This window comes from Streptomyces sp. NPDC091377 (assembly GCF_044757045.1).
Taxonomy (GTDB): Bacteria; Actinomycetota; Actinomycetes; order Streptomycetales; family Streptomycetaceae; genus Streptomyces.
Genome location: NZ_JBIVUE010000018.1, coordinates 57672 through 115342 on the forward strand (window position 1 = coordinate 57672; position 57671 = coordinate 115342).

48 protein-coding genes, 2 tRNA genes and 1 pseudogene (2 of these 51 cut by a window edge) are annotated in these 57671 nt (G+C 72.3%); 41 read left to right on the plus strand and 10 right to left on the minus strand.

Translation table 11 applies throughout. From position 1 onward, the window contains the following. Positions 1 to 1013, minus strand: the 5' portion of a protein-coding gene (locus ACIQNG_RS30855) for a polysaccharide pyruvyl transferase family protein (protein ID WP_401430474.1). 367 nt of this gene lie to the left of the window's left edge; only the first 1013 of its 1380 coding nucleotides appear in the window; it begins with the start codon at positions 1011 to 1013; the stop codon falls past the left edge of the window. 247 nt (positions 1014 to 1260) lie between these two features. On the opposite strand from ACIQNG_RS30855, the gene proB reads away from it, so the two are divergent. The 5 genes from proB (at position 1261) to ACIQNG_RS30880 (ending at position 6372) form a co-directional block, all read left to right on the plus strand. Beyond that, positions 1261 to 2397, plus strand: a complete 1137-nt coding sequence (gene proB, locus ACIQNG_RS30860; protein ID WP_401430472.1) for a glutamate 5-kinase — start codon at positions 1261 to 1263, stop codon at positions 2395 to 2397. Between the two features lie 156 nt (positions 2398 to 2553). Next, positions 2554 to 3075, plus strand: coding sequence for a hypothetical protein (locus ACIQNG_RS30865; RefSeq protein WP_401430470.1), 522 nt, complete (start codon positions 2554 to 2556; stop codon positions 3073 to 3075). Between the two features lie 106 nt (positions 3076 to 3181). Then, complete coding sequence (locus ACIQNG_RS30870; RefSeq protein WP_401430468.1) at positions 3182 to 4468, plus strand: glutamate-5-semialdehyde dehydrogenase; 1287 nt, start codon at positions 3182 to 3184, stop codon at positions 4466 to 4468. 134 nt (positions 4469 to 4602) lie between these two features. After that, the gene (locus ACIQNG_RS30875) at positions 4603 to 5181 is read left to right on the plus strand and encodes a hypothetical protein (protein ID WP_401489553.1); all 579 of its coding nucleotides are present in this window, start codon (positions 4603 to 4605) and stop codon (positions 5179 to 5181) included. Between the two features lie 114 nt (positions 5182 to 5295). Then, positions 5296 to 6372, plus strand: a complete 1077-nt coding sequence (locus ACIQNG_RS30880) for a hypothetical protein (protein ID WP_401489555.1) — start codon at positions 5296 to 5298, stop codon at positions 6370 to 6372. Between the two features lie 21 nt (positions 6373 to 6393). On the opposite strand, the gene ACIQNG_RS30885 is transcribed toward ACIQNG_RS30880, so the two are convergent. Next, positions 6394 to 7518, minus strand: coding sequence for a M48 family metallopeptidase (locus tag ACIQNG_RS30885; protein WP_401489557.1), 1125 nt, complete (start codon positions 7516 to 7518; stop codon positions 6394 to 6396). A 104-nt stretch (positions 7519 to 7622) separates the two neighbouring features. Here ACIQNG_RS30885 and ACIQNG_RS30890 point away from each other — a divergent pair, with 104 nt between their 5' ends. From ACIQNG_RS30890 to ACIQNG_RS30930, 9 genes are all read left to right on the plus strand, one after another. Beyond that, positions 7623 to 7784, plus strand: coding sequence for a hypothetical protein (locus ACIQNG_RS30890; protein WP_401430460.1), 162 nt, complete (start codon positions 7623 to 7625; stop codon positions 7782 to 7784). 205 nt (positions 7785 to 7989) lie between these two features. After that, a complete protein-coding gene (locus ACIQNG_RS30895; RefSeq protein ID WP_401430458.1) occupies positions 7990 to 8151 on the plus strand; it encodes a hypothetical protein in 162 nt (53 codons plus the stop codon). Between the two features lie 44 nt (positions 8152 to 8195). Further along, positions 8196 to 8822: a nicotinate-nucleotide adenylyltransferase gene (gene nadD / locus ACIQNG_RS30900; RefSeq protein ID WP_401430456.1), complete on the plus strand. Its 627-nt coding sequence runs from the start codon at positions 8196 to 8198 to the stop codon at positions 8820 to 8822. A 16-nt stretch (positions 8823 to 8838) separates the two neighbouring features. Further along, positions 8839 to 10611, plus strand: a complete 1773-nt coding sequence (locus ACIQNG_RS30905; RefSeq protein ID WP_401489560.1) for a LytR C-terminal domain-containing protein — start codon at positions 8839 to 8841, stop codon at positions 10609 to 10611. 68 nt (positions 10612 to 10679) lie between these two features. Further along, complete coding sequence (gene rsfS / locus ACIQNG_RS30910) at positions 10680 to 11123, plus strand: ribosome silencing factor (protein ID WP_401430452.1); 444 nt, start codon at positions 10680 to 10682, stop codon at positions 11121 to 11123. Then, on the plus strand, positions 11120 to 11809 hold the full coding sequence (locus ACIQNG_RS30915) for a histidine phosphatase family protein (protein WP_401489562.1): 690 nt from the start codon (positions 11120 to 11122) through the stop codon (positions 11807 to 11809). The genes rsfS and ACIQNG_RS30915 overlap by 4 nt, the downstream gene beginning before the upstream one ends. A 115-nt stretch (positions 11810 to 11924) precedes the next feature. Next, positions 11925 to 11997, plus strand: a tRNA-Ala gene (locus tag ACIQNG_RS30920). A gap of 250 nt (positions 11998 to 12247) precedes the next feature. Continuing rightward, positions 12248 to 12424 (plus strand): hypothetical protein, encoded by a 177-nt coding sequence (locus tag ACIQNG_RS30925; RefSeq protein ID WP_401430448.1) that lies wholly within the window; start codon positions 12248 to 12250, stop codon positions 12422 to 12424. 3 nt (positions 12425 to 12427) lie between these two features. Next, positions 12428 to 12661 (plus strand): hypothetical protein, encoded by a 234-nt coding sequence (locus tag ACIQNG_RS30930; RefSeq protein ID WP_003976229.1) that lies wholly within the window; start codon positions 12428 to 12430, stop codon positions 12659 to 12661. Here ACIQNG_RS30930 and ACIQNG_RS30935 read toward each other — a convergent pair. Continuing rightward, on the minus strand, positions 12630 to 13904 hold the full coding sequence (locus ACIQNG_RS30935) for a glycosyltransferase 87 family protein (protein ID WP_401489564.1): 1275 nt from the start codon (positions 13902 to 13904) through the stop codon (positions 12630 to 12632). The genes ACIQNG_RS30930 and ACIQNG_RS30935 overlap by 32 nt on opposite strands. A 141-nt stretch (positions 13905 to 14045) precedes the next feature. Between ACIQNG_RS30935 and ACIQNG_RS30940 the strand changes: the two genes are divergently transcribed. Beyond that, a tRNA-Ala gene (locus ACIQNG_RS30940) sits at positions 14046 to 14118 on the plus strand. Positions 14119 to 14242: 124 nt separating this feature from the next. On the opposite strand, the gene ACIQNG_RS30945 is transcribed toward ACIQNG_RS30940, so the two are convergent. Both ACIQNG_RS30945 and ACIQNG_RS30950 read right to left on the minus strand, forming a co-directional pair. After that, positions 14243 to 15853: an NADH-ubiquinone oxidoreductase-F iron-sulfur binding region domain-containing protein gene (locus tag ACIQNG_RS30945; RefSeq protein WP_401430444.1), complete on the minus strand. Its 1611-nt coding sequence runs from the start codon at positions 15851 to 15853 to the stop codon at positions 14243 to 14245. Continuing rightward, on the minus strand, positions 15850 to 17301 hold the full coding sequence (locus tag ACIQNG_RS30950; protein WP_401489566.1) for a cytochrome b/b6 domain-containing protein: 1452 nt from the start codon (positions 17299 to 17301) through the stop codon (positions 15850 to 15852). The genes ACIQNG_RS30945 and ACIQNG_RS30950 overlap by 4 nt, the downstream gene beginning before the upstream one ends. A gap of 696 nt (positions 17302 to 17997) precedes the next feature. Here ACIQNG_RS30950 and leuS point away from each other — a divergent pair. The 9 genes and pseudogenes from leuS (at position 17998) to ACIQNG_RS30995 (ending at position 30676) form a co-directional block, all read left to right on the plus strand. Continuing rightward, positions 17998 to 20985: a leucine--tRNA ligase gene (gene leuS / locus ACIQNG_RS30955; protein ID WP_401489568.1), complete on the plus strand. Its 2988-nt coding sequence runs from the start codon at positions 17998 to 18000 to the stop codon at positions 20983 to 20985. Between the two features lie 325 nt (positions 20986 to 21310). Then, complete coding sequence (locus tag ACIQNG_RS30960) at positions 21311 to 22084, plus strand: hypothetical protein (protein ID WP_401489570.1); 774 nt, start codon at positions 21311 to 21313, stop codon at positions 22082 to 22084. A 72-nt stretch (positions 22085 to 22156) separates the two neighbouring features. Beyond that, on the plus strand, positions 22157 to 23002 hold the full coding sequence (locus ACIQNG_RS30965) for a DegV family protein (RefSeq protein ID WP_401430436.1): 846 nt from the start codon (positions 22157 to 22159) through the stop codon (positions 23000 to 23002). A gap of 577 nt (positions 23003 to 23579) precedes the next feature. Further along, positions 23580 to 24272: pseudogene (locus tag ACIQNG_RS30970) on the plus strand (ComEA family DNA-binding protein); the annotation flags it as partial. Between the two features lie 75 nt (positions 24273 to 24347). After that, positions 24348 to 26906, plus strand: a complete 2559-nt coding sequence (locus ACIQNG_RS30975; RefSeq protein WP_401489666.1) for a ComEC/Rec2 family competence protein — start codon at positions 24348 to 24350, stop codon at positions 26904 to 26906. Positions 26907 to 27070: 164 nt separating this feature from the next. After that, positions 27071 to 27985: a YceI family protein gene (locus ACIQNG_RS30980; RefSeq protein ID WP_401489668.1), complete on the plus strand. Its 915-nt coding sequence runs from the start codon at positions 27071 to 27073 to the stop codon at positions 27983 to 27985. Between the two features lie 179 nt (positions 27986 to 28164). Further along, positions 28165 to 28410: a hypothetical protein gene (locus tag ACIQNG_RS30985; protein WP_401430430.1), complete on the plus strand. Its 246-nt coding sequence runs from the start codon at positions 28165 to 28167 to the stop codon at positions 28408 to 28410. 148 nt (positions 28411 to 28558) lie between these two features. Next, positions 28559 to 29545, plus strand: coding sequence for a DNA polymerase III subunit delta (gene holA, locus ACIQNG_RS30990; RefSeq protein ID WP_401489573.1), 987 nt, complete (start codon positions 28559 to 28561; stop codon positions 29543 to 29545). 153 nt (positions 29546 to 29698) lie between these two features. Beyond that, positions 29699 to 30676 carry an RNA polymerase sigma-70 factor gene (locus ACIQNG_RS30995; protein ID WP_401489576.1) on the plus strand — a complete coding sequence of 326 codons (978 nt, stop codon included), beginning with the start codon at positions 29699 to 29701 and terminating at the stop codon, positions 30674 to 30676. A gap of 25 nt (positions 30677 to 30701) precedes the next feature. Here ACIQNG_RS30995 and ACIQNG_RS31000 read toward each other — a convergent pair whose 3' ends face one another. Beyond that, entirely contained in the window at positions 30702 to 31676 is a 975-nt protein-coding gene (locus ACIQNG_RS31000) for an NAD(P)-dependent oxidoreductase (protein ID WP_401489578.1), read from the minus strand. Positions 31677 to 31734: 58 nt separating this feature from the next. Here ACIQNG_RS31000 and ACIQNG_RS31005 point away from each other — a divergent pair, with 58 nt between their 5' ends. Further along, positions 31735 to 32151 (plus strand): MerR family transcriptional regulator, encoded by a 417-nt coding sequence (locus ACIQNG_RS31005; protein ID WP_401489581.1) that lies wholly within the window; start codon positions 31735 to 31737, stop codon positions 32149 to 32151. 336 nt (positions 32152 to 32487) lie between these two features. Here the strand turns inward: ACIQNG_RS31005 and rpsT are convergent, their stop codons facing one another. Then, on the minus strand, positions 32488 to 32754 hold the full coding sequence (gene rpsT / locus ACIQNG_RS31010; RefSeq protein WP_401430420.1) for a 30S ribosomal protein S20: 267 nt from the start codon (positions 32752 to 32754) through the stop codon (positions 32488 to 32490). A 251-nt stretch (positions 32755 to 33005) separates the two neighbouring features. Here rpsT and lepA point away from each other — a divergent pair, with 251 nt between their 5' ends. The 4 genes from lepA to hemW all read left to right on the plus strand — a co-directional run bounded on the left by lepA (position 33006) and on the right by hemW (position 40659). Further along, positions 33006 to 34874 carry a translation elongation factor 4 gene (lepA, locus tag ACIQNG_RS31015; RefSeq protein WP_401430418.1) on the plus strand — a complete coding sequence of 623 codons (1869 nt, stop codon included), beginning with the start codon at positions 33006 to 33008 and terminating at the stop codon, positions 34872 to 34874. 393 nt (positions 34875 to 35267) lie between these two features. After that, positions 35268 to 37142 carry an AMP-dependent synthetase/ligase gene (locus ACIQNG_RS31020; protein ID WP_401489584.1) on the plus strand — a complete coding sequence of 625 codons (1875 nt, stop codon included), beginning with the start codon at positions 35268 to 35270 and terminating at the stop codon, positions 37140 to 37142. 329 nt (positions 37143 to 37471) lie between these two features. Beyond that, positions 37472 to 39361 carry a SpoIIE family protein phosphatase gene (locus tag ACIQNG_RS31025; protein WP_401430414.1) on the plus strand — a complete coding sequence of 630 codons (1890 nt, stop codon included), beginning with the start codon at positions 37472 to 37474 and terminating at the stop codon, positions 39359 to 39361. Positions 39362 to 39426: 65 nt separating this feature from the next. Next, positions 39427 to 40659 (plus strand): radical SAM family heme chaperone HemW, encoded by a 1233-nt coding sequence (gene hemW, locus ACIQNG_RS31030; protein WP_401489587.1) that lies wholly within the window; start codon positions 39427 to 39429, stop codon positions 40657 to 40659. Positions 40660 to 40781: 122 nt separating this feature from the next. Here hemW and ACIQNG_RS31035 read toward each other — a convergent pair whose 3' ends face one another. Together ACIQNG_RS31035 and ACIQNG_RS31040 are read right to left on the minus strand one after the other, a co-directional pair. Next, positions 40782 to 41600 (minus strand): DUF3097 domain-containing protein, encoded by an 819-nt coding sequence (locus tag ACIQNG_RS31035; RefSeq protein ID WP_401489589.1) that lies wholly within the window; start codon positions 41598 to 41600, stop codon positions 40782 to 40784. A 105-nt stretch (positions 41601 to 41705) separates the two neighbouring features. Beyond that, positions 41706 to 42437 (minus strand): MBL fold metallo-hydrolase, encoded by a 732-nt coding sequence (locus ACIQNG_RS31040; RefSeq protein WP_401489591.1) that lies wholly within the window; start codon positions 42435 to 42437, stop codon positions 41706 to 41708. A gap of 179 nt (positions 42438 to 42616) precedes the next feature. On the opposite strand from ACIQNG_RS31040, the gene hrcA reads away from it, so the two are divergent. The 8 genes from hrcA (at position 42617) to ACIQNG_RS31080 (ending at position 52073) form a co-directional block, all read left to right on the plus strand. After that, positions 42617 to 43633 carry a heat-inducible transcriptional repressor HrcA gene (gene hrcA / locus ACIQNG_RS31045; protein WP_401430410.1) on the plus strand — a complete coding sequence of 339 codons (1017 nt, stop codon included), beginning with the start codon at positions 42617 to 42619 and terminating at the stop codon, positions 43631 to 43633. Further along, positions 43634 to 44770, plus strand: coding sequence for a molecular chaperone DnaJ (dnaJ, locus tag ACIQNG_RS31050; RefSeq protein ID WP_401430408.1), 1137 nt, complete (start codon positions 43634 to 43636; stop codon positions 44768 to 44770). A gap of 144 nt (positions 44771 to 44914) precedes the next feature. Next, the gene (locus ACIQNG_RS31055) at positions 44915 to 45994 is read left to right on the plus strand and encodes a nitronate monooxygenase (protein ID WP_401489593.1); all 1080 of its coding nucleotides are present in this window, start codon (positions 44915 to 44917) and stop codon (positions 45992 to 45994) included. Continuing rightward, positions 45991 to 46731: a 16S rRNA (uracil(1498)-N(3))-methyltransferase gene (locus ACIQNG_RS31060; protein ID WP_401430404.1), complete on the plus strand. Its 741-nt coding sequence runs from the start codon at positions 45991 to 45993 to the stop codon at positions 46729 to 46731. The genes ACIQNG_RS31055 and ACIQNG_RS31060 overlap by 4 nt, the downstream gene beginning before the upstream one ends. Before the next feature lie 170 nt (positions 46732 to 46901). Further along, positions 46902 to 47384 carry a hypothetical protein gene (locus ACIQNG_RS31065; protein WP_401430402.1) on the plus strand — a complete coding sequence of 161 codons (483 nt, stop codon included), beginning with the start codon at positions 46902 to 46904 and terminating at the stop codon, positions 47382 to 47384. 77 nt (positions 47385 to 47461) lie between these two features. Beyond that, complete coding sequence (locus tag ACIQNG_RS31070) at positions 47462 to 50728, plus strand: S41 family peptidase (RefSeq protein ID WP_401489595.1); 3267 nt, start codon at positions 47462 to 47464, stop codon at positions 50726 to 50728. A gap of 79 nt (positions 50729 to 50807) precedes the next feature. Then, positions 50808 to 51161, plus strand: coding sequence for a histidine triad nucleotide-binding protein (locus ACIQNG_RS31075; RefSeq protein ID WP_401489597.1), 354 nt, complete (start codon positions 50808 to 50810; stop codon positions 51159 to 51161). A gap of 6 nt (positions 51162 to 51167) precedes the next feature. Next, positions 51168 to 52073 (plus strand): ribonuclease Z, encoded by a 906-nt coding sequence (locus ACIQNG_RS31080; RefSeq protein ID WP_401430396.1) that lies wholly within the window; start codon positions 51168 to 51170, stop codon positions 52071 to 52073. 154 nt (positions 52074 to 52227) lie between these two features. Here the strand turns inward: ACIQNG_RS31080 and ACIQNG_RS31085 are convergent, their stop codons facing one another. Continuing rightward, entirely contained in the window at positions 52228 to 53457 is a 1230-nt protein-coding gene (locus ACIQNG_RS31085; RefSeq protein WP_401489670.1) for an MFS transporter, read from the minus strand. A 348-nt stretch (positions 53458 to 53805) separates the two neighbouring features. On the opposite strand from ACIQNG_RS31085, the gene ACIQNG_RS31090 reads away from it, so the two are divergent. The 4 genes from ACIQNG_RS31090 to ACIQNG_RS31105 form a co-directional block, all read left to right on the plus strand. Then, complete coding sequence (locus ACIQNG_RS31090) at positions 53806 to 54930, plus strand: carbohydrate kinase family protein (protein ID WP_401489599.1); 1125 nt, start codon at positions 53806 to 53808, stop codon at positions 54928 to 54930. 218 nt (positions 54931 to 55148) lie between these two features. Beyond that, positions 55149 to 56225, plus strand: coding sequence for a PhoH family protein (locus tag ACIQNG_RS31095; RefSeq protein ID WP_401430392.1), 1077 nt, complete (start codon positions 55149 to 55151; stop codon positions 56223 to 56225). 11 nt (positions 56226 to 56236) lie between these two features. Beyond that, complete coding sequence (gene ybeY / locus ACIQNG_RS31100; protein ID WP_401430390.1) at positions 56237 to 56734, plus strand: rRNA maturation RNase YbeY; 498 nt, start codon at positions 56237 to 56239, stop codon at positions 56732 to 56734. After that, a protein-coding gene (locus tag ACIQNG_RS31105; RefSeq protein WP_401430388.1) for a hemolysin family protein crosses the window boundary here: on the plus strand, positions 56731 to 57671 show its 5' portion. It continues 361 nt past the right edge of the window; 941 of the gene's 1302 nt are visible here — the first part of the coding sequence; its start codon is at positions 56731 to 56733; the stop codon falls past the right edge of the window. Before ybeY ends, ACIQNG_RS31105 begins: the two co-directional genes overlap by 4 nt.

Here is a 57671-nt window from a genome sequence, read left to right on the forward strand (position 1 = left end):
TCCGCCTCGTCGTGCAGCTCGGCCGGGTCCAGATCGGCCGGCACCGTGTCGATCGTGCGGTGCGGGATGTCGAAGTAGCGGCACAGCTCCAGCGTCCGGGAGTCGGAGCAGAGCACGGTCGCCGGGGTGCCCGCGAGCAGCGCGGCGATGTTGCCGTGGATGCGTGAGCCGAAGGAGAAGTCGAACCCGCTCAGATCATCGATCCAGGTGACCGGGTCGACGTAGACGCGGACCTTGTCCTCCCGGTACATCGGGTGGTCCGGGTGGGTCGGCATGCCCGTCACCCGGGCGTTCGGGCTGGACATGTCACGCCAGTGCAGCTGGCGGGCGTCGCTGAGGTTCTGGCCGATGAAGCGCAGATTGGGGTAGCGCTCGTGGGTGCGCCGGATGACCTTGCCCAGGCCCTGCGTACGGACCGCGCTGTGCGAGCCGTTGATCGCGATGCGGGACATGGCGGTGAGCGCGGGCGTCCGCTTGTGCACGGCGAGTTCCTTGCCGTACATGAACAGCGACGGGCAGCCGATGACCTCGACGTCCCGGAAGCCCATGTCCTTCAGATAGCGCTCGGTGAACTCCCCGCGCACCCCGATCGAGGCGCTGTGGTCGAGCACCGCGGAGACGAACGCCCGCACGCTGGGCTCCAGCGGCTTGAGGCGGGAGGCGTCGTACTTCAGGCTCGCCTGCGCGCCGACGCCGAGCACCACCACCGGGATGGTGAGCTTGTTGATCAGCTTCGTCAGACGGTTCAGCGACTCCTCGAAGGTGGGCCGGAAGGCGTTCGCCAGCGGCACCACGAAGGCGTCGAACTCCTCGTTGATCCGACCGGCCGCCGCGACGTTCGTCCGCATGCCGTTGGAGACCACTTCGCAGCGCGGTGTCTCCAGGATCTTGTGAGAGGCATCACTGAAGATCAGGTTGCCCGCGTTGGTGGCAATCACGTCCCGGTGGAGGGCCTCTTCGAGGGGGACGACGTCGTACGGGCTCTTCCCGGATCGGAGAAGGATGCGCTTCACGCGCTGCGCAGGCTGATCGGTGTGGGGCACGTCTGTCGAGTTAAGTTCACCGGCACTTCGATTACTAGACGAAATCCGTACAACTTTTTTGCCATACGCGGAGCGAAGTCACCCGGTGACCGAACGTGAGTGCCGGGGGTGGGCGTCCGCTGGATGAAATCGCCGAGCGGGAAAGGATCCGCTTCGCGTAGATTGCCGGGCGGGGCAAGCCGGAGGCGCCGGAGCTACGCGAGAGGCGAACAGCAACGTGGCAGGGGCAAGGCAGGCCGTGCGAACGGCCCGCAGGATCGTCGTCAAGGTGGGTTCCTCGTCGCTGACCACCGCCTCCGGCGGACTGGACGCGGACCGGGTCGACGCCCTCGTGGACGCGCTGGCACGGATCCGCAGCGGCGGGGAGCGCGAGGTCGTGCTGGTCTCCTCCGGCGCCATCGCCGCCGGACTCGCCCCGCTCGGACTGCGCCGCCGTCCCAAGGATCTCGCCCGCCAGCAGGCCGCCGCCAGCGTCGGCCAGGGCCTGCTCGTCGCCCGCTACACCGCCTCCTTCGCCCGCTACGGCGTCCGGGTCGGCCAGGTGCTGCTCACCTCCGACGACATGAGCCGCCGCGCCCACCACCGCAACGCCTCGCGCACCCTGGACAAACTGCTCGCGATGGGCGCCCTCCCGGTCGTCAACGAGAACGACACCGTCGCCACCGACGAGATCCGCTTCGGCGACAACGACCGGCTCGCCGCCCTCGTCGCCCACCTCGTCCGCGCCGATCTGCTGGTCCTGCTCTCCGACGTCGACGGCGTGTACGACGGCGACCCCAGCCGGCCCGGCACCACCCGGATCGCCGAGGTGCGCGGCCCCGGCGACCTCGCGCATGTCGAGATCGGCAGCGCGGGCAGGGCCGGGGTCGGCACCGGCGGCATGGTCACCAAGATCGAGGCCGCCGGGATCGCCGCCGCCGCGGGCATCCCGGTGGTGCTCACCAGCGCGATCCACGCCGGCGACGCCCTCACCGGCCAGGACACCGGCACCTACTTCCACCCCACCGGCAAACGCTCCGCCGACCGGCTGCTCTGGCTCCAGCACGCCTCCACCCCGCAGGGCGCGCTCGTCCTGGACGACGGCGCCGTACGGGCCGTCGTCGAGCGCCGCACCTCACTCCTGCCGGCCGGGATCGCCGCCGTCGAGGGCGAGTTCAGCGCCGGTGACCCCGTCGAACTCCGCGACACCGGGGGCCGCCCGGTCGCCCGCGGCCTGGTCAACTTCGACGCCAAGGAGATCCCGCGGCTGATCGGCCACTCCACCCGCGAACTGGCCCGCGACCTCGGACCCGCGTACGAGCGCGAGGTCGTACACAGGGACGACCTGGTGCTCCTCCATCCGCAAAAGACCTGATTCGTCCACCCCCGGTGGGGGACGTTCCGTAAAACGCCCCCACGGAGCCTTGCGGCCTGCTCAACTTTGTTACAGGAATCCTTCCGCATGAACGCTGCGCGAAGCTGCGCAGTCACCTCGCCAGGACGACACGATCGAGCAACCGAGGAGGCCGCCGTGAGACGAGTGCGTCCTGGGGCGGCGACGCCCCGCGGCACTGCCCCCGGGACCTCCTCCCGTCCCGCGGCCTCCCGTCCCGCCGGCCCCCGCCCGCCCGGCGAGGAACGCGCCCTGACCAGCGTCGCGGCCGGCGACCGCTACGAAGCCGAATGCCATGAGGCCGAGCGCCCCGGCGAGGTGCCCCGGCTGTGGCACGTCACCCTCAGCGTCTCCGGCGAGGCCGCCCCGCTGAAGGAGGTCCGCCGCGCCCTCCAGCAGCTCGCCCACGACCACCCCTTCCTCCTCACCAGCCGCTACGCGGGCGACCACGCCGAGATCCGCTACTGGGAGGAGGCCCGCGACCTCCACGACGCCGCGGCCGTCGCCCTGCGCCTGTGGGGCGAACACCGCCAGACCGCCGGGCTGCCGCCCTGGGAGATCGTCGGCCTGGAGGTCATCGACCGCGAGACCTACCACCAGCGCCTCGCCGAGGGCTACGGCCCGCCTCCGGCGTCCCCGGTGGGAGTGCACCCGTACTGAGCCCCGCCTCGGGCGCCCCCTGTCCGTTCTCGATCGTTGTTCGAGCGGTGTCTCGGGCCTTGGGACAGCCTCGGGAACGCCCCGCCGCACGCACTACCCTTCCTTCATGACCACGCTCTCGCCGTACGACTCCATGTCCCCGGTCACCGAGGCCGCCTACCGGGCGAAGGCAGCCGCCGCCGACCTCGCCCCGATGCCCCGGGCCGCGAAGGACGACGCGCTGCTCGCCATCGCGGACGCCCTGGAAGTCCGTACGGCGGAGATCGTCGAGGCCAACGCCAAGGACATCGCCAAGGCCCGCGAGGCCGGCACCAGCGAGGCCGTCATCGACCGGCTCACCCTCACCCCGGAGCGGGTGCGGGCCATCGCCGCCGACGTGCGGGACGTCGTCGCCCTGCCCGACCCCGTCGGCGAGGTCGTCCGCGGCTCGACCCTCCCCAACGGCATCGACCTGCGCCAGGTCCGCGTCCCGCTCGGCGTCGTCGGCATCATCTACGAGGCCCGCCCCAACGTCACCGTGGACGCCGCCGCCCTCTGCCTCAAGTCCGGCAACGCGGTCCTGCTGCGCGGCTCGGCCTCCGCCTACGCCTCGAACGCCGCGCTGGTCCGGGTCATCCGGGACGCCGTCGGCGGCGCCGGCCTGCCCGCCGACGCCGTCCAGCTCGTCCCCGGCGAGAACCGCGACAGCGTCCGCGAGCTGATGCGCGCCCGCGGCCTGGTCGACGTCCTCATCCCGCGCGGCGGCGCCTCCCTCATCCAGACCGTGGTCGCCGAGTCCACCGTCCCGGTCATCGAGACCGGCACCGGCAACTGCCACGTCTACGTCGACGCCCAGGCCGACCTCGACATGGCCGTCGAGATCCTCATCAACTCCAAGGCGCAGCGGGTCAGCGTCTGCAACGCCGCCGAGACCCTCCTCGTCCACCAGGACATCGCCGCCGAGTTCCTGCCGCGCGCGCTGGACGCCCTCGCCGAGGCCGGAGTGACCGTGCACGCCGACGACCGTGTCATGGCGTACGCCAAGGACTCCCGCGCGACCGTGGTCGAGGCCACGGCCGAGGACTGGGAGACCGAGTACCTGTCGTACGACATCGCCGCCGCCGTCGTGGACTCCCTCGACCGGGCCGTCGAGCACATCCGGCTGTGGACCTCCGGCCACACCGAGGCCATCGTCACCACCTCCCAGCAGGCGGCCCGCCGCTTCACCCAATTGGTCGACTCCACGACCGTCGCCGTGAACGCCTCCACCCGCTTCACCGACGGCGGCCAGTTCGGCTTCGGCGCGGAGATCGGCATCTCCACCCAGAAGCTGCACGCCCGGGGCCCGATGGGGCTCCCGGAGCTGACCAGCACCAAGTACATCGTGACCGGGGACGGCCACGTACGGCGCTGAACCGCCCCCCGCGTCCCCCGCCTCAACAGGCGTCCCAGCAGGTGTCTCCACACGTGTCTCAACAGGTGTCTCAGCAGGCGGATGAATGTCCATACGGTCTGCCCAAATTGACCCCCCAGGTCTACTCTGGGAACGTGCCGGACGACGTGGGGGGCACGCCGTTCCCTGACGGCTGGATGCCCGACGACGACCACGACCGCGGAATGTCGGACGAAGAATTCGACGCCGTGGTCTTCGACGAGGACTTCGTACAGGCGGCAGCCGTCCATGAGCCGACCGCCGTCGAGCGCCTCCTGGCCGCCGCGGAGGCGAGAGCCGAGGCGTCCGAGGCCGAGGCCCGCCGCGCCCGCCGCCGGGGCGAACCCTACGACGATCTCCACGGCCCCTACGACTTCGACGGCCGCCGTTTCGGCCAGGACCCGGAACTGGACGAGCTGGACGACCCCGACGGCCCGGACGACCACTACGGCCCCGGCGCCTACGGCAAGCACATCCGCTGGCACCGCGCGGTCGCCTGGCTGCTCGCCCTCCTGATGGGAATCGGCATGGTCGCCCTCGCCTTCGCCGCGGTCTACCGGGGCGCCTCCTCCGGCCGCCAGGACCCGGCCCCGCCCCCGGCCACCACCGGCGTCGAACAGGGCGGCGCGGCGCTGCCCTCGGCCTCCGTCGAGTACTCCCGCCCGGCGGTCTCGGCGATCCCCCGCACCCCCTGAGGGGCGTCCGGGATCCCGGGCCGCGTTTCCGGCCGGGATCAGTGGTGATGCCTTGTCAGAAGTTGTCCCGCGGCCGGGCGTTTACCGAAGCGCCGCGAGACCGACTCTGAAGATATGGGCGGTCCTGGAGACCCACCAGAGGGGACACCCGACGGCGCCCCCGGCGGTGCGGACGACGAATACCGATCGGTCGTGTTCGACGAGTCCTTCATCCGTGCTGCCCGCCTCCAGGAGTTCTCCGCACAGGAGCGCCTCGACGACCACGCGCCCGCCGTCCGCCGACTCCCACCGATGCGCCGCGGACTGTCCCGGCAGGCACTGATCCTGGTCATGCTGATCGCGATGGCCTTCGGCACCGCGATCTACATGGGCGTCCGCACCCCGGCCCCCGGCCGCGGGACGACCGCCCCCGTACCGCTCCAACCGCTGCGCACGACCGTCGTCCCGCTCGCCCCGCGAGGTGCGGTCCCCGGCACCACCGACACCCGCGCGCTGTACGAGGCGAGCCCCGCGGCGGAGTACGGCACCGGCGCCGAGGGGATCCCGCTGCCCGCCTCCCGGCCCACCGCGAACTTCTCCGACAGCCAGGTCAGCACCGCGCTGATCACCGCCAAGGACTATCTGGTCCGCTCCTCGCTCTACCCCGAGGTGCTCACCGGCGGTGAGATCCGGCCCGTACGGGTGATGCTCGACCCGGACCAGCTCGACCAGTTCGACCAGAGCTTCGAGCACCCGGCCGCCGACGGACGGTACGCGTCCACCGGCTGGCTGGTCCGCTTCGACCCCGGGGCCGTCGAACTCGCCGACCACCGGATCCGGGTCCGCGGCAACCTCCAGATCACCGAGACCGACTCCGCGACCCTGGAGGTGGTCTCCGACCACGTCTTCGTCTACGCGCTGCGGCCGGCCGGCGCCGGTGCGGACGCCGAGGCGTCCCTGTTCACCGTCCGGCGCGAACTGCGCTTCCTCTTCGACCACGACGACCTGCGCCTCAACCAGGCCCACCTGCGTCACTCCGACCTCAGGGCGGGCCCGCTCTCCTGCACCGACAGCGCGGCCGACCGGCTCCGCCCCCTCCTGGCCGGCCAGGCCCCGGGGCCCGGCGTCCCGGCGGACACGGACCCCTATGACCCGACCGACCCGGCGGCACTGTGCGGAACACTGGCCGCGGGGGCGCTGCCGAAGGTGTGACGGGGGACGGGCGGGCCGCCGTCAGTTCTCGTCGCGCGGCGGGTCCTCCGTGCGGGTCGTGCCGTTGGCCGGGTTGTCCTTCGGGGCCGAGGAGCCGCCGCCCGAGCCGCCGAACCCGCCGAAGCCGCGCCGCACCCGGCCGCCCAGGTCCCCGGCGCCGCCCGCGATATCGCTGACCAGCTTCATCAGCGGGTCCTTGGAGTCCTTGACCTGGCTGGCGTAACTCGCGGCGGACTCACGGAAGGAGTCGGTGACAGAGGTGTCCTTGTCCTCGCTGCGGCGCGGGTAGTGGCCGTCCACGATCCGCTGGTAGTCGCGGGACTCGGCCCACTTCTTCAGCTCGGCCGCGCGCACCGTGGTGAACGGGTGGGAGCGGGGCAGGACGTTCAGGATCTTCAGCACGGAGTCACGCAGGTCGCCGCCCGACTCGTACTCCTCGGCCTGCTCCAGGAACGCGTCCACGTTCATCTCGTGCAGATGGTTGCCGCCCGCGATCTTCATCAGGCCGCGCATCGACGCCTGGAGGTCCTGTCCGACCAGCAGTCCGGCCCGGTCGGCGGACAGCTCGGACTTGCGGAACCACTCACGCAGCGCCGTCACGATCGCCATGATCGCGACATTGCCGAGCGGGATCCACGCCACCCGCAGCGCCAGGCTGGTCAGGAACAGCAGGATCGTGCGGTACACGGAGTGCCCGGAGAGGGCGTGGCCCACCTCGTGGCCGACGACGGCCCGCATCTCCTCCTCGTCGAGCAGTTCGACCAGGCCCGTGGTGACCACGATGATCGGCTCGTCCAGACCGATGCACATGGCGTTGGGACGCGGGTCCTGGCTCACATACATCGAGGGGACCTTCTCCAGGTCCAGGATGTAACAGGCGTCCCGCAGCATGTCGTTGAGATGGGCGAACTGCCGGTCCGAGACCCGCACGGAGTCGGAGAGGAACAGCAGCCGCAGACTGCGCTCGGGCAGCAGGCCGCTGAGGGCCTTGAACACCGTGTCGAAACCGCTCAGCTTGCGCAGCGCGACCAGTGCGGAGCGGTCGGCCGGATGCTCGTACGCACGCGAGGAGATCCCCGGGAAGCGCCTGCGCTGCCTGCTCGGCACGTTCGCGTGCCCGTCCTGCTGGTGGCTGTCGTCGGACATGTGATCCCCCAGTGCGTGTGGATGTGCCCTGTGTGCCCCCGAATCAGGGACCACCCTAGGCGGAGTTACCTTGGACGGGCACTACAGCGAAGGAGTCCTCCGCCATGGACCGTCATCCCGCAGCCGCGTGGCTCACCGAGGCGGCGGGTGCCGCCGAGCAGCAGGGTGCGGGCAACCTGCTTCGGGTCGTGCTGGTCGTGCTGGCCGTGGGCTGTGCGCTCACCGCGTGGTTCGTGTTGCGTGGCTACAAGCAGAAGGACGACTGAGCGAAGTCGAAGGTTCCCCGGCCCCGCGAGGGCGCGCGGCCGTGCGCCTCCCTGGTCCCGGAAGGGCGCGGAGCCGAAGGCCCCCGGAGCCCGCGGAGGCGGGTGCGCGGCCCCAACGGCGGAGTCGGCGTGATCGCCGCCCGGCCGCCCGCTTACGATGAGCAGACGTCGTTGTCCCGCCCACACCGGATAGGTTCTGCCGAAGATGACTTTCCACAGCGCCGCCCAGCTGGTCACCCTCGCCGCGGAAGGCGGGGAACACGGCGGCAACCACCAAAGCCTCAGCCCGTTGCTCACCGGCGGCGGCGCCCTGTTCATCCTGCTGCTCCTGCTGTGGATCACCACCCGCTTCAACCGCGACCGCTGAGCCCGGCCGGGGCCGCACGGACCGGGCCGGTAGGGTCTGCACGCATGGGAGAGCAGGACATGCCGACCGGTCCGGGGCACACCGGCAAGCGCCGCCTCGGCGTCATGGGCGGCACCTTCGACCCGATCCACCACGGGCACCTCGTGGCGGCCAGTGAGGTCGCCGCGGCCTTCCATCTGGACGAGGTGGTGTTCGTCCCCACCGGGCAGCCGTGGCAGAAGAGCCACCGCACGGTCTCCCCGGCCGAGGACCGCTATCTGATGACGGTCATCGCCACCGCCGAGAACCCGCAGTTCTCGGTCAGCCGTATCGACATCGACCGCGGCGGCCCCACCTACACCGCGGACACCCTGCGCGATCTGCGCGCGGTCAACCCGGACACCGACCTGTTCTTCATCACCGGTGCCGACGCCCTCGGCCAGATCCTCACCTGGCGCGACACGGACGAGCTGTTCTCCCTGGCACACTTCATCGGGGTCACCCGGCCCGGCCACCCGCTCGCCGACCCAGGACTGCCGGAGGGGGGAGTCTCGCTGGTCGAGGTCCCCGCGCTGGCCATCTCGTCCACGGACTGCCGTACGAGAGTCGCCAAGGGCGACCCGGTCTGGTATCTGGTGCCGGACGGGGTCGTGCGCTACATCGCGAAACGAGAGCTGTACCGCGGCGAGTGAGCCGAGAGGGGCACCGGTGAACGACCGATACGACGCGGGGTACGAGGGCCAGTACGAGCTGGTCGGCTACGACGCGTACGGACAGCCCGTGTACCGGCAGGTCCCGCCCCCGCAGCAGTCCCCGCAGCAGCCCTACGACCCGTACGCCCCCTACGGACAACAGGGCCAGGGCTACGACCCGTACGCGACCGGCGCCCAGCACCAGGACCAGCAGCAGCCCGCGCCCGGCCACGACCCCTACGGCACCGGCCAACAGCCCCCCGTCCCCCCGCAGGACGGCTACGACACCACCGGCGCCTATCCCGCGTACGACACCTACGGCACCTACGACGGCTACGACGGCTACGACGGCTACGACGGCTACGCCCCGTACGGACAGGCCGCGGCCGGTGGGCAGCAGCCGCGGGTCGCCGAGCAGACCGCCTACATCCCCCAGCAGGCCGGCCCGCCCGCACCGGACCCGGGGCCCGGCGCGCAGGACCCCGACGCGGACCCCGCGCCCGATGACGGCCGCGACCACCGCACCGGGCAGTTCGCGTTCGTGGAGGAGCCCGACGGCGACTCCGAGGACGTCATCGACTGGCTCGCCTTCACGGAGAACCGCACCGAGCGCCGCGAGGAGGCCAAACGCCGCGCGCGCGGACGCCTGGTCGCCCTCGTCGTCGTCCTGGCCGTCTTCGCGGCCGGCGGCGTCGGCTACCTCTGGTACGCCGGGAAACTGCCGGGCCTGTCCTCCTCCGACGGCAAGAACGGCGGTACGACGGCCGCGGGCGCCCAGAAACGGGACGTGATCGTCGTCCACCTCCACGACACCAAGGGCGGCGGCACCTCCACGGCCCTGCTGGTGGACAACACCACCACCAAGCGCGGCACCACCGTGCTGCTGCCCAACACCCTCGCCCTGTCCGGCGACGACGGCTCCGCGACCACCCTCACCAAATCGGTCAAGGACGACGGCTCCTCCGGCACCCGCGAGGCCCTGGACACCGCCCTGGGCACCTCCATCCAGGGCACCTGGCGGCTGGACACCCCCTACCTCCAGAACCTCGTCGACCTGGTCGGCAACATCGAGGTCGACACCGACACCGACGTGCCCGACCCCGACGCCGAGAAGGGCGGGGCCCCGCTGGTGCGCGAGGGCGAGAAGCAGACCCTCAGCGGCAAGAACGCCGTCGCCTACGCCACGTACAAGGCGTCCGGCGAGAAGCAGGAGGCCCAGCTCGAACGGTTCGGCCAGGTCATGCAGGGCGTGCTGCGCAAGATGTCGTCCGACCCTGAGGCCGCCACCACGACCGTGCAGACACTCGCGCAGATCCTCGACCCCTCCCTCACCGACCAGGACCTCGGCACCTTCCTCGCCGCCCTGTCCGACCTCGCCAAGAGCGGCGACCACACGACGACGCTGCTGCCCGTCGAGCCCGACGGCACGCTGAACGCGCAGACCGGCGCCGGTGTCGTCAAGGACGTCCTCGGCGGCACCGCCAAGAACCCCGAGCAGGGCTCCGCCGTCCGCGTCTCCGTGCAGAACGCCACCGGCGCCAAGGACCGCACCGACAACGCGCGCGTAGCGCTCCTGAACGGCGGCTTCACCTTCCTGGAGGGCGGTACGGCCGGCACCGCGCAGCCCACGTCGAAGGTCACCTACGGGGAGGCCGCCGACAAGGAGAACGCCACCGAGGTCGCCAAGACCCTCGGCCTGCCCGACAGCGCGGTCACCCAGGGTGACGCGGCCTCCCACGCCGATGTGTCGGTGGTGCTGGGGCAGGACTACGAGCCCGCCGACCCGTAAACCGGTGAGGGCCCGTCGGCGGTCCGTGAGACCCTTGGGGCAAAAGACCGCCGACGGAAAGCCTTGTAGTGACCGCTACCGACCGCTCCCTGGAGCTCATCAACACCGCCGCCCAGGCCGCGGCTGACAAGCTGGCCCATGACGTCATCGCCTATGACGTCAGCGACGTACTGTCGATCACCGACGCCTTCCTGCTGGCCTCCGCGCCCAACGACCGCCAGGTCAAGTCGATCGTCGACGAGATCGAGGAGCGGCTCCAGAAGGAACTGGGCGCCAAGCCGGTGCGCCGCGAGGGCGACCGCGACGCCCGCTGGATCCTGCTCGACTACGTCGACATCGTCGTCCATGTGCAGCACAGCGAGGAGCGGGTCTTCTACGCTCTGGAGCGGCTGTGGAAGGACTGCCCCGAGATCGAGCTGCCCGCCGACGCGAAGGCCACCCGCGGCAAGGCCCAGGAGCACGCCAAGCTCCAGGCCGCCGAGGAGGCCGCCGAGGCGGGGGAGTGGCGATGAGCGCCGCGCACGAGGCCGCCGCCGGGTTCTCCTTCGCCGGTGCCCCGGCAGGCCGCGCCCGCCGGATCATCATGTGGCGGCACGGCCAGACCGCCTGGAACGTGGAGCGCCGCTTCCAGGGCACCACGGACGTCGAGCTGACCGAGACCGGCCTCGCCCAGGCCCGTCGCGCCGCCCGGCTGCTGGCCTCCCTGAAGCCGGACGCGATCATCGCCTCCGACCTCAAGCGCGCCGCGTACACGGCCGCCGAGCTGTCCGTCCTCACCGACCTGGAGGTCAGCCACGACGACGCCCTGCGCGAGACCTACGCGGGCGTCTGGCAGGGTCTGACGCACGAGGAGATCATCGAGCGCCACGGCGACGAGTACACCGCCTGGAAGCGCGGTGAGCCGGTGCGCCGGGGCGGTGGCGAACTGGAGTCCGAGGTCGCCGACCGCGCCGCCCCCGTGGTGCTGCGGCACGCCGACAAGCTGCCCGACGGCGGCACGCTGGTCGTCGTCAGCCACGGCGGCACGATCCGCACCACCATCGGCCGGCTGCTCGGCCTGGAGCCTGAGAACTGGGAGAGCCTCGGCGGCCTCTCCAACTGCTGCTGGTCCGTCCTCGGCGAGGGCGCGCGCGGCTGGCGCCTGCTGGAGCACAACGCCGGCACCCTGCCCGAGCCGGTCCTCGGCGACGACGACTGAGCGTCGTACCCGGCCCGTCCGGGCCGTCGTACGCCCCCGGGGTCCGGATTTCACTTTCCGGCAGGTCGCAGGCTAAAGTTCTTCTTGTTCGCCCCGCCCGACGGGGGGAGCGCGAGGGGCTATAGCTCAGTTGGTAGAGCGCTTGCATGGCATGCAAGAGGTCAGGAGTTCAATTCTCCTTAGCTCCACAGGATGAAGATCCCGTCCCATGAGGGGCGGGATTTTTCATGTGACGATTCTCCTCCCGACGTGAGTCGAACGGGGCCCGTGGGGCGTATAAGTCGGTGGAGGCGCCCTGGGTGCGCCGACGCGCCGGGCGGGTGTCGTCCGTGCGTTGTCGTGGCCGGACTGGTACCCAGGCGTCGCTGACCGTATTGGTCCGGCCGTGGCAGAATCAAACGGCCGGAAGGGGGCGCGACCCGACGGGAGGGAGTAGCGATGCCTGCGAGCATCCCCAAGGAGGTCGGCCACCTCCTTGGCGAAGCGGCGTTGATACGGGGGACGGCCACCCGGCTCAGCTGCCCTTCCTGCGGTTCCGCTCATGTGGCCCAAGTCCTCGGCGACAACGGCGGGATCTCGTACGTGTGCACCGCCTGCGGCCACAGCTGGAGCTGATCGATGGGTGCACACAGGCGAAAGTGCGACTGGTGCGGCAGCGGTACGCCCATCGTCCGCGACATGGAACCCGTGAACCCCGACTACCAGTACTGGTGTGAGGAATGCGCGCGGGCGCTGATCATAAAAGGCGACCCGATCGAGACCTATCGGGAACTGGAGGGCGAGCCGATCTACGGCCGTCTCCTCGAAGAGCACTGCACACTCAAACGGTTCTATTCGTTCGTGACGGCTTGACACGCACCCCGCGCACCCCGCGCACCACACGCCTCACGTCCTTCCTCCGTCCTCGCGTCCGTCCCCACGTGCGTTCCCTTCGCGCCGTCACGGCGAGGAAGGCACAGCCCGTCAGCGCGTAGAGCGCCGACAGCGTCAACTCGGCTCCGCCCTGACGCAGTTCCGGCCGGTGCGGTCCGTGCGGCACCCACCACAGGGCGTACGAGCAGAACACCACCGACGTGGCCACCGCTCCCGCGCGGTACGCGCGCGACCCCAGCAGCAGCGCCAACGGCACACACCAGACCCAGTGATGCGACCACGACACCGGGCTGACCAGCAGCGCCGTCACCGCCACCGCGCACACCGCCCAGGGCCGCCGCCCCCGCAACTCCGCCACGACCGCCACCGCGAGCCCCGCCCCCGCCGCCACGACCGCCACCGCGAGCCACCAGCCACCCGGGTCGGGGGAGTGCAGCAGCCGCGCGAGCACCCCCCGCAGCGCCTGGTTCGCGGTCTCCTCGGCGTGTCCGACCCGTCCCGCGCGGAACACCATCGCCGACCAGAACCGCCAGGAGTCGTACGGCAGGACGGCCGCCGCCAGTCCCGTCGCGCCCGCGAACGCGGCGACCGCCCCGCGCGCGTGCCGCAGCCAGGGACCGCCCGGGCCCCGGCGGACGTACGCCACCGCCCCGGTCGCCAGCAGGAACACCACGAACAGCGCGGGCGTCAGCTTCACGGCCGCCGCGAGGCCGATGCCGACGCCGGCCCAGCGGGCCCTCTCCCGCCGGGACAGATCCCACAGGACCAGCACGGCCAGCAGCAGATTGATCTGCCCGTAGCGCAGGGTCGTCCACACCGGCTCGCACCAGACGGCCACCGCCGCCGTCCACCAGACGGCCGTCCCGCGCCTCTCCCCGACCAGCAGCAGCGACTGCCGGACGAACACCACCAGCAGCGCGAGGTTCCCGGCGGTCGCCAGGGCGCGCAGCACCTCCGTGCCGGGCAGGGTGAGCGGGGTGAACAGCAGGGCCGCGAACGGCGGGTAGGTGGTGGGCAACTGAGCCGCCGTCGCCCGCAGCGCGTACAGATCGCCGCCCGCGCGGACGGTCGCGCCCTCCGCCCGGTACACCATCAGGTCGATCATCGAGACCTGTGCCGCCCGCTGCGCCAGCCAGAACGCCGTGAACGACAGCAGACAGGTCCCCAGTGCCACCACCGGCACCCGGCGGCGGTGGACTACGGAGAGCGCGAGCACGGTCACGGAGGCCGACACTAGCGCCCTTATCGGTGCAGAACGGAAACGGTTTGGTGCTGCACCCGGTCGAGCGTGTAATGTTGGCGTCGCCGCCGGGGAGAACCGGGCGGAGACCGGCACAACCGCGGTTCCACCGCGTGGCCGCCCGGGGCTATAGCTCAGTTGGTAGAGCGCTTGCATGGCATGCAAGAGGTCAGGAGTTCAATTCTCCTTAGCTCCACAAGATCCATCAGTTTGACGAACAGATCCCGCCGGATCAGGACGATCCGGCGGGATCTTTCGTTTCCCGCCGTTCCCGTGCCGCCGTTCCCGTGGCGCCGCTTCAGCGTCGCCCGGGCGCCGCCTCAGCGGCCGAGCGCGCGGCGGCCACGGCCCTGGGAGAGGACCGGGAGATTGCGGGAGGGCGCCTGCGCGCGGGTGTCCTCCTCGATGCGCAGGGCGAGCGCCGGACAGCGCCGCACCGCGCGCTGGGCCTTCGCCTCCGCGAAGCGCGGCACCTTGGCCTGGGCGACGGTCGGGAAACCGTCGGCGCCGAGTTCGAAGACCTCCGGGAGGATGTCCGCGCACAGGCCGTGACCCCGGCACAGCGTCCAGTCGACGTGGATCTTCTGCCGGCTGGCGCCGCCCTCCTCGCCCCCGCCGCCCAGGACGCCGGCCGCCGTGGCCGGGCCGCCCTCGAAGAGCGGCAGAACGCCCTGCACGGGCCGTCCGCAGCCGTTCCCGAGCACATGCGCGGCCAGGTCGTCGGTGAACGCCTTGAGGGTCGACTCCAGGAACATCGCGGAGCCGTCCGGGTGCGAGCACGCGCCCCGCCGCTTCACGTTCCTGGCGACCTGCTTCACCGCCTCCAGGGCGGCCGGGCCGCCGCCGTTCAGGATGTCCTCCAGGCCGCGCGCGGCGGCGGGCAGCCCGAGGTAGCAGGGCCCGCACTGGCCCGCGCTCTCCTCGGCCAGCCACTGGGCGACCCGCAGCGACTCGCCCAGCGGACAGGTCTCCTGGCCGATCGGCAGGATCGCCCCCGCGCCCAGTGAACCGCCCACCGCGTCCAGCGAGTTGCGCGAGACGATCGCCTCGTCGACGGTGGCCGCGTCGATCCACTTGCCGTGGTAGCCGCCGGTCAGCACCCCCTGCGGGACGGGCGGGGCGCCCGCGAGCTGAAGGACGTAGCGCAGGGGCACTCCGGTGGGGACCTCGATCACCATGGGGCGGGCGACCGCGCCGGAGACCGTCAGCAGGACGGTGCCGGGCTCGTCGTAGAGACCGGTGTTGCCGTAGCGCTCGGGGCCGATGCGGGCGGCGATCGCCAGCTGGGCGAAGGTCTCGGCGTTGGACAGCAGTGTGGGCGCGCCGCCGACGCCGCTCTGGGAGGCGCTGATCTTGCGGCCGGGCGGGATCGCCGGGCCGCCGTCGATCGAGCGGATCAGGGAGGCCGCCGCGCCGGTGACCATCCGTACCGGGTTGCGCTGCACCCGCGCGCGGAGGGCGGAGCGGCGCCCGTTGCTCAGGCCGCGTTCGGCGAGGGCGGCCTCCATGGAGCGCTGGGTGGACTCCCGGGTGACCCCCACCACGAGCGTGCGGGCACCGAGGGCCTCGGCGCACAGCAGGGCGCCGTCCAGGATGAGATGCGGGGCCCGGTTGATGAGCACCGTGTCCTTGCGGCACGCCGGTTCGTCCTCGCTGCCGTTGACGACGACGACCGGGCGTACGCCGCGCTTGATCGCCGACTCGGCGACCGCGCGCAGCTTCTTGTGGAAGGGGAAGCCCGCGCCGCCGCGGCCCTTGAGACGGATGTTCTCGGCGAGCTTGGCGAGCTGCTCGCCGCCGAGCGGGTCGAGCGGGCCGTGCACCTTGAGGTGCATCGGCAGATCGAGTCGTTCGACAAGGTCGAAGCCCGACGTGAGCTGGGGGAGCCCGACGACGCGGACCTCTGGGACGTCGGGCAGGGCCTCGTTCACCTGATGCCTCCGGAAGGCGTCGTCCAGGGTTCGCCCGAAGCCGGCCCCTCGAAGTCGTAGGGACCGGGTGTGAATTCAGTGGCGGGACCGCTGTTGTACGTGTCATCCGGGAGGTACGTGCCGTACGGGGGGTTCGACTCACCGGTGTCGTACAGATCACTTCCGGCGACGGTGTCCCCGGTCCGGTACGCGTCCTGGACCTCGTACGGGTCGCGGCTCCCGTAGGCGTCGCGGGTCTCGTACGTGTCGCGGGTCTCGTACACGTCCTGTGGGACGTACGGATCCTGCGGCCCGTACACGTCCTGTGGCCCGTGCACGTCCTGTGGTCGGTAGAGGTCCTGTGGTCGGTAGAGGTCCTGCGGTCCGTGCGGAGCCTGTGGTCCGTGCGGAGCCGGAGCCTGTGCCGGGTACCCGTCTTGTGTCACGTACCCGTTCGATGGGCCGAGGTCCCGCTCGCTGTACACGGGGACGGTGTGGCCGGTGTCCTGGAGGGGGTCGTACGCCGACGGGGGTGCCTCGCCGACCGGCGGCGGGGAGGGGATCGGCCAGGCGCCCGACGTGGAGCCGCCGGTGTCCGCGCGGGGGAGGGAGTCGGTGAGCCCGAAGTCCCCGGGCGCGGGGGAACCGGCCGCGAAGGAGCGCCGCCCGGCGCGCCCCGTCCGGGACACCGCCCGGTAGGCCGCGGCGAAGCCGCTGGTGGATTCCCCGGCGCCCGCGCGCGCGGGAGGCTCGTACGAGGGGGTTGTCCGGCGTGTCGCGTCCGTCGTCCTCCGCGGCTCGGGGCCGGGCAGCGGCGCGGACTCGCCGCCCCGCGCGCGGGCGGCCTCCAGCTCCTCGCGGACGGACCGGTCGGGGCCTCCGAGGAACGCGGCGAGCCGGTCGGCGACCTTGCGCTTGAGCGGGCGGGGCGCGGCGCGCAGGGCCAGCGCGCCCATGACACCGGCCAGGGAGAGGCCGTACAGGAAGACGAAGAACGGCTTGGCCTCGCGGCCCGCGTACAGCCCGTGCACCAGGGCCGCGCACCAGGCGGGGTAGGCCAGCATGTGCATCGCGCGCCAGCGGGCGGCGACCGGGGCGGGGGAGGCGAAGGCGCCGCGCAGGGCGCCGGTGACGCCCACGAAGACCAGGAGCAGCCCGGCCAGGGAGCCGAGACCGACGAGCCCGCCGGTGCTGGTGAAGCCCAGCGAGAACGGGATCACCGCCGCGATCAGCTCGGTGTGGCCGAGCACGATCTTGGTGGTGAGGTGCAGCAGCAGGAACGCGATCGCCGCGACCGCCATGGTCCGGTGCACCGCCTGGCCGATGATCCGCTGGCGCGCGTTGAGGAAGATCCGGTCCTGGGCGACCAGGCCCCAGATCACCGAGGCGCTGAGGCACACCAGCGAGAGTACGCCCGCGGTGAAGTCCAGGAACTCGCGGAAGGTGTCCCCGCCGATCAGCACGATCACGGGTATCAGGATCAGGACGGCAGCGGACGCCGCCCCGTAGGCCGACCGGCCCGGTCGGGGAAGCGAACGGGTACTACGTGGAGGGTTCATGGGGGCAACTCCGAGCAGTTCGGGTAAGCGGTCCCGCTGCCGCACTCTAAGTGGCGCCCTACGGATCGAAAGGAGGTTTGAGTTATTGCGTTGTTATCAAGGGATGATGTGATCGTCGCGATGCCCTTTAGTGGCCCTTACGCGAAGTAACCATTGAACTTCGTTCAGCTTCGGGTGTCCGGGGCGGCGAGCCTGAAGTCCGGTACGGCCCGCTCAAGGGCTGCGGTACCCTGGCGCCATGCGTGCCGTACGCCTTCTGCTTAGCCGGCCGCGCTGATCAGTCCCGGGCCACCGGTCGAGACCGTGGCCGGAATCAGCGCGGCGTCCCCTCCTGTGCGAGGGGATTTTTCGTTTCCCGGAACACCTCGGGACGACCCGGGGCCGGGACGGTCCGGAATCCGGGACGACTCGGGACCCTGGTGGACCTGGGCTCGGGGCGACTCGGGACCCGGGACGGCTCGGGGCTCGGGTGGACCTGGGCTTGGGACGGCTCGGACCCGGGACGGCTCGGGGCTCCGGTGGACCCGGGCTCGGGACGGCTCGGACCCGGGACGGCTCGGAATGACGCAGCCGTAGGCAGAGACGATCGATGGAGCTTTGAGGACCATGAGCGAGACGAACCCCGCTGCCGCCGCCGACACGGTCGCGCCGCACCGCTACACGGCGGCGACGGCCGCCGACATCGAGGCACGCTGGCAGGACTTCTGGGACACCGAGGGCACCTACGAGACACCCAACCCGAGCGGTGACCTGGCGGGCGACCCGGCCAGGGTCGCCAAGCCCAAGAAGTTCTTCATGGACATGTTCCCGTACCCCTCCGGCGCGGGCCTGCACGTCGGTCACCCGCTGGGCTACATCGCCACCGACGTCTACGCCCGCTTCCACCGGATGACCGGCCACAACGTCCTGTACACCCTGGGCTTCGACGCGTTCGGCCTGCCCGCCGAGCAGTACGCCGTGCAGACCGGCACGCACCCGCGCGTGTCCACCGAGGCCAACATCAAGAACATGCGCGCCCAACTGCGCCGGCTGGGCCTGGGCCACGACAAGCGCCGCTCGTTCACCACGATCGACCCGGCCTACTACAAGTGGACCCAGTGGATCTTCCTGCAGATCTTCAACTCCTGGTACGACGACGAGGCGGACAAGGCCCGGCCGGTCTCCGAGCTGATCGCCCAGTTCGAGAGCGGCGAGCGCGCCGTCCCCGGTGACCCCGGCCGTACCTGGACCGCGCTGAGCGCCGCCGAGCGTGCCGAGGTGCTGAGCGGGTACCGCCTGGCCTACGCCTCCGACGCGCCGGTCAACTGGTGCCCCGGCCTGGGCACCGTCCTGGCCAACGAGGAGGTCACCGCCGACGGCCGCTCCGAGCGCGGCAACTTCCCCGTCTTCAAGGCCAAGCTGCGCCAGTGGAACATGCGCATCACCGCCTACGCCGACCGGCTGCTGAACGACCTGGACGGGCTGGACTGGCCCGACGCCATCAAGCTGGCCCAGCGCAACTGGATCGGCCGCTCCGAGGGCGCGCGCGTCGAGTTCCCGATCGACGGCGAGCACATCACCGTCTTCACCACCCGTCAGGACACCCTGTTCGGCGCCACCTACATGGTGCTGGCGCCCGAGCACCCGCTGGTCGAGAAGTTCACCCCGGACACCTGGCCCGAGGGCACGCGCCCGGCCTGGACCGCCGGCCACGACACGCCCGCCGAGGCCGTCGCCGCCTACCGCGCGCAGGCCGGTTCCAAGTCCGACGTGGAGCGCCAGACCGAGGCCAAGGACAAGACCGGCGTCTTCACCGGCGCGTACGCCACCAACCCGGTCAACGGCGAGAAGATCCCGGTCTTCATCGCCGACTACGTCCTGATGGGCTACGGCACCGGCGCGATCATGGCCGTGCCCGCCCACGACAGCCGTGACTTCGCCTTCGCACGCGCCTTCGAGCTGCCCGTGCGCTGTGTCGTCGAGCCGTCGGACGGCCGCGGCACCGACGCGTCGACCTGGGACGACGCCTTCTCCTCGTACGACGCCGCGATCGTCAACTCCGCGGGTGAGGACATCTCCCTGGACGGCCTGGGCGTCGCCGACGCCAAGGCGCGCATCACCGAGTGGCTGGCCCGCAAGGGCATCGGCGAGGGCACCGTCAACTACCGGCTGCGCGACTGGCTGTTCAGCCGCCAGCGCTACTGGGGCGAGCCCTTCCCGATCGTCTACGACGAGGAGGGCACCGCCCACGCGCTGCCCGAGTCGATGCTGCCGCTGGAACTGCCCGAGGTCGACGACTACTCGCCGCGCACCTTCGACCCGGACGACGCCGACACCCAGCCCGAGACACCGCTGTCGCGCAACGAGGAATGGGTCCACGTCACCCTGGACCTGGGCGACGGGCCGAAGAAGTACCGCCGCGAGACCAACACCATGCCCAACTGGGCCGGTTCCTGCTGGTACGAGCTGCGCTACCTGGACCCGCACAACTCCGAGCGGATGGTCGACCCGGAGATCGAGAGCTACTGGATGGGCCCGCGCGCGGGCATGCCGCACGGCGGCGTCGACCTGTACGTGGGCGGCCAGGAACACGCCGTGCTGCATCTGCTGTACGCGCGCTTCTGGTCCAAGGTGCTGCACGACCTGGGCCATGTCTCCTCCGTCGAGCCGTTCCACCGGCTGTTCAACCAGGGCATGATCCAGGCGTACGTCTACCGCGACAGCCGGGGCATCGCCGTACCGGCCGCCGAGGTGGAGGAGCGCGACGGCGCCTACTACTACCAGGGCGAGCGGGTCACCCGGCTGCTGGGCAAGATGGGCAAATCCCTGAAGAACGCCGTCACCCCGGACGAGATCTTCACCGAGTACGGTGCCGACACGCTGCGGCTGTACGAGATGGCGATGGGCCCGCTGGATGTGTCGCGGCCCTGGGACACGCGCGCGGTCGTCGGCCAGTTCCGGCTGCTCCAGCGGCTGTGGCGCAACATCGTCGACGAGGAGACCGGCGAGGTCACCGTCGTGGACACCGAGCCCGGCGTGGACACCCTGCGGGCGCTGCACAAGGCGATCGACGGGGTGCGCGCAGACCTGGAGGGGCTGCGGTTCAACACGGCCATCGCCAAGATCACCGAGCTGAACAACCATCTGACCAAGGAGTACGGGGGTGGCTCCGCCGGTTCTTCGGGGGCCGCGTCCGCCGGGGCCGGGGCCGGGGCTGTGTCCGCATCCGGGGCCGCGTCCGAGGGCGGCGCCGTCGGGCGTCGGGCCGGGAGCGCGGTGCCGCGGTCGGTCGCCGAGACGCTGGTGCTGCTGGTCGCCCCGCTGGCCCCGCACGTCGCCGAGGAACTGTGGCGCAGGCTGGGCCACACCGACACCGTCGTGTACCGAGAGTTCCCGGTCGCCGACCCGGCGTACGTCGTGGACGAGACCGTGACCTGCGTCGTGCAGATCAAGGGCAAGGTCCGGGCGCGGCTGGAGGTGGCGCCGGCCATCGCGGACGACGAGCTGGAGAAGCTGGCACTGGCTGACGAGAAGGTCGTGGCCGCGCTGGACGGGGCCGGGATCCGCAAGGTCATCGTGCGGGCGCCGAAGCTGGTGAACATCGTTCCGGCCTGAGGGACGGGTGCGGCCTTCCTGAGGGACGGGCGCGGCCTCCCTGAGGGACAGGCGCGGGCTTTCTGAGGGACGGGTGCGGGTTTCCTGAGGGACGGGTGCGGGTTTCCTGAGGGACGTGGGCTTTTTGGTGGTGGGGGGGGCGGGCGGCTGGCGCCGCGCCGTCCTCCGTCCGTCCGTCCCCATACGGGACGGGTCCGGACCCCTACGGGACACGTTCGGGACCACTACGGGCAGGTTCGGGGTTCCCCTGGAACTCCCGGCCTGCTCGTAGCGTTTACGGTGGAAGAGAGGCGCGGCGTGGGCCGCGGACGGTTGGAGGAGTGTCGTGGAAGCAGTGATCGCAGTGGTGGCCCTGCTCTTCGTGCTCTTTCTGGCCGTCGGCGTCTGGGCCTCGGTGAAGGTGGTCGGTGCCGCCAAGCGCGGAGTGGACCGTACGGTCGCGCAGGCCCGCCGCTCGGTCGAGGACCACACCCTGCGCGCGAAGTCCTTCGCCCAGCCCGGCCCCGTCGGTGAGATTGCCCAGCTCCGGCTGAAGCTGCGGACGTCGATGCGTGCCACGCAGGACGCGCTGCACGCGGGCGTGGCGGAGGACGCGTCGCTCAAGGAGTCCCTCGCCCTCTTCGAGCGCCTCAGCGCCCATGGCCACGAGCTGGACGCCGAACTGCGCCGCCTGGAGTCCGACCCCGACAAGCGCACCCTCGCCGATCGGCTGCCCTCCCTGCGTGAGCGCACCGAGCGCGTCACCGACGCGGCCGACTCCCTGCGCTGGGCGGCCCGTGACCGCGCCCGCCGCTTCGCCGAGGACGACCTGGACTCGCTGAGCACCCAGATCGACATGGAGGCCGGCGCGCTGCGCCACTGGGACGCGGCGACGCCCGAATCCCCCACGACGGCCACCGCGTCCGGTGCCTCCCGTCCGTCCACCACCCCGCCCCCGTGGCCGGAGGCGCCCGCCGCCGGGGCCGACGGCCAGACCTGGCCCGACGACGAGGCCCGTCCCCGTACGCCGGAGGAACCGGCGCGCCCCGCGATCACCCCGCCCACCCCGGCACCCACCTACCCCTGGCAGAAGACGACCCGCCCCGAGAACACCACCTGATCCCGCCCGCCCCGCCCGAGGTCCCCCGGGCCGGGCTGCCGCCGGGGCGCTACGCCAGGTAACCTCCAGCTCATGTCCCGCCATGTCGCGATCGTCACCGATTCAACGGCCTACCTGCCGCCCCGGACGATGGAACGCCATGGCATCACCGCCGTGCCCCTGACCGTGGTGCTCGGCGACCGGGCGCTCGAAGAGGGCACCGAGATCTCGACCCGCTCACTGGCCCAGGCGCTTCAGAAGCGACGCCCCGTCACCACCTCACGGCCGAGCCCGCAACTTTTCGCGGAGACGTACCGCAGGGTCGCCGAGTCCGGCGCGACCGGCATCGTCTCCCTCCATCTCTCCGCCGAACTCTCGGGCACCTACGACGCCGCGGTGGTGGCGGCCCGTGAAGCGCCCGTGCCGGTACGGGTGGTGGACACCGGGATGATCGCGATGGCGCTCGGCTTCTGCGCCTTGGAGGCGGCCGAGACCGCGGAGGCGGGCGGCACGGTGGACGAGGCGGTCGCGGCGGCGGAGAAACGCGCGGCCGGTACGTCCGCCTACTTCTACGTCGACACCCTCGACTATCTGCGCCGGGGCGGCCGGATCGGCGCGGCCCAGGCCCTGCTCGGCTCCGCGCTGGCCGTGAAGCCGCTGCTGCAACTCCAGGGCGGCCGGATCGAACCGCTGGAGAAGGTCCGTACAGCGTCCAAGGCCATCGCCCGGCTGGAGGAGTTGGCCGCGGAACGGGCCGGCGCCGGGCAGGTCGACCTGGCCGTGCATCACCTCTCCGCCCCCGACCGGGCGTCGGCGCTCGCGGACCGGCTGCGGGAGCGGGTGCCGGGGATCGCGGATCTGCATGTGAGCGAGGTGGGGGCGGTGATCGGGGCGCACACCGGGCCCGGGCTGCTGGGGGTCGTGGTCTCCCCTCGGTGAGACCGCGCGATTCCCTGCGAGTTTTCCGGTGAGGCCGATGATTCCTGTCTCCGGTGATTCCTGTCTCCGGCGGCTGTGGACAACGGCCCGGGATGGGGGTTCGTTCACTCGTGCGGGTGGCGGAGTTATCCACAATCGGGGTGTGATCCACGGAAATTGAGCAAGATCATCGCGGATCGGTGAAGTGATCCATGCTCGCCGTATGGCACTTCGATCACGTACACGCACAGGGTCCGCCACCAGTGGTCCGGGCCGTCGTCCGGGCTCCGACAGCCGCGGCCGGGACCGTCGTTCGCCGGTTCGGCTCAGCGCCCGGGGCCGGGTCCGGCGGCGTCGGCACGCCTCGGCGCAGGAGTTGAGGCGGCGGGCCGAGCTGATCCTCGGGACGACGACGGTCGTGGAGGAGGCGGGGGTGGGGCCGCCGCCTCCGAGGGCGCGGGGCGAGGGCGCGGCTGACGGCTCTGACGGCTCTGCCGGTTCAGTCCGCCTTGCGGACCCCGAAGAGTCGGACGGTGAGCGCTCCGCCGGCTTGGACGGGCGTCGGCGGTGGCGGGTTCCGCCGGGTCTGCGGGAGCGCATGCCGGTGTGGTTGCAGGCCCGGGTGGGGCTGGAGCGCCGGAGTGTCGTGGCGCTGACGGTGGTGCTGGTGGTGGCGGCCGGGTTCGCCGTGCATCACTTCTGGACCGGGCGGCCGGAGACCGTGCGGGCCCCGGAGGTGGTGGCGGCCCCTCTTGAGCAGGAAGAACCGGGGCCCGGTGCGGCGGCGTCGCAGCCGGCTTCGGCAGCGGCGGACGGGCCGTCGGGCGGTGGCGGCACGACGGGCGCGGTCGTCGTGGTCGATGTGGGCGGCAAGGTGCGGGAGCCCGGTGTACGTCGGCTTCCCGCGGGCTCCCGGGTCGAGGACGCGTTACGGGCGGCGGGTGGAGTACGGCCCGGGACGAAGCTGGACGGGCTCAACCGGGCCCGGGTCCTGGTGGACGGTGAGCAGGTCGTGGTCGGTGGGGCGCCGACCGGGTCGGCTCCCGGCAGCCCCGACAGCGTGGGTGCGGGTGCGGGTGCGGTCGGGGGCGGAGGCGTGGCCGGTGCGGTGCCGGCCGGTCCGATCTCGCTCAACACGGCCACGCTCGATCAGCTCGACACCCTGCCCGGGGTCGGTCCCGTACTGGCGCGGCACATCGTGGAGTACCGCACCGAGCACGGCGGATTCCGGTCGGTGGACGAACTGCGGGATGTCAACGGCATCGGTGACCGCCGGTTCGCGGATCTGCGGGAACTGGTCCGGCTATGGACGGGGGCGGAGACAGAGGCGGGTGGGAGTGCGGGTGCGGAGGCGGGGCGGCCCGCCGTGCACGCCGGCTCCGCGGGGCGGCGGGGGGCCGCGCATCCCCGGCAGGAGGGGCCGACGGATCTGCGGCTCGTGCCGCCGGCGCTGGCGGCCTGGGGGACCGCGGCCCTACTGCTGGGCGCCGCACCGACCTGGGTGGCCGGGATGGCGGCGGTGTGCGTCATGGGTGCGGGCCTGCTGCTCCTGCCCTGGCGGCGGGCCGGGTGGCGGGGGCTCAGGTGGACGGTCGTCGCCGTACTGCTCTGTGGCGCGGCTGCCGCCGCGTCGGCCGGGCTGCACGGGGCGGATGTGCGCAGAGGGCCGGTGCCTGAGCTGGCGGGGCGGTTCGCGACGGTGACGGCCGAGGTGGAGCTGACGGCCGATCCCCGGCTGTCGAGGCCGCCGGTCGGCGGTGATCGCCCGTTTCCCGCGTCGGTGCTGGTCCATGCCGAGGTGACACGGGTGGAGACGGCGGGCGGAAGAGCGGTGGGGACGCGGACGCCGGTGCTGCTGATCGTGGACTCGGGGGCGCGGGGCGACTCCGCGACGGGGGACCCGGCCCGTTCGCCGTGGCTCGGTCTGCTGCCTTCGACGCGGGTACGGGTGACCGGGCGGCTGGCGCCGGTGACGGCGGGGGACGGGCGGATCGCGGCACTGCTGCGGGTGCGGGACGCCGAGCCGCCCGAGGTGGTGGGGGAGCCTTCGGCGGTCCAGCGGTTCGCGGGGCGACTGCGGGCCGGGCTGCGGGAGGCGACCGACGGGCTGCCCGCCGACGCCCGCGCGCTGCTGCCGGGGCTGGTGGTCGGGGACACCTCGCGGATCACCCCGGAGCTGGACGAGGCGTTCAAGGAGACCGATCTGGCCCATCTGTTGGCGGTGTCCGGCAGCAATCTCACGATCATCCTGGCGTTGTTGCTGGGACCGCCGGGTCTGGCGCAGCGGGCGGAGCGGCGCGGGGTCGCGCCCAGGGTCGGCATCTCCCTGCGGTCGACGGCGGTGCTGGGCGGGGTGTTGACGCTGGCGTTCGTCGTGGTGTGCCGGCCGGATCCGAGTGTGCTGCGGGCGGCGGCGTGCGGCTCCGTGGTGCTGCTCGCGCTGGCCACCGGGCGCCGCAGATCGCTGATCCCGGCGCTGGCGACGGCCGTACTGCTGCTGGTGCTGTACGACCCCTGGCTGGCCCGGAGCTATGGCTTCGTGCTGTCCGTGCTGGCGACGGGGGCGCTGCTCACGCTCGCGCCGGGGTGGAGTGCGGGGTTGCGGCGGCGGGGAGTCCCGCCGAGGCTCGCCGAGGCGCTGGCGGCGGCGGGGGCGGCCCAGGCGGTGTGCGCGCCGGTCGTGGCGGTGCTGTCGGCCCGGGTGAGTCTGGTGGCGGTGCCCTGCAATCTGCTGGCGGAGTTCGCGGTGGCGCCGGCCACGGTGCTCGGCTTCGCGGCGCTGGCGGCGGCCCCGGTGGTGATGCCGGTGGCCGAGGCGCTGGCGTGGTGCGCGGGCTGGCCGACCGGCTGGATCGCGGATGTCGCGCGGGCCGGGGCGGCGCTGCCCGGAGCGGGGGTGGACTGGCCGGGGAGTTGGACGGGGGCGGTGCTGCTGGGCCTGGTGACGGTGGGAGTGCCGGCCGTCGGACGGCGGTTGCTCGCCCGGCCGTGGCTGTGCGGGGTGTGCGCGTTGGCGCTGACGCTGGTCGTGGTGCAGCCGCCTCCGCTGACCCGGGTGATCACGGGCTGGCCGCCGCCGGGGTGGCGGATGGTGCTGTGCGATGTGGGTCAGGGGGACGCGGCCGTGCTGGCGGCGGGGGAGGGCACGGGGGTGGTGGTGGACGCGGGGCCGGATCCGCGGCGGGTGGACCGGTGTCTGCGCACGCTGGGCATCAGCCGGGTCCCGCTGGTCGTGCTGACCCACTTCCACGCGGATCATGTGGCGGGCCTGCCGGGGGTGTTGCGGGGGAGAGCGGTGGGTGCGATCGAGACGACGGGGTTCGAGGAACCGGTCGATCAGGTGGGCTTCGTCCGCAGGGAGGCGGCGGCTCGCGGGGTGCCGGTACGGCGGGCGGTCGCGGGGGAGGAACGCGCGAGCGGCGGCGGGCTGAGGTGGCGGGTGCTGTGGCCGCCGGGACCGTCGGGGCCCCCGGGGCCGCGTCCGGAGGGGGCGAACGACGCGAGTGTGACGCTGCTCGTCCGTTCGGCCGGGCTGCGGATGCTGCTGCTGGGGGATCTGGAACCCCCGTCACAGCAGGCCCTGTTGAGAACGTCGGCGGCGGCGCTGCTGGGCGGGGTGGATGTGCTGAAAGTGGCCCATCACGGCTCGGCCTACCAGGAACCACGGCTGTTGCGGACGGTGTCGCCCAGGCTGGCGCTGATCTCGTGCGGGAAGGGCAACTCGTACGGGCATCCGGCGCCCAGTACGGTCGCGGCGCTGCGGGCGACGGGTGCGCTGGTGAAGCGGACGGACCGGGACGGGGCGCTGGCGGTGACGCGCGAGGCCGGAAGACCAGGAGTCACGGGAGCCACAGGAGCCATGCGGGTCATGGGTACGGGTACGGGTACGGGTGGCACGGTGGGAGGTGTGGGTGGGGGCGGCTGACGGGGCCCGTGAAGGGGGCAAAGCGGGATGCACGGGGCCAGTCATGCGTAGTGCCAGCACATCTGTCGGATTCCTCTGATGTAGTCCCGTGTTGCCTCGAAAGCCTCATCGGTGATCGAATGCTTCTCCGATAACGGGTGTCGAGTGCCGTAGAGGTGTCGCAGATGATGGGCCGCTGGCGGGCAAGCCGGAACAGGCGGATGCAACGGACCGGACCCCTGGGGGCGGTCCGGACACCGCCGGGGGCCGGGGCGCTCAGCTGCCGAGTGATCGATCCGGTCAGCGAACCGGTGCCCCACGCGGAGTTCGTGGTGACCGACACCCTGGGGCGCACGGTGGTCAGCGGGGGGACGGACCCGTTCGGGTCGTTCGTGACGGCGGTGCCCGCCGGGGAGTACCGGCTGGCGGTGTCGGCGGAGGGGTACACACCGTTCCGGGCCGGTGCCACCGTCTCCGAGGACGCCCTGGCCTCGCTGGGTGAGGTGACCCTTCAGGTGGCCCAGCCGCCCGAGCTGCCGGGCTCCGGTGACTGGGACGTGGAGCCGATGCACTCCTCGATCGCCTTCACCGCACGGCACATCGGGCTGGCCCGGATCCACGGGCGGTTCAACTCGTTCGCGGGTGTGGTGCGGATCGCGGACGAGATGGAGCGGTCGGCGATGCATGTGGTGATCGACGCGGCGTCCATCGACACCAATGTGCGGATGCGGGACGACCATCTGCGCTCGGCGGACTTCCTGGATGTGGAGCGGTTCCCGACGATCGAGTTCTACGGCGACCGGTTCGTGCCCAGGGGCGGCAACAAGTGGGCCGTGACCGGCGCGCTGTCGCTGCACGGTGTGACGCGTACGGTCACCCTCGACACCGAGTACCTGGGCCTCGGCAGCGGTATGGAGGGTGAGACGCGCGCCGCTTGCCGGGCCACGACCGAACTGCACCGGGACGATTTCACCGTGAGCTGGCAGACGATGCTGGCGCGCGGCATCGCGGTGGTCGGGCCCAGCATCAGGATCGAGCTGGATGTGCAGGTCGTGCCGAAGCAGGGCATGGCCGCGGCGGGAGCCGGCGCCGCCGGCTGAGAACGGGTGGAGACCTGGACACGGGGACCCGGATGGGAGACCTGGGTGGGGAACCTAGGTGGGGCGGACATGGGTGGGGCGGACATGGACACGGGACCCCGATGAGGTGACCCGGGCTCGGATCGGGGCCCGGCGGTCCCCGGCGCCGGGTCGGATCGTGCGTGTCGGAAGATGGGGGCGTGAGCGATGTGAGACATGTGCTGGTGCTGCCCGACCGTGACGCGGCGCAGGAGGCGGCCGAGGCGCTCGGGGAGCGGTTCGGGATCAGCGAGGAGCCGCGGCTCGTCCGGGACGCGCTGGCCGGTGAGGACGACGCCGAGGACGCGCAGTGGCTGCTGGTGCTGCGGGACGAGGACGACCGGCTGGACCCGGCGGAGCTGGACGCCTTCGCGGGGGAGTGGGACGGGTGGCGCGAGGAGCCGTAGCGCTGCCGCTGGACCGCCTGGACCGCCTGGACCGCCGGACCCCCGGACCGCCGGACCGCCGGACCCCCGGACCCCCGGCGTCCGCGCTTCCGCTTCGCTTCCGTGGCCGTGGCGGGCGTTGTCAGTGGTGCGTGCCATGCTTGTCGCGATGGCCAGGAAGACTGCGAATGACGACCCGCTCGCCCCGGTGACCCTTGCCGTGGGCCAGGAGGACCTGCTGCTCGACCGCGCCGTGCAGGAGGTGGTGGCCGCCGCCAGGGCCGCCGACGCCGACACGGACGTTCGGGATCTGACCTCGGACCAGGTGCAGCCCGGCACGCTCGCCGAGCTGACCAGCCCCTCGCTCTTCGCGGAGCGCAAGGTGGTGGTCGTACGCAACGCACAGGACCTCTCGGCCGACACGATCAAGGATGTGAAGGCGTACCTCGGAGCGCCGGCCGAGGAGATCACGCTGGTGCTGCTGCACGCCGGTGCCGCCAGGGGCAAGGCGCTGCTCGACGCCGCGCGCAAGGTCGGGGCGCGGGAGGTGGCGTGCCCGAAGATGACGAAGCCGGCGGATCGGCTGTCGTTCGTCAGAGGGGAGTTCCGGGCGCTCGGGCGGTCGGCCACCCCGGAGGCGTGCCAGGCGCTGGTCGACGCGATCGGGAGCGAGCTGCGGGAGCTGGCGTCGGCGGTGTCGCAGTTGGTCGCCGACGTCGAGGGGACGATCGACGAGGCCGTCGTCGGGCGGTACTACACCGGGCGGGCCGAGGCGTCGAGCTTCACGGTCGCCGACCGGGCCGTCGAGGGACGGGCGGCGGAGGCGCTGGAGGCGCTGCGGTGGTCGTTGGCCACCGGGGTGGCGCCGGTGCTGATCACCAGCGCGCTGGCCCAGGGCGTGCGGGCGATCGGGAAGCTGTCCTCCGCGCGCGGCGGGCGCCCGGCGGATCTGGCCCGGGAGCTGGGGATGCCGCCGTGGAAGATCGACCGGGTGCGCCAGCAGATGCGGGGCTGGAGCCCGGACGGGGTGTCCGTGGCGCTGCGCGCGATCGCCGAGGCGGACGCGGGGGTCAAGGGCGGCGGGGACGACCCGGAGTACGCGCTGGAGAAGGCCGTGGTGACGGTCGCCCGGGCCGCGCGGTCCCGGGGACGGTAGCCGCCGTGGGGCGGGCGGCGGCGGACCGCCCGTCGTATGTCACACCCGGGCCCGCTGTCTCGTCCTCTGGATGAGCACCCTTCGCGGGTGAGGGACGACCGTGCGCGCGGGCGGGTGGTGTGCCGTGGCGGCGGGGCTTCGGAAGGGGTTGGCGTGAGGCGGCGGACGGAGGAGTTCGAGGAGCTGCGGCCGTTGTTGTTCTCCATCGCCTACCGGATTCTCGGCAGTGTGACCGAGGCCGAGGACGCGGTGCAGGAGACCTGGCTGCGGTACGAGGGAGTCGAGGAGCGGCCCCGGTCGCCGAAGGCGTATCTGTCGGCCGTGGTGACCCGGCTGTCCGTCGATGTGCTGCGGTCGGCGCGGATGCGGCGGGAGGCGTACGTCGGGCCGTGGTTCCCGGAGCCGCTGCTGACCGACCCCTACGAGGATCCCCAGCGGTCGGCCGAGCTGGCGGACTCCTTGTCGATGGCGGCGCTGCTTCTGCTGGAGCGGCTGTCGCCGTTGGAGCGGGCTGTGTTCGTGCTGCGGGAGGTGTTCGGGTTCGGTTTCCCGGAGATCGCCTCGGCGGTGGGGCGTTCGGAGGCGGCGTGCCGTCAGCTCGCGGTGCGGGCGCGACGGCACATGGACGAGGGGCGGCCCCGGTTCGACGCCGACCGGGCGGAGCGGGAGGAACTGGCGGGGCGGTTCTTCGACGCCTTCCGGGAGGGGGACGTCGACGGACTGCGGGAGCTGCTCGCGGCGGATGTGACGATGGTGGGGGACGGGGGCGGCAAGGCGCCGCAACTGGCCAAGCCGGTGCTCGGTGTCGACAACGTGGCGCGGGTGCTTGGCGCGTTCATCCCGCTGCTCGGTCCGGTGGGGGTGGTGGCCGAGCCGCGGGAGGTGAACGGGCAGCCGGGGGCGGTGCTGCGGGACGCGCACGGCAAGGTGCTGGGCGCGCTGGTGCTGGAGGTCCTCGGCGGGCGGATCCAGACCGTGCGCTCGGTGGTGAACCCGGACAAGCTCGCGCACCTGGGTCCGGTGGCGGATGCCTGGGCGGTGAAACGCGCGGTTCAAGAGGTCCGCCACGCGGGGAGGACGGGGAGAGCCGGGCGGGCCGGGGGAGAAGGCCCGGCCGGGGGAGAAGGCTGAGCGGTGAGCGCCGGGAGGGGGGCGCTCAGGCCGCCTGGTGGTCGGCGTCACCGCCCTTGAACAGCTCGTACAGCGCGAGATAGCTCAGGTCGCCGTACCCGTCGGCGACGGCGCGTTCGGCCAGTGCCTTGAGCAGGCGGGGCTGGTCGGAGTGGACGCCCTGTTCCTCGCTGGTGCGGGTGATGTGCTCCAGGGCGTTGAGGTTCATCTTCAGGTTGCCGAGGGCGCCCGGATAGTGGGCGGCGTCCAGGGAGGCCGCGTCCTGGGCGAGGGAGGCGTAGTCGACCACGGTCGGCATGAACCAGCCGAGGGCCAGTTCGGCGAACTGCCGGGCCGACACGTTCGCGGAGCTGACCAGGGCGGTGGCGTGCAGCCAGCCGTTCATGGTCGTGTACATCATCTCCAGCAGGGCGGTGTTGTAGAGCACCGCGATCCCGATGTCCTCGCCGAGGTGGCGCGGGTCGCCCAGGCTGCGCAACGGCGTGTGATGCCGGTCGAACACCTCTCGCGGACCGCTGTACAGGAACACCGCGCCGCCCTCGCCCACCAGCGGCGGCGGCACCATGATCGCGCCGTCGAGATAGTCGATGCCGTGCTTCCGAGCCCAGGCCAGGGCGGTCTGGGCCTCCTTCGGGGTGCCGGAGTTGAGATTGACCAGGGTGCGGCCACCGAGCGCGTCGGCGGCCGGTTCGAGAACGGCGTACAGGGTGTCGTAGTCGTTGAGGCACACCACCGTCAGCGGGCTCGCCCCGACCGCCTCGTCGACGGTCGCCGCGAGCCGGGCGCCCTTGGCCACGAGCGGGTCGGCCTTCGCGGGGGTGCGGTTCCAGACGGTGAGCGGGTGGCCCTTCCTCAGCAGGGCCTCGGCCAGGGCCAGCCCCATGGGCCCCAGACCGACGAGAGTGACGGGGGAGGCGGGCGAGTCGGGGGTGACGGGGGAGTCGGGCGAGTCGAGGGTAACGGGGTTGCCGTGCGGATCAGTTGCAGGCTGTGCTGTCATGCCCGCACGCTAAACTCTGACATCGATGTGAGAGTCAAGTCCCGCCCAGGAGCGACGTATGCGTATCGGAGCCCTGTCCCGCCGTACCGGTGTCAGCGTGCGGCTGTTGCGCTACTACGAGGAGCAGGGCCTGCTGAGTCCGCTGCGCCGGCCCAGCGGGTACCGGGAGTACAGCGAGGGCGATGTCCGCATGGTGCGCAACATCCGTACGCTGCTCGCCGCCGGGCTCAGCACCCGGATCATCGCCTGGGTGCTGCCCTGCATGGTCGAGGCCGATGAGACTCTGGTTCCGGCCTGCGACGAACTGCTGCCCGACCTGTACCGGGAGAGGGAGCGCATCGACCGGACGGTGGCGGATCTGCTGACCGCGCGGGCGGCCCTGGAGACCATCATCGGCGGCTCGCTGCCCCTGGAGCCGGCCGGCGGTGGGAGCGGGCGGGACATGGCGGACATGGCGGACGTGACAGCCGACTGAGACGGCCCGCGCGAAGACGCCGGGCCCGACCGGCGGCCCCCGGCATATGGACCCGGCCGGCGGCCTCCCCCGCACGTGGACCCGGCCAGCGCCCCCCGGGGCACCCGAACGCCCCCAGCCCCCTCCGCTGTGCCCCGCCCACGCCAAAAACCCCGCCCGCCCCCCTGGGGAAGAGGGACGGCCGGGGTCTTCGGTTCAGTCCGTTGAAGCCGCGCCCGCGTGGCGAACGCAGTCGCGCGCGGCTTCGGGGCGCCGGTCGGGGGCGGATGAGAGGGCCCGCCCTGAGTCCTTCCGGCAGTCAGATCCCACGGGGGGACCTGTTCAGATCAGAGAAGGTCAGCCCTTCAGGCCGGCCACCTTCGACGCCAGGGCCGACTTCTTGTTGGCGGCCTGGTTCTTGTGGATGACGCCCTTGGAGACGGCCTTGTCGAGCTGGCGCGCGGCGGCGCGCTGGTACTCGGTGGCCTTCTCGGTGTCACCCGCGGCGGCGGCCTCACGGGCCTTGCGGATCGCGGTCTTCAGAGAGGACTTGACGGCCTTGTTGCGCAGCCGGGCCTTCTCGTTGGTCTTGTTCCGCTTGATCTGGGACTTGATGTTCGCCACGAATGAGCCTTTGCAGGTTCTGGCACGGGGCCGCACGGGTCCCGTACCGGTGATTTCTGGTGGTTCCCTGAAGGGGTGACCCCCTGGAGGGAGGAGGGCCTCTTGCCGAGCGGGCAGGAGACACAGCTGCCCAGACTACCAGCGGCCCGGCGAGCGGCCCAAACCGGTCGCCGGTCGCCGCCCATGGGACGATGGAAGCTACGTATCGATCCGACCCGAGGCATAAGGCGCCTCAAGAGACAGGACCCTGCGTGCCCGCGACCCCTAACCATGTGCCCGAGCCGAGCCGTACCGACCCGGCTCTGATCCGCAATTTCTGCATCATCGCGCACATCGACCACGGCAAGTCCACCCTCGCCGACCGGATGCTCCAGCTGACCGGTGTGGTCGAGCAGCGGCAGATGCGTGCTCAGTACCTCGACCGGATGGACATCGAGCGTGAGCGCGGTATCACGATCAAGTCCCAGGCGGTGCGTCTGCCGTGGGCTCCCACCCACGACCAGAGCAGCACGCACATCCTCAACATGATCGACACCCCCGGGCACGTCGACTTCACCTACGAGGTCTCGCGGTCGCTCGCCGCGTGCGAGGGCACGGTCCTCCTCGTCGACGCCGCCCAGGGCATCGAGGCCCAGACCCTCGCGAATCTGTACCTCGCGATGGAGAACGACCTCACCATCATCCCCGTACTGAACAAGATCGACCTGCCGGCCGCGCAGCCCGAGAAGTTCGCGGAGGAGCTGGCGAACCTGGTCGGCTGCGACCCGTCCGACGTGCTCAAGGTCTCCGCCAAGACCGGTCTCGGCGTCGAGGCGCTGCTGGACAAGGTGGTCGCCGAGGTCCCGGCCCCGGTCGGCGTCAAGGACGCGCCCGCGCGCGCCATGATCTTCGACTCGGTCTACGACTCCTACCGCGGGGTCGTGACCTACGTCCGGGTCATCGACGGCCAGCTCAACCGGCGTGAGCGGATCCGGATGATGTCGACCGGCGCGACCCACGAGCTGCTGGAGATCGGGACCAACTCGCCCGAGATGCTCCCGGCCGACGGGCTCGGCGTCGGCGAGGTGGGCTATCTGATCACCGGTGTGAAGGACGTCCGCCAGTCCAAGGTCGGTGACACCGTCACCAGCCAGCACAAGGGCGCCACCGAGGCCCTCGGCGGGTACAAGGACCCCAAGCCGATGGTCTTCTCCGGGCTGTATCCGCTCGACGGCTCCGACTACCCCGAGCTGCGCGAGGCCCTCGACAAGCTCCAGCTCAACGACGCCGCGCTGGTCTACGAGCCGGAGACCTCCGCCGCGCTCGGCTTCGGCTTCCGCGTCGGCTTCCTCGGGCTGCTCCACCTGGACGTGGTCCGTGAGCGGCTGGAGCGGGAGTTCGGGCTCGACCTGATCGCCACCGCGCCCAACGTGGTCTACCGCGTGATCATGGAGGACGGTGTCGAGCACATCGTCACCAACCCGAGCGAGTTCCCCGAGGGCAAGCTCGCCGAGGTGTTCGAGCCGGTGGTCCGGGCCACGATCCTCGCGCCGACCGAGTTCATCGGCGCGATCATGGAGCTGTGCCAGACGCGGCGCGGCAGCCTGCTCGGGATGGACTACCTCTCCGAGGACCGGGTCGAGATCCGCTACACCCTGCCCCTCGCGGAGATCGTCTTCGACTTCTTCGACCAGCTCAAGTCCAAGACCCGCGGCTACGCGTCCCTGGACTACGAGCCCACGAGCGAGCAGTCCAGCTCCCTCGTCAAGGTGGACATCCTGCTCCACGGCGACAAGGTGGACGCGTTCTCCGCGATCACCCACAAGGACCAGGCGTACGCGTACGGTGTCCGGCTCGTCGCCAAGCTCAAGGAGCTGATCCCGCGGCAGAACTTCGAGGTGCCGGTGCAGGCGGCCGTCGGCTCACGGGTGATCGCCCGCGAGACCATCCGCGCCATCCGCAAGGACGTCCTCGCCAAGTGCTACGGCGGTGACATCTCCCGTAAGCGGAAGCTGCTGGAGAAGCAGAAGGAGGGCAAGAAGCGGATGAAGATGGTCGGGGCCGTGGAAGTGCCCCAGGAAGCCTTCATCGCGGTGCTGTCCAGCGACGACGGGGCGGCTACCGCCAAGGGCAAGAAGTAGCGGCCGTCCCGAGGCGAGCAGCAGGGGCAGTCGGAGGGGTAGTCGGAGGGGCCCGTCGCATCACGGTGCGACGGGCCCTTCGCCGTCCGCCTCTCCCGCGACGCCTCGCCGTCCGCTGTCCCCGCGCCGCCCCGCCGGCATCCCCACCCCCCACCACCCCCCCCACGAAGCCGGGCACCCCGCGCGAGTAAGCCGCCGAGCACCCCGGGCGGGAAAGGTGAGCACCCGGAGCGAAGAAGCCGAGCGCCCAGCGCTGAAGTGGCGGAGCACGGAGTCTTACGCGCCGCGCGGTCGGCCTTTACTCTGTCCCTGCTCGCTGGTTACTCGTGAGTTAAACAAGAGCGCGCGGGTAGGTACAGGCGAGCGAGGACCACAGCCGCCCCGGAGGATGTCGTGACCGACACACAGACCCTGATCGAGAACCGTCCGCCGTCCGTGGCGGGCCTCTTCCTGGAGCGGGTGGCGGCCACCCCCGACGCCGAGGCGTACCGGTACCCGGTGCCGTCGGCCTCGGGCGAGGGCCCGGACGACTGGACGTCGCTGAGCTGGGCGCGGACCGCCGAGCGGGTGTACGCCATCGCGGCCGGTCTGATCGAGCTGGGTGTCGAGCCGGAGCAGCGGGTCGCGCTGGCCTGCGCCACCCGGATCGAGTGGATCCTCGCCGACCTCGGCATCATGTGCGCGGGCGCGGCGACCACCACCGTCTATCCGCAGACCAACGCCGAGGAGTCGGCGTACATCCTCGCGGACTCCGGCAGCCGGGTGCTGATCGCGGAGAACGCCGAGCAGGTCGCCAAGGCCGTGGCCAAGCGGCCCGACCTGCCCGAGCTGACCCATGTCGTGGTGATCGACGGGGAGGGCGTGGAGACCGGCGACCAGGTGCTCACCCTCGCCGACCTGGAGGCGCGCGGCACCGCCCGGCTGGAGAAGGACCCCGACCTGGTCAAGGAGCGGGTCGGCGCGATCACCAAGGACCAGCTCGCCACCCTGATCTACACCTCCGGCACGACCGGCCGCCCCAAGGGGGTCCGCCTCCCGCACGACAACTGGTCGTACATGGCCAAGGCCATCGGCGCGACCGGGCTGACCACGGCCGAGGACGTCCAGTACCTGTGGCTGCCGCTCGCGCACGTCTTCGGCAAGGTGCTCACCTCCGGGCACATCGAGGTCGGTCACGTCACGGCCGTCGACGGCCGGGTGGACAAGATCATCGAGAATCTGCCGGTCGTGCAGCCGACGTACATGGCCGCGGTACCGCGGATCTTCGAGAAGGTCTACAACGGCGTCGCCGCGAAGGCCCGCGCGGGCGGCCCCGCCAAGTACAAGATCTTCCAGTGGGCGGCGGGCGTCGCGCGCGAGTACGCCAAGGTCTCCCAGGACAACTTCCGGCACACCGGGTCGGCGACCGTGCCGTTCGGGCTCGGCGCGAAGCACAAGGTGGCCGACGCGCTCGTCTACTCCAAGCTGCGGGAGGCGTTCGGCGGACGGCTGAGGGCGTGTGTGTCGGGGTCGGTGGCGCTGGCGCCGGAGATCGGCTACTTCTTCGCGGGCGCCGGGATCCACATCCTGGAGGGGTACGGGCTGACGGAGTCCTCCGCCGCGTCCTTCGTGAACCCCGGGGAGGCGTACCGCACCGGCACGGTCGGCAAGCCGCTGCCCGGCACGGAGGTGCGGATCGCCGAGGACGGGGAGATCCTGCTGCGCGGCCCCGGGATCATGGAGGGCTACCACGGGCTGCCCGAGAAGACGGCGGAGGTGCTGGAGCCCGACGGCTGGTTCCACACCGGGGACATCGGTGAGCTGTCGCCCGACGGCTACCTCCGGATCACCGACCGGAAGAAAGACCTGTTCAAAACCTCGGGCGGCAAGTACATCGCGCCGACCGAGATCGAGGGCGCGTTCAAATCGGTCTGTCCCTACGTGTCGAACATCCTGGTGCACGGCGCCGACCGGAACTACTGCACCGCCCTTATCGCGCTCGACGAGCCGTCGCTGCTCCCGTGGGCCAAGGAGAACGGCCTGGAGGGCAAGGCGTACGCCGAGGTGGTGGCCGCGCCGGCGACGGTGGCGATGGTCGAGGAGTACGTGCGACAGCTCAACGCCGGGTTGCAGCGGTGGCAGACGATCAAGAAGTTCCGGTTGTTGCCGAGGGACCTCGATGTCGAGCACGGCGAGATCACGCCGAGTCTGAAGCTGAAGCGGCCGGTCGTGGAGCGGGAGTACCGGCATCTGCTGGAGGAGATGTACGAGGGCGCCCGCGAGAAGTAGGGGGCCCGAGGGGCGTGCGGGGAGCGGGTTCGTCCCGATAGGTCATGGTTGCCCGCATGCGTTCCCGTGCCCCTGAGGGGGCGGCGATACGCCTCGTCCGGGAGGTCTCCGGGTCACTCTCTTCACGCTGGTCCTCCCCGTGCTCTTCTCCCACTTGAGCAGAGGGCGGCTCGGGAGTGGTCGAATCCGTCCGGTTTCCGCCACTCGCGCAGCACGGTTCTCTCTCATCGCGGTGGACTTCGATAACTCGACGCTGTCGAGCGTGGTCGGTCTGTCACCCTGTCGGCAACGATCGAGGGGTTACGTCCGACCTGTTCGGGGAGCTGCCCATGAGGGCCATTCCGGCACAGCGGGAGAGCGCGCAGGAGACCGCCTCTCCCGCGCTGCGCACCACGCTCGCCCGCGGCCCCCTCGCCCCCGGTGCCGCGCGCGGACTGGTGCGGGCCGCGCTGACGGAGTGGGCCGGGGCGGAGGCGCCGGGCGGTGGCCGGCGGCTCGGCGGGCGGCAGGGGGACGACACCCTCGCCGTCGTCAGCGAGCTGGTCACCAACGCCGTCGTGCACGCCGGTACCGATGTGGAGCTGGCCTGCCGGCTGGAGCCCGGCACCGGTGACCTCGTCGTGGAGGTCGGCGACCACCAGCCCTCCCGCGCGCCCGGTGACGGATCCACGGCCGACGACCCCGCCCATGAGGGGACCTCCGAGGGCGGCCGGGGACTGCGGCTGGTCGCCGCGCTGTCGCAGGAGTGGGGCGTCAGCTACCGCCGGGGCGGCAAGACGCTCTGGGCCCGGATCCCCGCCGAGGAGATCGAGCCGTACGACGACCCCGGCGTCCCCGGTCTCGCCGCGCTCCTCGCCCCCGAACCGCGCCGCGGCGACGGCGACCGCCACTGGCTGGGCCGGGGCGCGCTCACCTTCCTCGCCGAGGCGTCCGACCTGCTCGCCGGGCAACTGGACGAGGACCTCGTCGCCGCGCTCACCGGACAGCTCCTCGTCCCCCGCCTCGCCGACTGGTGCGCGATCTGGCTGGAGGACGAGGTGCTGGGCCGCACCTGGGGCGACGCCCCGCCCGGCGCCCGCCTCGCCCGCGTCTGGCACGGCAGCGCGGACCGGCTGGAGGAGCTGCGCCTGGCGCTGGAGAAGCAGCCGCCGCGCCGCGGCGAGGGCATACGCTCCGGACCCGAGCCCTATCCCTGGCCCGGCGCGAGCCTCGGCGGCCCCGGAGCGCACGGCACGGCCCTGGCGTACCGGCTGGTCGCGGGCGGACACCCGCTGGGCACCCTGGTCATCGGCCGGGGCGGCGTGCCGCGCTTCCCCGACGAGGTCGTCGGACTGGTCGAGGACCTCGGCCGCCGGGTCGCGCTGGCCATCGGCGCCGCCCGCCAGTACGCCCGCCAGGCCACCATCAGCGCCGTCCTCCAGCGCGGACTGCTGCCCGGCGCCGTCGCCGAGATCCCCGGCGTACGCAGCGCCCTCGTCTACGAACCGTGCGACAAGGGCGGGCCGAGCGGCGACTTCTACGATGTCTTCCCGGCCGGGGACGGCCGCTGGTGCTTCGCGGTCGGCGACGTACAGGGCAAGGGCGCCGAGGCCGCCGTCGTCATCGGGCTGGCCCGGCCCTGGCTGCGGCTGCTCGCCCGCGAGGGCTACCGCGTCGGCGACGTCCTGGACCGGCTGAACCAGCTCCTCCTGGACGACGCCATGGAGGCCGCCGACGCCGCCGCGCGCGCCCTCGCCGGTCCGATCGCCCCCGGCGACGGCCCGCAGACCCGCTTCCTCTCCCTCCTCTACGGCGAGCTGGCCCCCTTCGACGGCGGTGTCCGCTGCACCCTGGCCTCCGCCGGACACCCGCTGCCGCTGCTCCTGGGCCCCGACGGGGGTGTCCGGGCCGTCGCCCGGCCGCAGACGCTGCTCGGGGTGGTCGAGGACGAGACGTACACCAGCGAGACCTTCGAACTGCGCCCCGGGGACAGCCTGCTCTGTGTCACCGACGGGGTGACGGAGCGGCGCAGCGGGAGCCGCCAGTTCGACGACGGCGACGGCCTCGCCACCGCCCTCGCAGGCTGCGCCGGGCTGAGCGCCGACCACATCGCCGAACGCATCCGCCACCTCGTCCACACCTTCGGCGGCGCCGCCCCCGACGACGACCTCGCCCTCCTGGTCCTCCAGGCGGAACTCCCCACGGCCCGGGGCGCCCCCCGGCCGCCCGACCCGGGCTGACCAGAGCTGACCGGGGCTGACCGGGGCTGACCGGGCTACGGCGGCGGTGCGGGACAATGGGCGGTATGCCCTCCGCACTTCCCGACGGCGCGCCCGTCCCCGCCGACGGCGCGCTGCCCGCGTCCGCGTTCGACGGGGCCGCGGACCGCCCCCTCGGCTTCTACCTGCACGTCCCGTACTGCGCGACCCGCTGCGGGTACTGCGACTTCAACACCTACACGGCGACTGAGCTGCGGGGCAGCGGCGGGGTGCTCGCCTCGCGGGACAACTACGCCGAGACCCTGATCGAGGAGGTCCGCCTCGCCCGCGCGGTGCTCGGCGACGACCCGCGCCCGGTCCGTACGGTCTTCGTGGGCGGCGGCACCCCCACCCTGCTGGCCGCCGGGGACCTCGTACGGATGCTGGGGGCGATCCGCGACGAGTTCGGGCTGGCCCCGGACGCGGAGGTGACGACCGAGGCGAACCCGGAGTCGGTCGACCCCGCGTACCTCGCGGCGCTGCGGGAGGGCGGCTTCAACCGGGTCTCCTTCGGCATGCAGAGCGCGCGGCGGCACGTACTGAAGGTGCTGGACCGCACCCACACCCCGGGCCGGCCGGAAGCGTGTGTCGCCGAGGCCCGCGCCGCCGGGTTCGAGCATGTGAACCTGGACCTGATCTACGGCACCCCGGGCGAGTCGGACGACGACTGGCGGGCCTCCCTGGAGGCGGCGCTCGGCGCCGGACCCGACCATGTGTCGGCGTACGCCCTGATCGTCGAGGAGGGCACCCAGCTCGCCCGGCGCATCCGGCGGGGCGAGGTCCCGATGACCGACGACGACGTCCACGCCGACCGCTATCTGATCGCGGACTCGGTGCTGTCGGAGGCCGGTCTCCACTGGTACGAGGTCTCCAACTGGGCCACCTCCGAGGCGGCCCGCTGCCTTCACAACGAGCTGTACTGGCGCGGCGCCGACTGGTGGGGCGCGGGACCGGGCGCCCACTCCCACGTCGGCGGGGTCCGCTGGTGGAACGTGAAACACCCCGGCGCCTACGCGGCGGCCCTGGCCGAGAGCCGCTCGCCCGGCGCGGGCCGCGAACTCCTGACCCCCGAGGACCGCCGCGTCGAACGGATCCTGCTGGAACTGCGGCTGAGGGAGGGCGTGCCCCTGGACCTCCTGCGGGAGACCGGGCTGAAGGCCGCCCGCCGCGCGCTGTCCGACGGACTGCTGGAGAGCGCTCCGTACGACGAGGGGCGGGCCGTGCTGACCCTGCGGGGACGGCTGCTGGCGGACGGTGTGGTCAGGGAGTTGGTGGATTGATCACTCGCAGGGGTGAACCGCGCGGATCCGCATCCCGCACTCTGCGTGCGGTCACACACGACGTCGCTACCGGCCGTTCTGCCTGCGGTCACCCGACGTCGTCACGGCCGTTCTGCCCGCGGTCACCCGACGTCGTCACCGGCCGTGACGAAATCGATCAGCTCCTCCACCCGCCCCAGCAACTCCGGCTCCAGATCCTTGTACGACCCCACCCGCGCCAGAATCGCCTGCCACACCGCGCCGGTGTTGCCGTCCGGCCAGCCCAGCGCCCGGCACACCCCCGTCTTCCAGTCCTGACCGTGCGGGACCCGAGGCCAGCCCGCGATGCCCAGCGCGGACGGCTTCACCGCCTCCCAGATGTCGATGTACGGATGGCCCACCACCAAGGCGTGGGCACTGGTGACGGACTGGGCGATCCGCCACTCCTTGGTGCCGGGGACCAGATGGTCCACCAGGACGCCGAGCCGGGCGTCCGGACCCGGCGCGAAATCGGCGACGACCGACGGAAGGTCGTCCACCCCCTCCAGGTACTCCACGACCACGCCCTCGATGCGCAGGTCGTCGCCCCACACCTTCTCGACCAACTCGGCGTCGTGGCGGCCCTCCACATAGATGCGGCCCGCACGGGCGACCCGGGCCCGCGCCCCGGGCACCGCGACCGAGCCGGAGGCGGTACGGGAGGGCCGTACCGGCGCGGCGCCCGTCGGGCGGACCAGCGTGACCACCCGGCCCTCCAGCAGGAAACCGCGCGGCTCCAGCGGGAAGACCCGGTGCTTGCCGAAGCGGTCCTCCAGCGTCACCGTGCCCGCCTCGCAGCGGATCACCGCCCCGCAGAACCCGGTGCCGGGCTCCTCCACCACCAGGCCGGGCTCCGCCTCGACCTCGGGGACGGGCTTCGGCTTCTTCCACGGCGGGGTGAGGTCCGGTGAGTACTGGCGCATTCGGATGACGATAGGAGAAGCCCCGGCCGTCCGGGCCACCCCGGCCCCCGACACGCCGTGGCCGCCCGTTCCGCCCCGTCCCCCGCCCCTGCCTCCCCTGCCCCCCTACCCCTCGACGCCGAAGCGCCGCGCCAGCGCGTCCCGCTGCTCCCGCACGAACCCCGCCCCCACCACCGCCCCGTGACCGGGCACGTACAGCGCGTCCTCGCCGCCCAGGGACAGCAGCCGGTCCAGGGCGGCGGGCCAGCGGGACGGGACCGCGTCCGGGCCCGCCTGGGGTGGGCCGGACTCCTCGACCAGGTCGCCGCAGAACACCAGCGCGGGACCGCCCGGGACCAGGACGGCCAGATCGTGGGCGGTGTGGCCGGGGCCGACGGCGGCGAGCAGCACCCGGTGCCCGCCGCCCAGATCGAGGGTCCGCTCGCCCGTGACCTGGTGCCGGGGAACGGCCAGGGCGTCCGCGGCCTCCGCCGCCTCGGCCGCGGGCAGCCCGTGGCGCACCGCGTCCGCGCGCAACTCCTCACGCGCGGGCCGCCCGCTCAGCGCCGCCTCCACCCCCGCCGCGCCGAACAGCTCCGCGCCCGCGAACGCCGCCGCGCCGAAAACATGGTCGAAGTGCGGGTGGGTCAGCGCGAGATGGGTCACACGGCCGCCGGCCAGCGCCTCCGCGTCCGCCCGCAGCCGCGCCCCCTCCGCCGGGCTCGACCCCGCGTCGATCAGGAGCGCCGCGCCCTCGCCGACGATCAGGCCGGCCGTGCAGTCCCATCCCGGCAGCCGGATCCGCCCGACCCCGGCCCCCAGCCGTTCCCAGCCGCGCTCTTCCCAAGTCACCGTCATACGGCGACGCTAGCCGTACGGCCGCGTGCCGCGGCAATGTCGCGGGGACCGGCCTTGCCCGCTCCGTACCCGACGGCCGTACACTGGGCCGGGCAGGGCTGGCACTCGGCGGCGTCGAGTGCCAGGGAAGGGTGAGCCCCCGGAACCGGGGGCAGGGATGGCGGCTGGAGGTGTGCGCGATGCTCAGTGAACGAAGACTCCAGGTGCTGCGCGCCATCGTCCAGGACTACGTCGGCACCGAGGAGCCCGTCGGCTCCAAGGCGCTCACCGAGCGCCACAACCTCGGTGTCTCCCCGGCCACCGTGCGCAACGACATGGCGGCCCTGGAGGACGAGGGCTTCATCGCGCAGCCGCACACCTCCGCCGGGCGGATCCCGACGGACAAGGGCTACCGGCTGTTCGTGGACAAGCTCGCCGAGGTCAAGCCCATGAGCGGGGCCGAGCGCCGCGCGATCCAGAGCTTCCTGGACGGCGCCGTCGACCTCGACGACGTCGTGGGCCGGACGGTACGGCTGCTCGCCCAGCTCACCCGGCAGGTCGCCGTCGTGCAGTACCCGTCGCTGACCCGCTCCACGGTCCGCCACGTCGAACTGCTGTCGCTGGCGCCCGCGCGCGTGATGCTGGTGCTGATCACCGACACCGGCCGGGTCGAGCAGCGCCTGGTGGACTGCCCGGCCCCGTTCGGCGAGGCGTCGCTGGCCGAACTGCGGGCCCGGCTCAACAGCAGGGTGGCCGGCCGTCGCTTCTCGGACGTGCCCACCCTGGTCCAGGACCTCCCGGAGAGCTTCGACGCCGAGGACCGCGGCACGGTCCAGACGGTGCTCTCCACCCTGCTGGAAACCCTGGTCGAACAGACCGAGGAGCGGCTGATGATCGGCGGCACCGCCAACATCACCCGCTTCGGACATGACTTCCCCCTCACCATCCGACCCGTCCTGGAGGCGCTGGAGGAGCAGGTCGTGCTCCTCAAGCTGCTCGGGGAGGCGAAGGATTCGGGCATGACCGTGCGGATCGGTCACGAGAACGCCCATGAGGGACTCAACTCCACGTCGGTGGTGTCGGTGGGCTACGGTTCGGGCGGCGAGGCGGTTGCCAAGCTCGGCGTGGTCGGCCCGACCCGCATGGATTACCCGGGAACGATGGGAGCGGTACGCGCAGTGGCACGGTACGTCGGACAGATCCTGGCGGAGTCGTAAGTGGCCACGGACTACTACGCCGTTCTCGGCGTGCGCCGCGACGCGTCGCAGGAAGAGATCAAGAAGGCCTTCCGGCGGCTCGCACGCGAGCTGCACCCGGACGTCAACCCGGATCCGAAGACCCAGGAGCGGTTCAAGGAGATCAACGCCGCTTACGAGGTGCTGTCGGACCCCCAGAAGAAGCAGGTCTACGACCTCGGCGGCGACCCCCTCTCGCAGGCGGGCGCCGGCGCGGGCGCGGGCTTCGGCGCGGGCGGCTTCGGGAACTTCTCGGACATCATGGACGCGTTCTTCGGGACGGCGTCGCAGCGCGGGCCGCGCTCACGCACCCGGCGCGGCCAGGACGCGATGATCCGGATCGAGATCGAGCTGGACGAGGCGGCCTTCGGGACGACCAAGGACATCCAGGTCGACACGGCCATCGTCTGCGCCACCTGCAACGGCGAGGGCGCCGCCCCCGGCACCACCGCGCAGACCTGCGACATGTGCCGCGGTCGCGGTGAGGTCTCCCAGGTCACCCGGTCCTTCCTGGGCCAGGTCATGACCTCGCGGCCCTGCCCGCAGTGCCAGGGCTTCGGGACGGTCGTACCGACCCCGTGCCCCGAGTGCGCGGGCGACGGCCGGGTCCGCTCCCGCCGCACCCTCACCGTCAAGATCCCGGCCGGTGTCGACAACGGCACCCGCATCCAGCTCGCCGGTGAGGGCGAGGTCGGGCCCGGCGGCGGCCCCGCCGGAGACCTGTACGTGGAGATCCACGAACTGCCGCACGCGGTCTTCCAGCGCCGCGGCGACGACCTCCACTGCACGGTGACCATCCCCATGACCGCCGCGTCCCTCGGCACCAAGGTGCCGCTGGAGACCCTGGACGGCATGGAGGAGGTCGACATCCGGCCCGGCACCCAGTCCGGCCAGTCGATCCCGCTGCACGGCCGGGGCATCACCCACCTGCGCGGCGGCGGCCGGGGCGACCTCATCGTCCATGTCGAGGTGCAGACCCCGACCAAGCTCGATCCCGAGCAGGAACGGCTGCTGCGCGAACTGTCCAAGCTGCGCGGGGAGGAACGCCCCACGGGGCAGTTTCAGCCGGGGCAGCAGGGGCTTTTCTCACGGCTGAAGGACGCCTTCAACGGGCGGTGAGCGGGTGGGGCCGTGAGCGGGGCCGCACCGGGCCCGCACCGGCCCCCGGACGGCCCCTGGACGGGCTTTTCCGGTACGCCCCCGGGCCGCGCGAACCGTAAGGCCGGATTCGGACTTGCACCCCGGACGTGACAACATGCGGTCATGTCCTCCGCGCTGACCGATCTCTTTCCGCACCCGATCGTGCAGGCCCCCATGGCGGGTGGCGTCTCCGTACCGCATCTCGCGCTCGCCGTGTCCGAGGCCGGCGGGCTCGGGTTCCTCGCCGCCGGGTACAAGACGGCCGACGGCATGTACCAGGAGATCAAGCAGCTGCGGGGCCTCACCAACAAGCCTTTCGGCGTGAACCTGTTCATGCCCCAGCCCGACACCGCCGACTCCGCGGCCGTCGACGTCTACGCCCATCAGCTCGCCGGTGAGGCCGCCTGGTACGAGGCCGAACTCGGCGACCCCGACAGCGGACGCGACGACGGCTACGACGCCAAGCTCGCGGTGCTCCTCGACAACCCCGTGCCCGTGGTCTCCTTCCACTTCGGCGTCCCGGGCCACGAGGTGCTGGAGTCGCTGCGCCGGGTCGGCACCCTCACCCTGGTCACCGCGACCACCCCGGAGGAGGCCGTCGCCGTGCAGCAGGCGGGCGCGGACGCGGTGATCGCCCAGGGCGTCGAGGCCGGCGGCCACCAGGGCACCCACCGCGACATCGCCGAGAACGACGGCGCCGGACTCGGGCTGCTGTCCCTGGTCGCCCAGGTCCGCGAGTCCGTCAGCCTGCCCATCGTTGCCGCCGGGGGCATCATGCGCGGCTCCCAGATCGCCGCCGCCCTCGACGCCGGCGCCCAGGCCGCCCAGCTCGGCACCGCCTTCCTCATCACCCCGGAGTCCGGCGCGAACGCCCTGCACAAACGGGCGCTGACCGACCCGCTGTTCGTCCGGACCCAGCTCACCCGCGCCTTCTCCGGCCGCCCGGCCCGCGGCCTGGTCAACCGCTTCATGCGCGAGCACGGCCCGTACGCGCCCTCCGCCTACCCGGAGATCCACCATCTGACCGCCCCGCTGCGCAAGGCCGCCGCCAAGGCCCAGGACGCCCAGGGCATGGCGCTGTGGGCGGGCCAGGGCCACCGGATGGCCCGTGAGCTGCCCGCGGCCGAGCTGGTGGAGGTGCTCGTCGCCGAACTGGCCGCGATCAGGACAGCGTTGTCGGCGCACGGCGGCGGTGCCGGATGACCGCCCCGGTCTTCGTCGTCGACCACTTCGACGCCGGGGACGGCGGCCGGTACGTCCTCGACGGCCCCGAGGGCCGGCACGCGGTCTCCGTGAAGCGGCTGCGGCCCGGCGAGGACATCACCCTCACCGACGGACGGGGCCGCTGGGCCGACTGCGTGGTCACCGGCACCGAGGGCAAGGACCGGCTGATCGTCCACCTCGGCAGTTGGTCCGAGGAGGCCGCCCCGCAGCCCCGGATCACCGTCGTGCAGGCCCTGCCCAAGGGCGACCGCGGCGAACTCGCGGTCGAGACCATGACCGAGGTCGGCGTCGACGCGATCGTGCCCTGGGCCGCCGCCCGCTGCATCACCCAATGGAAGGGCGAGCGCGGCACCAAGGCGCTGGCGAAGTGGCGGGCCACCGCCCGCGAGGCCGGGAAGCAGTCCCGCCGGGTCCGCTTCCCCGAGATCGCCGACCCCGCCACCGGCAAGCAGATCGCCGCCCTGCTCGCCGACGCCGACTTCGCCGCCGTGCTCCACGAGAGCGGGGAGGACGCCCTCGCCGGGGCCGAACTGCCCACCGAGGGCCACATCGTGCTGGTCGTCGGGCCCGAAGGGGGCGTCTCCCCGGAGGAGTTGGAGCTGTTCCGCACGGCCGGGGCACCCGCGTACCGGCTCGGCCCCAGCGTGCTGCGCACCTCCACCGCGGGCACCGCCGCCGCGGCCCTCCTGCTGGGCCGCACCGGCCGCTGGTCCTGACCCCCGCACCCCCACCTCCCGCGCCCCCGCCGGGCCCCGTCGCGCCGGAACGGCCGTATGCGCCCTACCGCGACGGCCTGGACGATGGCAGGCTTCCTGTCATGCGGGCGGGACGGCGCGGAACACGACGGAATCCCAGCGGACCGAGGGCGTTACGGGTGGCGGGTGCCGTGACGGGTGTGCTCCTCGCGGTGGGCGTGACCACCGCCTGCGACCCGAGCGCGACGATCAGCACCACGACGATCGCGTACACCACCGACGAACTCCTGACCCGCGAGATGGAGCGGCGCGACATCGACGTGCAGTGGCTGAGCTGCAACGCCGGGTTCGGCGACCGCGGCACCCCCAGCGCGTCCGCCAGCGAACGCAATGTCGCCGAACTGGACTGCGAGGGGCAGACCAAGGACACCAAGGACATCGAGGTCCGCGGGAAGGTGACCCGCGCCGTCGACGGCGCCTGCGTCCGCGGTGAGCTGACCGTGAAGGTCGACGGCAAGGAACGCTTCCGCGTCACCGCGCTCGGCGACTGCGACGCCACCAGCGCACCGCCCGTGGACCGGCCGAGCGGCGGAGCCGATCCGACCACCACCGTCACCGTCACCAAGACCGTCTACTGCCAGGACCGGCCCCAGTGCTGGCCCGAGGGCAAATGACGGCCCGACGACGCGGGGCACCCGGCAAGTGATCCAAACCCCTGTCCACGACCGGCCCGCCTGCATAGGGTGATCGGGTGACTCAGTCCCCAGCGCCTGCGTACCTCCGGTTTCCGCATGTCCAGGGCGAATCGGTCGCCTTCGTCGCCGAGGACGACATCTGGACCGCCCCGCTCGACGGCGGGCGTGCCTGGCGGGTCAGCGCCGACAACATGCCCGTCACGACGCCCCGGATCTCGCCCGACGGCACCACCGTCGCCTGGACCTCCACCCGAGACGGCGCCCCCGAGGTGCATGTCGCCCCGGCCGACGGCGGCCCCTCCACCCGGCTCACCCACTGGGGCAGCGCCAAGACCCAGGTGCGCGGCTGGACGCCCGACGGCCGCGTGCTCGCCCTGAGCACCCACGGCCAGGCCAGCCTGCGCCGCACCTGGGCCCGCGCGATCCCCCTGGACGGCGGCCCCGCCGAGACCCTGCCCCACGGCCCCGTCGGCGATGTCGCCCACGGCCCCGCCACCGTGCTGCTGTCCGCCCCGATGGGCCGCGAGGCGGCCTGGTGGAAGCGGTACCGGGGCGGCACGGCCGGCAAACTGTGGATCGACAGCGGCGACGGCGAGTTCGTCCGGCTCCACCAGGATCTCGACGGCAACCTGGAGTCCCCGTTCTGGATCGGCGAGCGCATCGCGTTCCTCTCCGACCACGAGGGCACCGGCGCCCTCTACTCCTCCCTCGGCGACGGCTCCGACCTGCGCCGCCACACCCCCCTCGACGGCTTCTACGCCCGCCACGCCGCCGGTGACGGCACCCGCGCGATCTACATGTCCGCCGGTGAGCTGTGGCTCCTCGACGACCTCGACACCGCCGAACCCCGCCGCCTCGACCTCCGGCTCGGCGGCCAGCGCACCGACCGCCAGCCCTACCCCCTCAACGCCGCCCGCTGGTTCGGCGCCGCCGCGCCCGACCACACCGCGCGCGGCAGCGCCGTCGCCGTCCGCGGCGCCGTGCACTGGGTCACCCACCGCTCGGGACCGGCCCGCGCCCTCGCCGCCGAACCCGGCGTACGGGCCCGGCTGCCGCGCGTCTTCCGCACCGACGGCGAGGAGTGGGTGGTGTGGGTGACGGACGCCGAGGGCGAGGACGCCCTGGAGTTCGCGCCCGCCACCGGCACCGCCCCCGGCGCCACCCCGCGCCGGATCGGCGGCGGACGCCTCGGCCGGGTCCTGGAACTCGCCATGTCCCCCGACGGCAGCCGCGCCGCCGTCGCCGCGCACGACGGACGGCTCCTGCTGGTCGAACGGGAGACCGGGGAGATCCGCGAGGTCGACCGCAGCGAACACGGAGACGTCAGCGACCTCGTCTTCTCACCCGACTCGGGCTGGCTGGCCTGGACCCACCCCGGCCCCCGCCCGCTCAGTCACCTCCGCCTCGCCGGCACCACCGACCTCACCGTCACCGAGGCCACCCCGCTGCGCTTCCAGGACTACGCGCCCGCCTTCACCCAGGACGGCAAGCACCTCGCCTTCCTCTCCACCCGCTCCTTCGACCCGGTCTACGACGAACACGTCTTCGACCTGGCCTTCGTCGTCGGCGACCGCCCGCACCTGATCACCCTGGCGGCGACCACACCCTCGCCGTTCGGCCCGCAGCGGCACGGACGGCCCTTCGAGGCGCCGGACAAGGACGAGACCCCCGACAGCGAGGGCACCCCCGCCACCCGCGTCGACCTCGAAGGACTCGCCGACCGGATCGTCCCCTTCCCGGTGGAGGCGGGCCGCTACTCCGACCTGCGGGCCGCCAAGGACGGTCTGCTCTGGCTGCGCCACCCCGTCCAGGGTGTCCTCGGCGCCTCCCGCGCCGCCCCCGACGACCCGGACCCCAAGACCGAGCTGGAGCGCTACGACCTCGCCCAGCAGCGCGTCGAGCATCTCGCGGCCGACGCCGACCACTTCGAGGTCAGCGGCGACGGCAAACGGGTGCTGCTGTGGACCGACGGCCGGCTCAAGGTCGTCCCCAGCGACCGGCGGGCCTCGGGCGACGAAGACAGCGACACCAACATCACCGTCGACCTGAGCCGCGTACGGCAGTCGGTGGACCCCGGCGCCGAGTGGCTCCAGATGTACGACGAGACCGGCCGCGTCATGCGCGACCACTTCTGGCGGCCCGACATGAACGGCGTCGACTGGGACGGCGTACTGGAGCGCTACCGCCCGCTGGTCGACCGGCTCGCCACCCATGACGACCTGGTGGACCTGCTGTGGGAGGTCCAGGGCGAACTGGGCACCTCCCACGCCTACGTCGTGCCCCGCGGACACGGCGCCGGGGCCGCGCGGCAGGGACTGCTCGGCGCGGACCTCTCCCGCCACGAAGACGGCACGGACAGCGCGGACGGCACGGACGGCACGGACAGCACGGACAGCACGGACAGCGCGGACGGCGCGGGCGGTGTCTGGCGCGTCGACCGCATCCTCCCCTCGGAGACCTCGGACCCGGCCGCCCGCTCCCCGCTGGCCGCGCCCGGCGTGGCGGTGCGCCCCGGAGACGCGATCGTCGCCGTCAACGGCCGCCGGGTGGACCCGGTGACCGGCCCCGGCCCGCTGCTGGTCGGCACGGCGGACAAGCCCGTCGAACTGACCGTCTCCCCGGCGGGCGGCGGCGAACCGCGGCACGCGGTCGTCGTCCCCGTCGCCGACGAGGAACCGCTGCGCTACCACGCCTGGGTCGCCGACCGCCGCGCCCACGTCCACGCACGCTCGGGCGGCCGGCTCGGCTATCTCCATGTGCCGGACATGCAGGCGCCGGGCTGGGCGCAGATCCACCGGGACCTGCGGGTGGAACTGGCCCGCGAGGGAGTGGTCGTGGACGTCCGCGAGAACCGCGGCGGCCACACCTCCCAACTGGTCGTGGAGAAACTGGCCCGGCGGATCGTCGGCTGGGCGGTCCCCCGCGACATGCGGCCCTACAGCTACCCGTGGGACGCCCCGCGCGGCCCCGTCGTCGCCGTGGCCAACGAGTTCTCCGGCTCGGACGGCGACATCGTCAACGCCGCGATCCGCGCCCTCGGTATCGGCCCGGTCGTCGGCACCCGCACCTGGGGCGGTGTCATCGGCATCGACAGCCGCTACCGCCTGGTCGACGGCACCCTGATCACCCAGCCCAAGTACGCCTTCTGGCTGGAGGGCCAGGAGTGGGGCGTGGAGAACCACGGCGTCGACCCGGACATCGAGGTCGTCCAGCGCCCCCAGGACTGGGCGGCGGGCGCGGACCCCCAGCTGGACGAGGCGATCCGGATCGCCCTGGCGTCGTTGGAGGAGACCCCGGCGAAGACCCCGCCGGATCTCCCGTAGGCAGCCGACCGGCCCCCGTCCGCGGGGGCCGACGACGTACGATGCGCCAGGTAGACCGCCACACACCCCCGGAGGGACCATGGCAGGGGAGCCGCAGGACGACTGTCTGTTCTGCAAGATCGTCGCGGGGCAGATCCCGGCGACGATCATCCGTGAGACGGAGACGACGGTCGCGTTCCGGGACATCAACCCCCAGGCACCCACTCATGTCCTGGTCATCCCGAAGGTGCACTACGCGAACGCCGCGGACCTCGCCGCCGCCGCACCGGAGATCGCGGCGGACCTGCTGCGCGAGTCCCGTGCCGTGGCCGACGGCGATGGGCTGGAGAGCTACCGCATCGTCTTCAACACCGGCACCGGCGCCGGCCAGACGGTCTTCCACGCGCACGCCCACATCCTCGGCGGCCGTGGCCTGCAGTGGCCCCCGGGATAGCCTCCGGTGTCCGTCCGTGAACTGGTGGTCCTCGGCACCGCGAGCCAGGTGCCGACCCGCCACCGCAACCACAACGGCTACCTGCTGCGCTGGGACGGCGAGGGCCTCCTCTTCGACCCCGGCGAGGGCACCCAGCGCCAGATGCTGCGCGCCGGGGTCGCCGCGCACGACCTGAACCGGATCTGCGTCACCCACTTCCACGGCGACCACTCCCTCGGCCTGTCCGGCGTCATCCAGCGCATCAACCTGGACCGGGTGCCGCACGAGATCACCGCGCACTACCCCCGTTCCGGCGCCGTCTACTTCGAACGGCTGCGGTACGCGACCGCCTACCGGGAGACCGTCGCCCTCACCGAGGTGCCGGTCGACGCCGACGGCGACCTCGCGGTGACCGCGTCGTACACCCTCCAGGCCCGGCGGCTCTCCCACCCCGTGGAGTCCTACGGCTACCGGCTGGTGGAGCCCGACGGGCGCCGGATGCTGCCGGAGCGGCTCGCCGCGCACGGCGTCAGAGGCCCGGACGTGGGCCGGATCCAGCGCGAGGGCGAGGTGCGTGGCATCCGTCTCGACCAGGTCAGCGAGGTGCGGCGGGGCCAGCGGTTCGCGTTCGTCATGGACACCCGCCTCTGCGACGGCGTCCACGCCCTCGCCGAGGGCTGCGACATGCTGGTCATCGAGTCGACCTTCCTGGACGAGGACGAACGGCTCGCCACCGACCACGGCCACCTGACCGCCGGTCAGGCCGCCCGGGTCGCCCGCGACGCCGGTGTACGCCACCTGGTGCTCACCCACTTCAGCCAGCGCTACGCCGACCCCGCGGAGTTCGAACGCCAGGCCCGCGCCGCCGGTTACGAGTCCGACCTGACCGTGGCCCACGACCTCCAACGCATCCCCGTACCGAAACGCCACTGACCTCGACCGACCGAGCCGCACCGCCCGCCGCGGGTTTGTGCTCTGGCGTGCGGCCGACGTGTGCTGGTCGGTGCCGGCGGAGGTTGTTGGCGACCGTCGCCGGTTGGGCGCTGCGTCGGCTTCGGGTCGGCTGTCGGATCCCGATCGGGTGGGCTCAGTCGGCTTCCGACCCCGCCGTGTCGTAGCCGACGCGGGTGGTGGGGACGGTTCGGGTGTCCACGGCGATCTCCAGGATCGCGACGGGTTCCGCGGGTTGGGTGAAGTCCGGGGCGGTGTCGGGGGTGTCGACCGGGCCGACGCGCAGGGCCACCGCTGTCATCGGGATCGCGACCAGCAGGAGGGCCGCCGCCACGATCAGGCCCATCGCCGGGAAGCCGACGTGGGCGGAGAGCAGGCTGCCGGTCAGGGGCCCGGCGGCCGTGCCCAGGGAGGCCGCGGAGCCCACCAGGACCACCCAGCGCCCGCGCGGGTCGAGGGCGGCGGCGAGGCCGATGACGTACGACAGGACGACCGGGTAGACGGCGTTCCAGGCGATCTCGCCGGTGGCGAAGGAGGCCAGGTCGGTGGCGGCGGCGCTGAGCGCTATGCAGCCGGCGATCAGGGCCGTGCCCGCGCCCACCGGCAGGGCGTGTCCGAGGCGGGGACCGAGGGCCCCGGCGGCGGTCACCCCGAGCAGCCCCGAGCCGAGCGCGAGGGCGAAGACGACACCGACCGTGGCCTCGTCCAGATGGGCCTGGGTGACGCCGATCCGGCCGCTGACGCCCCACAGGGAGTTCTGGGCCATCGCCCACAGCGGCATCGCGCCGGCGAGCAGCAGCCCGGCTCTCCGGCGGGGCAGCGGTTCGCGGACCGGGGCGGCGAGGGGTGGTGCGGGGGGCCGCGCACCGGAGGCGAGGCCGGCGGTGAGGGGCCAGACCGCCGCCGCGGTCAGCGCTATCGCGGCCAGCGGGAGACCGTGGCCGGGGCCCAGCCGAGGGACCGTCAGATATATGGCGCTCGCGAGCGCCGACACCGACAGCAGCCCGAGCGTCGTCGCCCGGTGCGGGGTCCGCTGGGCGGCGATCCCGGTCGCGGCGACCGCGGTGGCCGTACCGGAGCCGAAACCGCCGAGGGCCGCGCCGACGACGACGGCGGGCACCGCGGTGGTGAGCGCGGCCCCGCCGTAGCCGAGGGCGGCGAGGGCGAGGCCCGCGCGGGCGAGTCTTCGGGCGCCGATCCGGTCGACCCGGGAGGCGAACACGAACCCGGCCGACGCCGAACTCAGCAGCAGCGCGCTGCCGATGGCGCCCGCCTGGGTGGCGGTCACCGGAAGGTCGGAGTCGATCCGGCCGACGATGGTGGGGAGCAGATAGGGGGCGAGGTACCCGGCCGTGAAGAGGGCCATGAGGGGTACGGGCGCGGTGGTGGCGGAGCCACGGGTGGTGCGGGCTGGCACGGGCGTTCCCAGGGCATGCGGAAGGAGTGACGCGCACGGCGTCACGGAGGGGGGAGGGGGTGGGCGTCGGCCGTCGAGCGACAGGAACGCGCGGGCAATTTGTATCAAATGGGGGGAGGCGGACGGGAGGGCCATTATTGTGATCTACGTCATACTTTGTTTGCCCGAGCGACACACGGGTAAACGAGCGCACTTCGTGCGCCCCCCTGCCGTACCCGGCGTCCCCTCGCAGGTCACCGCCGGTTGTCAGTGGCGTGGTGCAGACTGGCGGGAACCGTACGACGTCAGGGAGCGCCCGTGAACGCCTCCAACGCCATCGCCACCTTCCAGGAGGCGCCGCCCCACTGCCAGCTCGATCCGCTGGCCGCAGTCCGCCGCCCGGACGACCCCCCGTGGGACGTCTACCTCACGGGGACGGTCTTCCTCGACATCGTCTTCACCGGCCTCGACTCCGCCCCGGTGCGCGGCACCGAGTCCTGGGCCCGCGGCATGGGATCCAGCCCCGGCGGCGTCGCCAACATGGCCACCGCGCTGGCCCGCCTCGGCCTGCACACCTCCCTCGCCGCCGCCTTCGGCGACGACCACTACGGGGAGTACTGCTGGGACGCCCTGGAGACCGGCGAGGGCATCGACCTCGCCCTCTCCCGCACGGTCCCCGGCTGGCACTCCCCGGTCACCGTCTCCATGGCCTACGACGACGAGCGCACCATGGTCTCCCACGGCCACGAACCACCCCCCGAGGAACCCGCGCCCGACTGCCCGCCCCGCGCCCGCGCCGCCGTCGCCGCGCTCACCCCCGGCCGCCCCGCGCCCTGGATCGAACAGGCCGGCCGCAAGGGCACCCGCGTCTTCGCCGACGTCGGCTGGGACGACACCGGCGCCTGGGACCTCGCGGGCCTGACCGACCTGGAGCACTGCGAGGCGTTCCTGCCGAACGCGCAGGAGGCCATGCGCTACACCGGCACCGACTGCCCCCGCAAAGCCGCCCACGCCCTGTCCCGGCACGTACCGCTCGCCGTGGTCACCCTCGGCCCCGAGGGCGCGTACGCCGTGGACGGCCGCACCGGCGAGGCCGCCGAGGTGCCCGCGATCGCCGTGGAGGCGCTGGACCCGACCGGCGCGGGCGATGTCTTCGTCGCCGGGTTCGTCACCGGCACCCTCGCCGACTGGCCGCTGGCCGACCGGCTGGCCTTCGCCGGACTGACCGCCGCGCTGTCGGTCCAGGAGTTCGGCGGCTCCCTGTCCGCGCCCGGCTGGCTGGAGATCGGGGCCTGGTGGCGCCGGGTCCAGTCGGTCCCCGGCCAGGACCCGGCGGCCCTCAGCCGCTACTCCTTCCTGGACGACCTCGTCCCCACCCTCCAGGCCAGACCCTGGCCACTGCGCCGCGCGGTCCCCACGATCGGTTTCGGCCGCTCGGCGTGAGCCGCCCCCGGGACGCCGTGAGCCCGCCCCCCCCGGGGGACGCCGTGAGCCGCCCTCCGGGGCGGGGCCGCCGGAAGCCCCGGAGAAGCCAGGGCGAAAAGCCCAGGGCGAAAAGCCCTACGGCGATGTCAGCCCCCCGTCGTACCCTTGGAAACGCGAGGCCGCCCTCAGCGACGCGGCCGTATCAAGGAGGAACAGCAGGCCATCAGCGCCGGCCCATGACTCAGACACCCACAGCTCACACCCCCGCGCAGAGGCAGGCGAGAGCAGAGTTCACCGTCCCCGCCCAGCACCCCATGGTCACCGTTCTGGGGTCCGGCGACTCCCTGCTGCGTGTGATCGAGAAGGCTTTCCCGGCGGCCGACATCCATGTCCGGGGCAATGAGATCAGCGCGGTCGGCGACCCGGCGGAAGTCGCCCTGATCCAGCGCGTTTTCGACGAGATGATGCTGGTGCTCCGCACGGGGCAGCCGATGACGGAGGACGCAGTGGAACGCTCGATCGCCATGCTCAGGGCGGGCGGGAACGGGGAGGGTGACGGGGCCGAGACCCCGGCACAGGTGCTGACGCAGAACATCCTGTCCTCCCGCGGCCGTACGATCCGCCCCAAGACCCTCAACCAGAAGCGGTACGTCGACGCGATCGACAAGCACACGATCGTCTTCGGCATCGGCCCCGCCGGTACCGGCAAGACCTATCTGGCCATGGCCAAGGCCGTCCAGGCCCTCCAGTCCAAGCAGGTCAACCGGATCATCCTGACCCGCCCCGCGGTCGAGGCCGGCGAGCGTCTGGGCTTCCTGCCCGGCACGCTCTACGAGAAGATCGACCCCTATCTGCGTCCGCTGTACGACGCACTGCACGACATGATCGACCCCGACTCCATCCCGCGGCTGATGGCCGCCGGGACGATCGAGGTCGCCCCGCTGGCGTACATGCGCGGCCGGACGCTCAACGACGCCTTCATCATCCTGGACGAGGCCCAGAACACCAGCCCCGAACAGATGAAGATGTTCCTCACCCGCCTCGGCTTCGACTCCAAGATCGTGATCACCGGTGACGTGACACAGGTCGACCTCCCCAACGGGACCAGATCCGGTCTGCGGCAGGTCCAGGAGATCCTGGAGGGCGTCGACGACGTCCACTTCTCCCGGCTGTCGTCGCACGACGTCGTACGGCACAAACTGGTGGGCCGTATTGTCGACGCCTACGAGAAGTACGACAGCCAGAACGGCACGGAGAACGGCGGGCACGACAGCCGTGGCAGGTCCGGCGCCAGGGGCTCCAAAGGGAAGTAGAAGCGCAGCAGATGTCGATCGACGTCAACAACGAGTCCGGAACCGAGATCGATGAGCGGGCGATCCTGGACATCGCCCGCTACGCGCTCGCGAGAATGCGGATCCATCCGCTCTCCGAGCTCTCGGTGATCGTCGTGGACGCCGACGCCATGGAACAGCTCCACATCCAGTGGATGGACCTGCCCGGCCCGACCGATGTCATGTCCTTCCCGATGGACGAACTGCGCCCGCCGGCCAAGGACGACGAGGAGCCCCCCCAGGGGCTCCTCGGTGACATCGTGCTCTGCCCGGAGGTCGCCGCCAAACAGGGCGCCGAGGCACCCACGCAGCACACCATGGACGAGGAACTGCATCTGCTCACCGTCCACGGGGTGCTGCATCTGCTGGGGTACGACCACGAGGAGCCGGACGAGAAGGCCGAGATGTTCGGCCTCCAGGCGGCCATCGTGGACGGCTGGCGCGCGGAGCAGGGCCTCAGCGGCCCCTCCCCGGCCCCGACCGTGTCATGAGCCTCCCCCTGATCACCGGCGCCGTCGCCCTGGTCGTCGTCGCCTGGCTCGCCGCCTGCGCCGAGGCCGGAATCGCCCGCGTCTCCAGCTTCCGCGCCGACGAGGCCGTCCGCTCCGGGCGGCGCGGCAGCGCGAAGCTGGCCCAGGTCGCCGCCGACCCCACCCGCTACCTCAACGTGGCCCTGCTGGTCCGGGTGGCCTGCGAGATGGCCGCCGCCGCCCTGGTCACCTACGCCTGCCTCCAGGAGTTCCCCGCCACCTGGGAGGCCCTCCTCATCGCCATCGGCGTCATGGTGCTCGTCTCGTACGTCGCCGTCGGTGTCTCCCCGCGCACCATCGGCCGCCAGCACCCGCTGAACACGGCCACCGCGGCGGCGTACGTCCTGCTGCCGCTCGCCCGGATCATGGGGCCGATCCCGTCCCTGCTGATCCTCATCGGCAACGCGCTCACCCCCGGCAAGGGCTTCCGGCGCGGCCCCTTCGCCTCGGAGGCGGAACTGCGCGCGCTGGTCGACCTCGCCGAGCAGGAGTCGCTGATCGAGGACGAGGAGCGCCGGATGGTGCACTCGGTCTTCGAACTGGGCGACACCCTGGTCCGGGAGGTGATGGTCCCGCGCACCGACCTCATCGTCATCGAGCGGTACAAGACCATCCGCCAGGCCCTCACCCTCGCCCTGCGCTCCGGTTTCTCCCGGATACCGGTCACCGGTGAGAGCGAGGACGACATCGTCGGGATCGTCTACCTCAAGGACCTGGCCCGCAAGACGCACATCAGCCGGGACGCGGAGTCCGAGCTGGTGGCCACGGCGATGCGGCCGGCGTTCTTCGTGCCGGACACCAAGAACGCCGGTGACCTGCTGCGCGAGATGCAGAAGGAGCGCAATCACGTCGCCGTCGTCATCGACGAGTACGGCGGCACGGCCGGGATCGTCACGAT

Excerpts from the sequence above, each read along its gene's own strand:
- ACIQNG_RS30870 (WP_401430468.1), top strand. The coding sequence starts at position 3,182 with ATGACCACGCTCTCGCCGTACGACTCCATGTCCCCGGTCACCGAGGCC.
- ACIQNG_RS30880 (WP_401489555.1), top strand. The coding sequence starts at position 5,296 with ATGGGCGGTCCTGGAGACCCACCAGAGGGGACACCCGACGGCGCCCCC.
- ACIQNG_RS30885 (WP_401489557.1), bottom strand. The coding sequence starts at position 7,518 with ATGTCCGACGACAGCCACCAGCAGGACGGGCACGCGAACGTGCCGAGC.
- ACIQNG_RS30890 (WP_401430460.1), top strand. The coding sequence starts at position 7,623 with ATGGACCGTCATCCCGCAGCCGCGTGGCTCACCGAGGCGGCGGGTGCC.
- ACIQNG_RS30895 (WP_401430458.1), top strand. The coding sequence starts at position 7,990 with ATGACTTTCCACAGCGCCGCCCAGCTGGTCACCCTCGCCGCGGAAGGC.
- nadD (WP_401430456.1), top strand. The coding sequence starts at position 8,196 with ATGGGAGAGCAGGACATGCCGACCGGTCCGGGGCACACCGGCAAGCGC.
- ACIQNG_RS30915 (WP_401489562.1), top strand. The coding sequence starts at position 11,120 with ATGAGCGCCGCGCACGAGGCCGCCGCCGGGTTCTCCTTCGCCGGTGCC.
- ACIQNG_RS30925 (WP_401430448.1), top strand. The coding sequence starts at position 12,248 with ATGCCTGCGAGCATCCCCAAGGAGGTCGGCCACCTCCTTGGCGAAGCG.
- ACIQNG_RS30930 (WP_003976229.1), top strand. The coding sequence starts at position 12,428 with ATGGGTGCACACAGGCGAAAGTGCGACTGGTGCGGCAGCGGTACGCCC.
- leuS (WP_401489568.1), top strand. The coding sequence starts at position 17,998 with ATGAGCGAGACGAACCCCGCTGCCGCCGCCGACACGGTCGCGCCGCAC.
- ACIQNG_RS30965 (WP_401430436.1), top strand. The coding sequence starts at position 22,157 with ATGTCCCGCCATGTCGCGATCGTCACCGATTCAACGGCCTACCTGCCG.
- ACIQNG_RS30980 (WP_401489668.1), top strand. The coding sequence starts at position 27,071 with ATGATGGGCCGCTGGCGGGCAAGCCGGAACAGGCGGATGCAACGGACC.
- holA (WP_401489573.1), top strand. The coding sequence starts at position 28,559 with ATGGCCAGGAAGACTGCGAATGACGACCCGCTCGCCCCGGTGACCCTT.
- ACIQNG_RS31000 (WP_401489578.1), bottom strand. The coding sequence starts at position 31,676 with ATGACAGCACAGCCTGCAACTGATCCGCACGGCAACCCCGTTACCCTC.
- ACIQNG_RS31005 (WP_401489581.1), top strand. The coding sequence starts at position 31,735 with ATGCGTATCGGAGCCCTGTCCCGCCGTACCGGTGTCAGCGTGCGGCTG.
- ACIQNG_RS31025 (WP_401430414.1), top strand. The coding sequence starts at position 37,472 with ATGAGGGCCATTCCGGCACAGCGGGAGAGCGCGCAGGAGACCGCCTCT.
- hemW (WP_401489587.1), top strand. The coding sequence starts at position 39,427 with ATGCCCTCCGCACTTCCCGACGGCGCGCCCGTCCCCGCCGACGGCGCG.
- ACIQNG_RS31035 (WP_401489589.1), bottom strand. The coding sequence starts at position 41,600 with ATGCGCCAGTACTCACCGGACCTCACCCCGCCGTGGAAGAAGCCGAAG.
- ACIQNG_RS31040 (WP_401489591.1), bottom strand. The coding sequence starts at position 42,437 with ATGACGGTGACTTGGGAAGAGCGCGGCTGGGAACGGCTGGGGGCCGGG.
- hrcA (WP_401430410.1), top strand. The coding sequence starts at position 42,617 with ATGCTCAGTGAACGAAGACTCCAGGTGCTGCGCGCCATCGTCCAGGAC.
- ACIQNG_RS31055 (WP_401489593.1), top strand. The coding sequence starts at position 44,915 with ATGTCCTCCGCGCTGACCGATCTCTTTCCGCACCCGATCGTGCAGGCC.
- ACIQNG_RS31060 (WP_401430404.1), top strand. The coding sequence starts at position 45,991 with ATGACCGCCCCGGTCTTCGTCGTCGACCACTTCGACGCCGGGGACGGC.
- ACIQNG_RS31075 (WP_401489597.1), top strand. The coding sequence starts at position 50,808 with ATGGCAGGGGAGCCGCAGGACGACTGTCTGTTCTGCAAGATCGTCGCG.
- ACIQNG_RS31085 (WP_401489670.1), bottom strand. The coding sequence starts at position 53,457 with ATGGCCCTCTTCACGGCCGGGTACCTCGCCCCCTATCTGCTCCCCACC.
- ACIQNG_RS31095 (WP_401430392.1), top strand. The coding sequence starts at position 55,149 with ATGACTCAGACACCCACAGCTCACACCCCCGCGCAGAGGCAGGCGAGA.
- ybeY (WP_401430390.1), top strand. The coding sequence starts at position 56,237 with ATGTCGATCGACGTCAACAACGAGTCCGGAACCGAGATCGATGAGCGG.